Here is a 57,671-nt window from a genome sequence, read left to right as displayed (position 1 = left end):
GTACAAAATTTCCAACATTTCTTAAGATAAACATATCTCCAGGTTTTGTTCCTAACATTAAATCAGGAGTAACTCTACTATCAGAGCAACCAATAAACATAACTTCTGGCTTTTGACCATGTTGAACTAGATTTTTTATCTCTTTTTCAAGATCTAAAAAACCATTTTTTCTAAAGCTTTCATTACCTTTAATTAACTCAGTTAAAATCATTTTAATTACCCATAGTTTTAATAATTTTTTGATCATTTACAGTTATTGCTGTAATTCTTTTAATATTGTCTTTCTCTTCATTATCTTGGTATTTGTATTCTATTAAATAGTCTACATTATGACAAGATACTAAAGTTGTGAACTTTGAAAGTTTTAGTGATTCACAATTTTTCATATTTATAAATTTATCATTAGCAAAACAAAGAAGAGAGAAGATCATTAAAATTAACAGTTTTTTCATTTAAACCCCTTTATTTTTTTACACACCTTTTCTAAAACAAAAGGTTCTATATCTATTTTAGCAATAAGTCTTATTATTGCACTACTTACAGTTGGTTGCCTTATTGCTCCAACTAAAAAGCCTTCATTTTTTAAACTAGTTTGTATCTCAATAACTTTTTTATTATCACCAAATACTATTGGAATAATTAAGCTATGTGAAGTTATACCTAAAATATCATTTATAACTTGTAAATTGGCTGATATTTTCCTTCTAATAAGCTCTTTATTTTTTTGAATATATTTTAAAGATTCTAGGCCTAATGCTGTATCAAAAAGGGAAGGAGCAGTAGTATATATAACCGCTTTTGCTCTATTTAATAAAAACTCAATTATATTAGAACTAGCTAGAATATAAGCACCATAACTTCCATAAGCTTTTCCTAGTGTACCCATTTTTATATGATTAGGTTTTGCTTTTATTTTATAAAAGTCAAATATACCTGTAAGATTGTCACCCAAAACACCCGAAGAGTGTGCTTCATCAACTATTAGTAAAGCATTTTCATCATCTGCTATATCAAACATCTCTTTTGGTGCTAAATCTCCACCCATAGAGTAAACACCCTCAATAGCTATGATTTTTCTTCCTTTTGTATCTGTTTGTTTTAATTTATTTTTTAAATCATTACAATCATTATGTTTAAATACTATAACTTGGTTTTTGTTTAAAAGTCTTGTTGCTACCATTCCACTTGCATGGTATTCTTCATCTATAAATAAAGTATCACCTTTTCTAACTAAGGCTTCAATCATTGAAAGATTTGCTAAAAAGCCACTTCCAACAATAAGTGCATCTTCAAAGTTATTTGCTTTTTTTAATTCATCTTCAAAATCTTGATGAATTTTAGAATAACCATTTACTAACATGGATGCTTTAGGTCCATGGTATTGTTCTTTTAAAACTCTTTCATAGGCTTTAGTAAAAATATCTTTATTTGTTGTAAGACCAAGATAGTCGTTTGAAGCTAAGTCAATAAGAGATTTATCAAAAACTTCTCTTTTACGTAATCTGTTAGATTTTTTTATAGAATTTAGTTCTTTTGAATACAAAAGTGCTCCTAATAATTTCGATATTTTATATAAAAATCTATTAAAAATTGTTAAATTTATTCATAATGCTATTGTTTTGCTACAAACACTTATTATAATTCTTTTACCTACTAATTAAACGTCCTTCATAGTAGAGAAAAGAGCAATTAGTTTTGCTCTTTTTTTTCTATATTAAAAATTTGATTATTTATCCTGAAAACTTAAACTTTTTTCAAGCATTAGATTAGCAGTTTCTAATTGGGAGTGTACAAAATATTTGATATTTAATTCTCTTAATTCTTTTTTTTCATCCAAAGAATCAATTTTAACTATTAAGTTTGCATCACTTTTAAAGTTCAATACAGCTTCACAAATTAGTTTTTTTTCATTTAAATTGCTTAGTGTGATTATTATATCTGAGGCTTCATCAACTTTTAATGATTCTAAAACAGGCAGTTTTTCCAAGTGTCCAAAATATGCTAAATAACCATTTCTTCTAGCTAAGATTACATGTTTTAGATTATCTGAGATGATTACAAAACTTCTTTTTTTTCTTTTTAACTGGTGGGCAATTATTCTCCCAAGAATTGAATATCCACAGATTATTGTATGGTTCTTTTTATCAATAGGGGTGATTTTATCTGATTCATAAAATTCTACTACAAAATAAGAAGCTAGTTTATAGATATTATTTATTATAAATGGAGTTATTATCATAGAGATTACAGTTACTAAGATTAAAAAATTAGATAAATCTTTATCTAAAAGATTATCATTTGCTGCAAGGGCAAATACTGCAAATGAAAATTCACCAATTTGACAAAGAGCTAGGGCAGATTTTATCGAATCACTCTTGTTTGATTTTCTTCTCATTAAAATATAAACAACAAAAGCTTTTATTATAAGTACCATTATAAAAACTAAAAAAACATAATGTATATTTGTTAAAAGAAAAGGTAAATCTATTTTTGTACCAACAGAAAAGAAAAATGCCCCAAGAAGTAAATCTTTATATGAAGCAATATCTGATTCAACTTTTATATGATATTTTGTTTCAGCAATAATCATGCCTGCAATAAAAGCACCTAAAGAGTAAGTAAATCCTAAGTAGTGTGCAAAAATTGAAGTACCTATAACTATAGATAAAACAGAAGCTAGAAATAACTCTTCTAATCTTGTTTGAGATGCAAATTTTAAATGCCATTCCAGAAGTTTTTTACCAATTGTAAACATAAAAAGAATAATCAATAAAGCAGACAAAAAAGTATTAACAAGTATTTCGCTTAAACTTAGAGTGTCATTTGCTAAAAATGATATAAGTAAAAGTATAGGAATCACAGCTAAATCTTGAAAAACTAATATGGCAGTTGAACTCTCTCCATATGGAGTATATATATCTTTTGATTGTTTTAAATATGTTAAAACAATGGCAGTTGATGATAATGAAAATGCCAAAGCAATTATTATAGAAGATACTGTATCAATTGAGAAAATAAATTTTGAAGCTAGAAATATTATAAGAGCACTAACTCCAACTTGAAAGAATCCATTTACAAAAAGTAGTTCTTTCATTTTTTTTAGTTTATTTAGTGGCATCTCTAAGCCAATTGTAAACATCAAAAAGACTATACCAAACTCTGCAATTAGTTCTAAAATATGTAGGTCTGAACTGTTTGATAAATCAAATATTGTAGTTATTAGTGTACCTGTAATTATATACCCAATGATATGAGACATAGACAGTTTTTTTAAAATTATATTTAGCACAGTTGAGATGGCTAATGATAAAAATATTATTAATAGTATTGTTTCCATAGCCGTATTTTATCTAATATATATGAATTTTGTATGTATATTATATATACAAATATATTAAATAATATTCAAACTATCTAATACTATTAAAATCCATGTGGTAAGGGCTATTATAATTGAGATAAAAACAGCTGCACTTCCTGCATCTTTTGCCATTCCTGCCATTCTTTGATGTTCAAGTGTTACTAAATCAACTGCTCTTTCAATGGCTGAGTTCATAGCTTCAGTTAAAAGTACAAGACCTAAGGTTGCAAAAAGTAAAATCTTATTTGTTAGTGAAGCATCTAGTAAAAATAATATTGGGATAGAGATAAAAAAGAGGGCTAATTCTATTTTAAAAGAGTTTTCTGTTCTTACAATATCTTTTAGTCCTTTAAGGGCATATATTGTATTCTTAATAAAGTGATACTTAGGTTGGTTTCTCATTTAATCCCTTTAATTATTATATTTTATATATATTAATAAAAAAGAGTTACCATCAGGTTATAAGAGATAAATTCAGGAGAAAATATGATAGATAAGTTAAAAGATTTTTTTGGACATGGGAAAGACCATATAGTTACAGTAATATTAAAAGGTTTATTTTGGTTGGCTCCAATTGCTGCAATTACTATAATAATACTTTGGGTATATGAAAAATTTAATAGTTTAACAGGATATCTATTTACACTAATAGGATTTGAACCTGATAAATATCCTATCCTTTGGACATTTGTTGGAGTTGCACTTATAGCTTTTTTTGCATATATATTAGGAATTTTTGTAGAAACAGGTTTGGTGAATTTTATTCAAAAATTATATTCAAAAATACCTGGATATTCTACTATTAAAGAGTTAGTAAATATTTTTAATACTTCAAAATCTGGAGAGAAAAAAGTATTGGTTGTTTTAATACGAGGATTTTCAAAAAAAGATTATAATATTGGTTTAATGTACTCTACAAAAGAATCAGTGATAAAAGATCATTATACAGTTGTACTTTCAATGACTCCTATTCCAAATGGTGGATATATGTTTGAAGTACATAAAGATAAAATAAGAGTTATAAAAGAAGCTACCTTTGACAGCAATTTACAATATTTGTTATCAATGGGGGTAAAATCTTTAGCTGAGATTGTAAAAATAGATCCAAAACCTATTGAAGAGTTTGAAACATTAGAGCAATATTTAGATGAAGTTGGAAGAAATAAAGAGGAAAATTTTGATATTGTAAAATAAATTTTTAATATTATTAAAATTTAGCCATTTTTACACCATTTTTTATTAATTTTTATGTTACTCTTCTAGTATTAAAACTCAATTAAGTGCAAGTAGTAAAATGGAAAATAATAATAAAAAAATGTCAAAGCACATTGCTGAACAAACTGTTATGTTCGCAACAATCACAAAATGGATATTAATCTCTTCTTCTATCGGAGCTTTTATTGGTCTGATAGTTGCTTTTTTTCTAAAGTTTTTAGAATATTGTGAAAACTCTAGAAGTTTACTCCCCTTTGATTATTATTATTTATTACCCTTTGCTTTAGTTGTAACTGTTATTATTGTAAAAAAATTTGCTCCAACAGCTGAAGGGCATGGTACAGAAAAAGTTATTGAAGCTGTACATAAAAACTCTGGTGAAATGAAACTATCTGTTATTCCTGTTAAACTTATAGCAACTGTTATTACTATTTTTGCTGGGGGTTCAGTTGGTAAAGAGGGACCTGGTGCACAAATTGGTGCAGCAGCAGCTTCATCGATTGCTACTTTATTTAAATTCTCAAAAAGAGATAGAAAGAAAATGGTGATTTGTGGTATTAGTGCAGGGTTTGCATCTGTATTTGGAACACCATTGGCTGGGGCTATTTTTGGAGTTGAGATTCTTATTGTTGGTGCTTTGATGTATGATATTCTATTACCTTCAATAGTAGCTGGGTTTGCTGCATTTTTTGTAGCTAAAATGGTAGGTATTAGTTATACTTATTTTGATATTGCTTATTATGTAACTTTTGATTTTAATTATGTACTTATTGCAAAAGTTATCCTTGCTGGAATATTTTTTGGTTTAGTGGCTGATTTTATAATTACTGTTTTAAAAGCGATTCATAATTATGCAAGTTCATTAAAAATGCACTACACTTTAAAGGCATTTTTAGGCGGAGTTGTTATTGTTGTTTTAACATTAATTGTTGGAGATCAATATTTAGGATTAGGGTTTGAAACCATAAAAGAGTCCTTGTCCTCTAGCACTCTAGATCATGAAAATGTACCTTGGTACGCCTTTATATTAAAAACAATTTTTACTTCATTAACCCTTGGTTTTGGTGGAAGTGGAGGAGTTATCACTCCGGTGTTTTATATTGGGGCTACTAGTGGAAACTTTTTTGGTGGTTTAGTTGATGGATATATTCCTCTTTTTGCTGCTTTAGGGTTTGTAAGTGTTTTAGCAGGAGCAACAAGTGCTCCAATCGCAGCTATGATTATGGCAGTTGAATTATTTGGGGTAAATGTTGCGCATTATGCAGCCTTATCAATTATAATAGCATTTTTGATGACTGGACATAGAAGTGTATTTCCTTCTCAAGTTTTATCTATGAAAAAATCTGATGCCATAAATGTAAAGCTTGGAGAAGAGATTGAAAATGCTGAGGCTACGTATACAACTAGATTTTTTAAGAATATAAGAAGAGTTGTAAGAATTATATATGTTAAATCAAGAAGAAGAATTAGAAATAAAAAAGCTAAAAAGTAATATTTTCTAAAAACTCTATATCTTCATCAACTACAATAATTGCATCTATACAAAAACTAGAGTTCAACTCTTTTTTTTGTATATAATAATCAACACTTCTTTTTAATTTAGCAAGCTTAGTTTTTGTTATGTTGTTAATGGCATTTTCATATGAGTTTGAAGATTTTACTTCTATAAAATGGTAAATCTCATCTTTTACTGCGATAATATCTATTTCACCAAGTTTTTTAGCATAAAAGTTTTTTTCAATTATTTTAAAAGCTTGTGAATTTAGATATTCACAAGCTTTGTTTTCTGCTATATCACCCTTTAATCGGCTCAATTTCTACTCTAATAGATTTAAATCTAGCAGTTAATATAAGCTCATCCGCTTCATCTCCAAAGATAAAGTTAACTTTAGATTCGGGGTGGTGAAAAGTTGTATATAAAGTTCCTGGTCTTATATTTTTCGTATACTTTACTGGCATAATTGCAGTTTGGCCATATTGGGTTTTCATTATAATTTTTGAAGCACCAATTCTTTCTTCATCCTCTTTTGCGGCTAAGATAACATCTTTGTCATATCTTGAATTTAAGGCTTCACTTCTTATTGTTTGAGCGGCATTGTTATAATGAACAATTGTTCTTCCTGTAGTTAAATAAAACTCATTTTTCTCAAAGGTTTCATTATCTACAAGTTTTTTAATTTGCTCTCTTAATTTGTATTGATGATATTGAAAATAACCTTTTCCATCTTCGGTTCTAAATTTTTCAAGGTGCAAAATAGGAGTATCTTCTTTTTCAATAGGCCATTGCATACCTCTGTTTCTATTTTTTGAAAGTTTGTGATATGTTGCCCCAGAAAATCTTGATTTTACTTTTTCTCTAGTTTCATTCCAAACATCTTCACTGGTTTCATAAATAAACTCACCTTTTATTTTATTCTCTATATCCCTTAATACTTCCCAGTCATCAGGCATATCGGCTTCTACAAGGGGTTGAGAAAGGTGAAGTCTTCTCATGGCATTTACATATACACCTGTTTTCTCATAAGCTGATTTGACTCCAAAAATAATATCTGCTTTTTTTGTAATTTCATTCATAAAAAGTTCATTTGAGATAATCAACTCTAGGTTTTCTAAGGCTTTATGAACTTTGTTCTGATTTGGATGAATATGAGCAATATCTTCACCCATCACATACATAGCTTTGATTTTGCCTTTTAACATCTCATCAATTAGTTGAGGTGTCATAAGTCCTATCTCTTTTGGTTTGCCATAATCTGGATCAAAGTATGGCAAACAACCAGTATCACAGGCACCTTGGACGTTGTTTTGACCACGAAGTGGCATAAGCCCAGTTCCTGTTTTTCCTATATTTCCTGTAAGTAATGCTAAATGAACTATTGCCATAACAGCATATGAACCATCTAAATGTTCAGTTATTCCAAGACCCCAGAAAAACATAGATTGTTTTGAAGCATATTCCCTTGCTACTTCAGGAATAGAGTCTGCTAAATCCTCATAACCTTTTATATTTCTCATATATTCAGGATTTGCAAAAGGATCATTTAAAATAGACTCTTTATACTCTTCAAAACCTACGCATCTTGCATCTATAAAATTATTGTCATAAAGCTTTTCAGAAAGTATTACATATGCCATCATGTTTAGAACTAAAAGATTTGCTTCATAAGGAATTACTAACTCTTTGCCATATTTTCCTATTTGAATATTTCTAACATCAATTACAGTTACATTTGCTGTTTTAGCTTTTGCTGCTTTTATTATTCTATTTGCAACAATTGGGTGTGCTTCTGTTGTGTTTGAACCCATGATAATTATGTTTTCAGTTTTATAAATATCATCAAATGGATTAGTTGCAGCTCCTTCTCCAATTAAAGGTTTCATCCCTTTTAAACTTGGGCTGTGACAAACTCTAGCACAACAATCCACATGGGGAGAATCCATCCCTTCTCTAATAAATTTCTGAAACATATATGAGCTTTCACATGAGGTTCTAGCTCCACCCATTCCACAAAAGGCGTGTCTTCCGTAAGTATCTTTTATTTGTGATAGTTTCCATGCCGCAAGGGAAGTTGTAAACTCATAAGGGGTTTCAAAATATTCATCATCAAACTCTTTTAAAGTTTTAGCCCTAGCTTTAAGTTCTCTTGGTAAATCTTCTAAGTTTTTTTCAATAAAACTTTTTTTAACTCTACTATTTCTTATTCTATCAGCAGAATCAACAAAACCAAAACCTTTGGCACCTTTGATACAAAGTTTTCCTTGACTTACATAACCATCATTTTGTGCATAGATTTTTAATATTTTATTGTCTTTTACTTGACCTGTGATATCACATCCAACACCACAGTATGTACAAACTGAATTTATATCTGCAATCATTTATCAACCACCACCTACAAATTGTAATAATTCTAATTTATCATTCTCTTTAAGAACAAAACTACTCCACTCATCTTTTTTTACAATCTCCATATTAACTGCTGCTGCCATAACTTTTTCTTCAATTTTAAGTTCAGAGATAATATTTTGTAGTGTTGAGTTTTCACCAAAATTTTTCTCTTCACCATTTACTATTAGATTCATAATAAATACCCTTTCTATTTTATAGATTTTAACAAAAATATCATTATATTAGACAATAATACTTAATATAAAAAAAACTTTAAATGTATAAAGGTATTTTTAGTATATTTTTATATAATGAAAAAATAATAAATATATAAATGGAAAATTGATATGCTTAAAAAAGAAAAAATTATTTCTATTATAGTAACTATTATACTAATTTATATAAGCCATAATCTAATAGAAAGTAATAATTATAATATTGAAAGCAATATTGATAACCTATCAAAAGAAGTTCTTAGTTCCCAAGCAAATGTTTTAGAAAGAACAATCTCAAGAAATACAAAAAGTGCAATAATTTTAGGTGAACATATAAAAATACTAAATGGAGATATGAGTAGTTTTGAGAGTTTTTCAAAGATGCTTTTATCTGAATTAAAAAGTGTAAATAACCTTCAATTAGCTCCCAATGCAGTAGTTGAAAAAATATATCCATTAAAAGGAAATGAAAAAGCTATTGGACATGATCTATTTAAAGATGATGCAAGAAAAAAAGAAGCATTTTTAACTAAGAAAAGTCATAAGCTAACTTTAGCCGGTCCTTTTACTTTATTACAAGGTGGAGTAGGGATTGTTGCTAGAAAACCTGTTTATATAAATGATAAATTTTGGGGATTTGCTTCTGCTTTAATTATTTTAGATGATTTGATTAAAAATACAAATATAAATGAATTAAAAGAAAAAAAGTATATTTTTAGATTAAAAAGAATCCATCCAGATACAGAAAAAATGGATATTTTTTATGGAAATAAGAGTTTTTCTTCAGAACAAAAAATTTATACAAAAAGTTTAAAGGTACCAAATGGAACTTGGTATTTAGATATACAATATACAGGAGTTTATTTATCAAATAGTTTAATTTTCACTTTATATTCTGTTAGTATTTTAATCTCTATTTTACTTGGATATCTTTTATTTATAATCTTAAATAGACCAAGAGAGTTAGAAAAACTAAATCTATTATTAGAAAAAAAGGTTCAAGAGCAAACTAAAAAAATACAAAGTAATCTTGACTTAATAGGTAACTATGTTCTTTATTCAAGAACTGATACCGAAGGAGTTATTACTGAAGTTAGTGAAGCATATTGTAACTTGACAGGATACTCAAGAGAAGAATTATTGGGAAATACTCATAGTATATTAAAAGAATCTAATTACTCAAGTGAGTTTTATGAAAATATGTGGAATACAATAAAATCAGGCAAAACTTGGACAGGTGAGCTTAAAAATGTAGCTAAATCAGGTCATGATTTTTGGGTTAATTCTATGATATCTCCTGAGTATGATGAAAATAAATCTTTAGTTGGATTTATAGCTATTAGACAAGATATTACAGCTAAAAAAACTTTTGAAGAGAAACAAGTTGACTATTTTCAAAATGCAAAAATGGTTGCAATGGGAGAGATGATAGGTAATATTGCCCACCAATGGAGACAACCTTTAAGTGCAATTAGTTCTTTGGCAAGTGGATTGATTTTTGAAAAAAAAGCAAATATTATTGATGATGAAAGTGTGTATAAGAAATTAGGGAATATCGTTGATTATACTCTTCATTTATCAAAAACTATTGATACCTTTAGAGATTTTTTAAGAGTTAGAAAAAGTGTTGAAAAAACAAATCTAGAAGATAGAATCAGTGCATCAAAAATGATTATTGATGCAACTTTAAAAGAAAAAGGTATTTACCTAATTGATAATATTAATTATGAAAAGAAAACAGAAGTTAATTTGATTATTGGTCAATTAGAGCAGGTTTTATTAAATATTTTTAATAATGCTAAAGATGCTTTGTTAGAAGAAGAAATAGTAAATCCATGGATAAAATTAGAATCATATACAAGTAACAAAGGTATTGTAATCACTATTGAAGATAATGCAGGTGGAATTCCTGAAAAAATTATGCCACACATTTTTGAACCATATTTTACAACTAAACACCAAACTTTGGGAACAGGTTTAGGGTTAAATATGAGTTATAGAATTATAAATGAGAGTCTAAAAGGCAATATATATGCTAAAAATACAGAAAATGGAGCCAAATTTTATATTGAGTTGCCATTAATTAATTAATTAATTAAGCCTAATTTATAGGAATTTGAAAGTATTGTAAATTCAAATTGTCCCAAAACTGAATTACTATTGTTCAAATTAATCTAGTGAAAAAGAACCTCTTGTCATCTTTTCACTATTTACATAATTAGCATATACTTGTAAAGTAATATTTGCACTTTTATGACCAAGCATTGATGCAACTCATAGAATGTCTTTTCCACTTGATATCATCATAGATACAAATGTATGTTTCATTTGATATAAAGTTTTATGAGTAATATTTGAACAGTACAACTAGAGAGCTAATTATTCTGATTTAAATTGACCTAATTTTTTAGAGGGTTACATAATGTTTTTTATTATAATAAATATTAACTTGTAAATAAAAATTTATTGAGTTGGAAAGTAAGATTTTCAAACTAAAAAACAAATTTATTTGTTCCAGAACCCCTTAAGGTTTATGAAATTTTTCAGTTTTTACTTTTTGAACACTTTGTGGAACATGGAACACTAATATAAGTGATTATGTTCCAAATTTTAGAGGTTGTGTAACAAGTTTCTATATCCTATTCCTTGTTGGTAGAATATAATTTAATAGCTACTGAATTTACAAGTTTAGATATTCTTGCCAAACAAAGTTAAATATTACGCACTATTTTTTTTACTATTATCTTTTTAATTCTTCAAAAATAATTATAAAAGAAATATCTATTTAATTTTATAATGTTATAATATATTAATAAAAATATTATTTAAGAGAATAAATGTTTGAAAAAATGATTTTCTTTTTTAGAAAGAAAAAATACTTATACTATTCAGGTTTGTTAGTTTTTACTTCACTTTATAGTTACATTCTAGCTTTATACTTTCTTGATCTTACTGAGTTTGAGAAAGAATTTTTCTATCTATTATTTGTTTTAAGTTTGGGATGGTTAATAGTTAGTTTTATAACCTATATAAAAAATTCAAAGTTACTTCAATTAGAGAGAGAAAAAGAAAAGTTTTACATTTTTGAAGAAAAAATTACTAATGACTACAACTTAAATAGACAAAATAACATTTTTAAAAAAATAGAATTTATTAAAGAATTTGTTAAAAACAATTTCAATGAAAAAGGGCTTTTTTCAATTAATATTTTATTACTAATTAATAAAACTCTAAATCTTTATATAGAAAATTTAAATATCTTAATTAATTTAGAAAGCAGTTTAAAACTTACCAATGATTTTAGTAAAGCTCAAAATATTGAAGCTGAGATTAAAAAAAACAATATGCAAAATGAAAATATTTTAAATCATTTAGATAATTATATTCATGAATTAACTGAAAAAAATACAAACGATGAAAAAGTTTCATCTATTGAGTCTGAACTTGAACATACATTAAATATATTAAAAGATATATCTAAAAGATAAAGGAATCGAATGCAAAACAGTAGAAATGAATCTCTAAAATTATTAATCAGTGGAATAGAAAACCAATCACTAAACTTAATTGAGAATAGTCAAAATAAAGTTTTTGAAGATAGTTTAAATGAAGAAGATGAAAGTAAAATTAAAAATAAAGCAAAAGAGTTTTTAGAATTCATTTCAGAAAAAGATGTAGAAGAGATTAGAACAATTTTAGAAAATATTTTAATCGATGATATTAAAGACTTAGAAAATTCTTCAGAACTTTTAATGGCCAAAGTAGCTCAATTAGATTCTATAAAAGATAGTGAATCTAGTAATATCGCTAATACAATAATAAAATTAAATAGTGAGATATCTGATATTAATCCACATAAATATAATCTTAATTCTAGTGGGATTTTATCTCTTATTCCTTTTATTGGTAAGCCAATAGACAGATATTTAAAGAAATTTAAATCTGCAAAAGAACTTATCATAGAAACAATAAATTATCTTGAAGAAGGAGAGCAACTACTAAAAGATGACAATATTGTTTTACAACATGATAAAAAAAGATATAGTGAAACTGCACTAAAACTACAAAAAAAAGCATTTATCTTTGAAGAGGTAATTTCAACTATTGAAGATAATCTTTTAAAACTAAAAGAAGAGGATAGAGTTTTTTATGAGAGTAATCTACTTTTGAATTTACACAAAAAGACTAGAAGTATATATGAAATTTTAGTAGTAACCCAGCAAGGGTTTTTATCTAGTGATTTAATAATCAATACCAATTGGGAGCTAATAGATAATATATCAAATGTTAGGATTGTTACTAAAAGAGCACTTGAAAGTGGAGTTGCAATGCTAGTTGCACTTGAAAATCAGAAAAACGTAATCACTGCAGTTGAAAAAACAAAAGATGTGACAAATGATTTAATTTTAAGTAATTCAAAAAGAATGAATGATCAAGCAAGTGAAATATATATAAATGCAGGAAAAGGAACAATAAATATTGATATTTTGAAAGAATCATTTAATCAAATTGATGAAGCAATTTCAAAAATTAATTCTTCGAAATTAAATGCAATAATTAAAATTAAAGATGAAATAGGAACTTTAAAAAACATTACTAATCAACTAGAAGAAAAAATGAAAGAAGCTGAACAAACAGAATCATTTAAGGCCTCTTTTTCACTGGAGATTTAATCATTGAAAGTAAATTCTGACCCAAATGAATTATTTAAAAAAGAGTTAACTTTAGTTTTAGTAATTATTGTTGTTTTAACTCCTTTTATTTTTCTTTATCTTAAATACCAAAATCAATGGAAAAATAGTGAAAATATTATAGATAAATCAAATGTTAATGCAATAGAAATAAATTTTTCTGATGTTAGGAAAATGCAATTATCAAATGACAAAAAATATTTATATGTTTATGGACATGATAGATCTGGTATTAGTATCTTTGATATACATGATACTAAAAATATTAAATTATTAAGTACCTTTCTTTTTCCTAATATTAGAGAAAATTATGTATCTGAAATAGATGTTACAGAAACCAAAGATGGGAAAAAACTTTACATTGTAAGTCCTTATTTAGGTCTATATTGTTTTGATATAAGTGATAAATCTAATTTAAAATTAGAAAAAATAATTAAGATAAAAGAAGCACTAAAAATTTCTTTAACAGAAGATGAAAAAAAGGCTTTTATTAGAAGTGATAAGGGTATGTATGTTGTTGATCTTTCATTAGAATCTACACCTATTATTGGAGAATATATTTCTACAAACTCAATTGCAGACATTCAAGCAAATGGGAAAAACTCTTATCCTTTAGACCTAGGAGATATACAAGTATATGATGATAACTATGTATTTTTACTTGATAGAAAAGGATTACATCTATTGGATGTTAGTGATTTATCTAAGATCAAATCCATTTTTGATATAGGTACATTAGCTAGAGGTAGACAAATTATATTGTCTCCTAATAAATTACATATTTATATTTTAGCAGTTTCAAATAATATTGAATTTTTTGATATTAGTGATTTTAAAAACATAAGATCATTAGGAGGTTATACTTCAAATAATGATTTTGTTCGTGGTCTAAAAATTTTCGATAATGGAACTAAGGCAATTTTATTAGGTGGACGTTATAATGAAAAAAATAGAAATGCGCATTTTTATGAAATAGAAGTTGTTGATATTAGTTATCCATTAGATCCTAAATTAATTAAAAAGTTTAAATTAAAAATTAAAAAATTTGATAAATTTGCTATTTCCCCTGATAATAAATATATTTATATAAATTTCTCTCATGAAAATAAGTATAAACACAAAAGTTATGTATTTAGTAAAGAAATAAATCTAAAAAAAGAATAAATGTGACATATTTTCATATCGATAAAATTAAAGATCCAAACTATAATTTTGTAAAGAAAACTATATTAATTATATTTATCTTATTAACAATGATAACATTTTTGTTTTACATAAATCTTATAAATAAGAATAAAAATGCACTTTGGTATATAAGTCCAATAGTAAGTAATTTGCCATTAATTGAATCAATAAAAAATGTAAATAACGGATACCTAATTGTAGGGAGATCATCACACTCTTATAATACTATTAAGATTCTAGAACTTGATAAACATGGAAAAGAAATCTGGACAAAAACTATTAGTGGGAAAAACACTGTTACTGCAGAATTAAAAGATAGTTATATTATTGGTGATAATATCATTGATAAAAAAACTCACAGAATTACGAATAAAATTGATAATAAGAATCTTCAATCTATTGTTTCTACAGATGATGGCTTTATAGGTGTTGTAAATGATTTTCTTACATTTGAAGATACACATAAAATTTTCAAATTTGATAATAATGGAAAAGAGATATGGAATAAAGAAATATTATATGAAGACAAACATAACGTAATAAAAGAAAAAGATTTAAGAAAGTTTCTTTCTAATGAGATAATAATAAAAAAGGATAAATCTAAGGCTATTAGATTTATGAAAGTTATAAAAACTGTAGATAATAATTATTTAGCAATTGCTGAAAATCCTTTTTTTATAATAAAATTTGATAAAGATGGTAACTTAATTTGGCAACATGATTATAGCGGTAAATTTTTTGGTAAATTTATAGATTTGATTCAATTAGAAAATGGTTCTTTTTTATCTAATGTTTATATGTATAAGAATAAAAAGAAGTTTGGTAAAAGAACAATTCATATATTCAAATTTTCCTCTAATGGTGAAATTATATGGAATAAAGAGCTGATAAATTTAAAAAAAAAAGGTTCATTGTTTTCTTGGTTTATTAAACCATTGGGAAAAGACGAATATCTTATTACTATATCTGATAGATTCAAAAACCATAAGATAAACAATCAATTTATTCTATTTGATAGTGATGGAAATATTAAAAAGAAAAATAAGTTCTATTTATTTGGAAGAGAAAGTTTTTTAAGGGTTGCTGAACCTATGGATAAAGGAGAATTGCTTTTGGGTGGGAATGCTCTTTATGATTACAAAGATGATAAATTTGTTATAGATGGGATAACTTATGAACCAATAAGAACTAAAAATATTGGATTATTATATAAATTGCCTAATAATAATTTAAAATTTGAATATACACAAAATATAATTGTTAATGCTAAAGACAATATATTTGATTTTTTTAAAAATATAAGTGATAAAACAAAAAAAGAAGAAATAAAATCAGCTGATAATTTACTAGAAAGAAAGACTAATAAAGAAAATGAAAATTTAAATAAGGAAGACATAAAAAAGGAAAAGAGTGAAGAAAAAAAAGATACTTTTAAAGTTACTCATGAAATTGAAACTCAATTAGAAAAATTTTTTAAAAAACCACATTTCAAATCTTTTGCTGTAGCAATTGATGGACCAAACGAATATACTTATGCTTTGACATACAATGAAAATAGTTTAAATACTGCTCATAATGATGCAAAAAAGTTATGTGAAAAGAAAAAGAAAGAATTAAATATAAAATCATCATGTAGGGTTATTTCAGATGGTAAGACAATGAATTTAATCTATGATAAGTTAATAATGAAAAATACACCAACAAAAGAGTTATCTGTTTTTTTAGATAAAATAAGAAATGTTGAAGAATTTAATATTTGTAATAATAAACTCATTAATTCAACACTAGAAGAACATAATTCATTAATGAAACTGTTTAAAAAAGAGAAACTTTATATTGATAAAATGTCAAAAAATATTAACTCTATTAATGCAAATAATTACTTAAATGATACTTCCAAAGTAGATAGAATAAGGAAGAATTTAAAAATTAGAAAATCTCAATTAGAAGATATTAAGCATAATGTTTTTTCAATTAAAAAAACTTGGGGTCTTTTTAAAATAGACTGTAAAGTTGAACAAAAAGATTTTGTAAAAGAATATTATAACAAGTCAAACGAATTATACAATGATATAAAAAAAGAACAAAAAACAATTTCATATTTAGAAAATGAAATAAAAACAAAATTAAACCATCAAGTGAAAAATTAATAGATGATTCCTTAATATCAAATGAAACATCAAAATAAGTTCCACAACCTGTAATATTTGGAGCAGTAGAAAAATCTCATGATGGTATAACTAGAACTTTTTTCTATTGATATAAAACTCTAAATAGTCTCTTTTTTTACTAAATGTCTATAAAAACCCATTTATTTAATTTTTTTGTACAGATATAGTATAGAAAAAAGGTGGGGTTTTATAGTCAGTATTTGATGTGTAAAAACGTTCGTTTAATTGTTCTAATTATGTTCCAAAAAAAATTCATCTTACAACTTTTCAGAATATTTGATTTAGAAAAATGCTATTTGTGGTTATTAATATTTTTCATCTATAATTAGATAAAATTTTTTATAGAATTACCTATAGTGTAATTTAATTTGGCCTTTCTACCATATAACCGATACCTCTTATATTTATAATAAAGTCTTCTTTTAGAACTTTTTTTACTCTATTTACTTCAGCTCTTATGGTAGCTGTATCTATATCATCTCCATCATAAGCATATTCTCTAAACATATCATAATTTACAACTAGACTTCTATTTTTAGATAATAGTGAGATTATCATAAGTTGTCTTTTTGGTAAGATATGAGGTTCATTATTAAAATAAAGTGTCATATTATCATGGTCAAAACTGTATTGTTTTGATAATCTCTTATGGTTTTGTGGTACTATTGAAGATTTTAGAATTTTATTTATTCGAAGATTTAGTTCTTTTAGATGAAAGGGTTTTTTTAAGTAATCGTGGCAACCAATATCAAAGGCTCTTGAAATATCTTCTATATCTAAAAGTGCAGAGATAAATATAGTAGGGATAGTTCTTTTTTGTTTATGAAGCTCTTCTAAAATTGTAAAACCATTAATATCTGGAAGGTTAATATCCAATATCAACATATCAAATTTTTCATGCTCTAATATTTCAAGGCAAGTCTTTCCATCTTTTGAGGATACAATTTGATGTCCCACTGATGTTAAGTATTGATTTATTGCATCATTTAACATCAAATCATCTTCAAGTAATAGAATTTTCATCTTTATTTTCCTTTTTAAAGTAGTATGAAAAAGTTGTAAAATGGCTATTTGATTCAAGCTTTATTTTTACATCTTCTTCATCACAAATTTTTTTTACCAAATTTAAACCTAATCCAAAACCCTCTTTTAGTTTTTCTTCTCTATAGTATTCTTCAAATATTTTTTGAGGCTCTTGGATTACACTTGAATGACTTGTAAATTGTAATTTATAAAAATCATCTTCTCCATAAAGTATAATATGAATATCTTGATTTTCAAAGGTATATTTTATAGCATTTGTTAAATTATTGTCTATAATTCTTTGAAGTTTTGTTTCATTGAAGTTTATAAATCTTGGTTTATTTGAACTATCAAATACCAATTTTGAGTTTGCTTTTAATGCAACTTGAGAGAAAAAGTCAATTCGACTTCTTACATAATCAGTTAAATCTACTTTTTGACTTGTGTAATTGATTTGGTCTCTTTTTACTAAATAGCTCAAATCATCATATATTGAAAAAAGATTTTTCATAGCAACTTCAATATTTGATAAATATCTATTTTTTCCCAGTTCCATTTCATGTAGCTCAATATTCCACATAATAGAAGATAAGGGAGTATTTGTTTCATGAATTGTATGCCTTAAAAACTGTTTTTGCGCAGCTAATAGATTGTGTGTATATAATTTTTCTTCATTTAATTTTGAAGTTTGTTTATCATAATCTTTTGTTGATTGTTGTATAAGATGTGTTAAGGCTTTTATTGTTCTAGCATGTTCATTTGTTTCTTTAGATTCCAAATTTAATTCTTGAAAATCATTTTTAGAACAATCTTCTGTAAGTGCAACTATTGTTAAGGTTTGATTTAAAAGAAGATTGTTTGTTCCATTATGATAAAACTCAGCATAGGTAAAAAATCCTGTTGTTGGAGCAATCCTTGCGAAAGGCTCAACTTCTACTTGGATAAAACTAGGCATATATCTTCTTCTAGCCATACAAGAAAATAAAAAAAAGCTTTCTGGTTTCATTGAACCAAAACTGTTTAGACTCTCTAAAGGGTTTTGCATAATCATCTCAGCATTTCCAAAACCAAGTTTTACCTTATCTCCCTCTTTTAGATTTCCTGCAAAACTTACACTTCCATCATTGTGTTTAGCTATAACTGCTCTAGCTGTAGGAATCCCCTCTTTTTCAACAATAAGTGGGAACTCAATTCCTGTTGCAGGAAGTGCCATTGCTACATCTTCCCCTAAATATTTTGCATAAAACTCGACAGGAGACATACCATTTATACTATAAACCCTATTATCTTCAATTTTATCAATAGTGTGTTCTATTCCAATAGGAGACCAGTTAAATCTATAATCATTATGTATTTTTAATTGTTCCGAATTTAAAGATACTCCAACTGCACCACTTTTTAAAATTTTGTCTTGATATGAAATAAATGTTTGGGTAAATTTTCCATTATCTCCAGCCATTCCTCCACAAATGGGAGTAGTGTTACTAAAAGATTCTACACCTTTTAAAAAGTTTTCTCCATTTGTTGTTGTCCCATCTGTAAAAAGTATTAGAAGTTTAGTATTATGTGTAATTAGATTTTTTGCAAGATTAAAACCATTTTTAAAAGAGTTTTCTTCTTCTACATAAGAGGCTATGATTTTAGTTTTATGAAAAATCGAGATAGAAACAATAGTATTAGATGTGGTAATAGAATTATTTTTTATCTCTCCATCTGTTGTTGTCCCAATAATAATAGATTGGGGAAGTTCTTTTTTAAGTTTTTCTATAATATCTTTTAAAGCATCGAAACCTTGACCACAAAAAACTTGTATTAATATATTTTTTTCATCTTTTAAGATGTTTAGATTAATATTGCTATTTTCAATACCATTTTTAATATTATAGTTAAAAGTTTTCATACAAAATTGTATCATAAATAGTTTTTTTAAAAAAAATATAATTGATGTTTTTATTAAAAGATGGCTAAAAATGGCTCTTTTAGAAACAAAAAAATCAACGCTATATTCAGGCTATATTCAGGCTAAACTCAAGCTATATTTGTGGAGTAAGATTTCACCAAGAAAAGATTAATACATTTAAGGTATATGATTTTTTCATTTTAATTTATAAAAGGAAATGATATGTCTGCTAAAATTTATGAAAAACCAACTTTTAAACCTCAGTATGAGAATTTTATTGGTGGAGAATGGGTAGCTCCAAAAAGTGGTGAGTACTTTGATAATATTTCACCTGTAGATGGTGATGTTTTAACAAGAATTCCAAGATCAAATGAAGAAGATGTAGAGTTAGCTGTACAAGCTGCAAAAACTGCTTTTGAATCTTATAAACACACTTCAGTAATTGAAAGAAGTACAATGTTAAACAAAGTTGCAGATGCAATTGAAGCTAATCTTGAAACTCTTGCACTTGTTGAAACTTTAGATAATGGTAAAACAGTAAGGGAAACATTAAATGCTGACTTACCTTTAGTTGTGGATCACTTTAGATATTTTGCATCTGTTATTAGAGCTGAATCTGGAAGTGTTGCAGATCTTGATGAAGATACAATCTCTCAAGAGGTTTATGAGCCATATGGAGTTGTAGCACAAATTATTCCATGGAACTTTCCACTATTAATGGCAGCTTGGAAATTAGCGCCTGCATTAGCAGCTGGAAATTGTGTTGTTATGAAACCAGCATCAGCAACACCAAAATCAATTTTATTATTAATGGAAACAATTCAAAATGTTCTACCAAAAGGTGTTATAAATATTATTAATGGTTCAGGTGGAAAAATTGGTAAATATTTAGCAACTCACCCAGATATTAAAAAAGTAGGATTTACAGGTGAGACTACAACAGGTCAATTAATTATGCAATATGCAACTGAAAATATTATCCCATCTACTTTAGAGCTTGGTGGTAAATCTCCAAATATCTTCTTTGAATCAATTATGGATGCAGATGATGAGTTTTTTGATAAAGCGATTGAAGGTTTAGTATTATTTGCATTTAACTCAGGTGAGGTTTGTACTTGTCCATCAAGAGCACTTATTCAAGAGTCAATTTATGAGCCATTTATGAAAAGAGTATTAGAAAGAGTAGCTGCTATTAAATTAGGTGATCCTCTAGATGTTGAAAATATGATGGGTGCACAATGCTCACTTAACCAAAAAGAGAAAATTTTAGATTATATTAAAATTGGTAAAGAAGAGGGTGCAGAGTGCTTAATTGGTGGTGAAGCATATGAATCAGCTAAACATCCAAATGGATTTTATATCAAACCAACAATCTTTAAAGGTCACAATAAAATGAGAATCTTCCAAGAAGAGATTTTTGGACCAGTTCTTGCTGTGACTACTTTTAAAGATGAAGCAGAAGCAATTGAGATTGCAAATGATACAGTTTATGGATTAGGTTCTGGTGTATGGTCAAGAGATGCACACCAATTACATAAAGTATCAAGAGCAATTCAAGCAGGACGTGTTTGGGTAAACTGCTACCATATGTATCCTTCTCATGCTTCATTTGGTGGATATAAAAAATCAGGTATCGGTAGAGAAACTCACATGATGATGTTAAACTCTTATAGACATACAAAAAATATCTTAACTTCTTACAGCAAAAATGCCTTAGGATTCTTTTAATAGATATTAATAAATATAGGGACTCTTCCCTATATTAAAGGATAAATTATGGATACAAGAAGAGTAATCGTAAGTGATGATGCAAAAGATGTTGTGGAGATGTTAAAAAAAGAACACGGAGATTTAGTTTTTAATCAAAGTGGTGGATGTTGCGATGGTACAGCACCCATGTGTTATGAAAAAGGTGACTTTTATGTTCCTAGTCGAAACGTAAAATTAGGTGAGATTTGTGGTTGTGAATTTTTTATTGATAAAGACCAATTTGAGTATTTTAGACACTCTCAAATTATAATTGATGTAAAAGAGGAAAAAGCAGCTTTTGGAAACTCTTTTTCTATTGAAATTGACCATGGATATCAGTTTATAACACGCTCTAGAATATTCTCTGATGAAGAGTATGAAGAGCTTAAAAAATTAGAATCATAAATGCTACTTTTCAATAAGTAGCATTTTGAATCTATCTCCCATTCCTGTTGGTTCAATTAAAGTTTTTACTTTTTGAGATTCTCTTAAATAGGAGTTTTCATCTACATTTTGTTTATAAAGTTCTAAAAGCTCAGTAATGCCAAATTCAATTAAGGCTTGAACTTGTGTTTTAAAGGTTATGTTCTTTATATTTAAATCTTCAAAACAATCACTTAAGTGTTTAAAATACACATCATATGTTATATCAGCTTTCAAATAATAATCTTCAAGTTTTAACTTCTCTTCAAATATTGGAAAAACTTCATGTTTATAATAGATTCTAGTAGAAAAATCGTTTCTAGGAACTCTATCTCCATAATCAAAAGTTAGGAAAAAGAACTTATCAATATTTTTATAAATAGTTTTTGCAAACTCTTCATAACCTACACCAACTTCACCTTTTTCTATTTTATATTTTTTACAATGATTTATAATATTTTCATCAATACAAGGTTCAAAAGATATTTTATGATTTTTAACATATGCCATATTTAGTTGCTCATCTTTTGTATATACTAATTCACAAGCAAAAGCATCAAATATCTCATTTGCAACTATAAAGGCATGGGGTAAAACAACTTCACTTATATCTTTATAGTGTGTTAAATTTATTGCATCACCAAAAGATTCTTTTAAATAAGTTTTTTGTTGAGTTTGAAGATTTTCAAATCTTTCTACTATGGCAAAATTAAGTGTATTAAGTAGTTCTGGTTCAAGTGTATAGATAAATTGGATTATATCTGCTAGCAAATACCCGTGGTGTGCACCAATCTCTAAGATTGTTGTATCTTTTGGCAAATTACCTTTTTTTATAGTATCAACAATTTTTTTGCCAATTGAGCCACCAAAAAATGATGAGGTTGAAACAGAAGTGAAAAAATCCCCTTGTTTACCTATTGTTTTGTAGTTTGAATAGTATCCATTTTCACTATATAGCCAGTTATTGAAGTAATCACTAAATTTTTCTTTTTTCATGGTAGAAGTTTATCTAAAAAAGCTATAAAGGTGGCTAACCCTTTATAGCTTAATGATTTAAATTTTTTTAATATTTTTTTGTTTTATCGTTCAACAGATATTTACTAGATAAACCTCGGGCTTAAAATTCTAAAGGTTTTAAGCTTTAGAAAAAAGTAGATTTTGTTAGGGTACAAATCCGTAAAAATTTTAATTAAAAATAGTGTGAAAAAAGTGAAATTACTAAAATTTTTAAAAATTTTTAATATTTTTTACAAGGGTCAACTATTTTATTAATATCTTGATATAGATATATCTCTACTCTTCTGTTTAAAGCCATATTTTCTAAGGAATCATTTGGAACTATAGGTTTTTCATATGAGCATCCTTTTGAAAATACTTCATTTTTAATTCCACTATCATATAATACTTGTCCCACATTTAATGCTCTTTTTTCTGAAAGTTTTAGATTATATAAATAGCTTCCTCTATTATCTGTGAAACCTACAACTTGAACAGTTGTATTAGGATAATTTTTTAAAACTTTAGAGATTTTATTTATTCTTTGTGCTGCTTCATTTGTAGGATATGCAGAATCAGTTGCAAATACCATGCTCTCTTTTAAGGTGATTTTTACATATTTATCTGTGTTTGAAACAATTAAGTCATTATCTTCATTTTTGATTGCATCAGAATTATTATCAACTTTTGTGTCAAGTTCTTTAGCTACTTCTTTTGCTTGCTCATCAATAGAATAACCAATTGCTCCACCAACTCCTGCACCAATTACTCCCCCAATAAGGGCTCTTTTTGCTTTACTATTACCTTTTGTTGTTGCTCCAATTAATGCACCTAATATACCTCCAATAATTGCTCCTGTTTGAGTTTTTGAACCTGTATATTCATAGTCTCGTTTTTGAGCACATCCAGAAAGAAGTATTGTTATGATAAAGAATATTAAAAATTGTTTATAAACTGACAAAAATTTCATAGTAAAAACTCCTATTTTTTAGTATCATATACTAACATTTTCAAGTGGATTTATTGTGTAATCTGTATAAAGATATGTAACTTGAATGTAAATTAGATTTGATATAATGTCAAAACAAAAAATAGGAGAAGCCCATGTATAAAAAAACAAAAATTTTAGCAACTTTAGGACCAGCAAGTAATAGTGTAGAGATGATTGAAGGGCTAATCAAAGCTGGTGCAAATATGTTTAGACTTAACTTTTCCCATGGAGATCATGAGTATCATAGTCAAACATTAAAAAATATTAGAACAGCAATGAATAATTTAAATGCAACAATTTCAGTTCTTCAAGATATTTCAGGACCAAAAGTTAGAATTGGTGAATTAAAAGAACAATTTGAACTTTTTAGAGGTGATGAGATTACATTTTTAAAAGAAGAGATTGTTGGTTATAAAAAAGCAGATAAAAAATATATAATGTCAACAAATTACCCAGAACTACTTGATAAAGTAAAGGTGGATGAGTATATTTATCTTTATGATGGAACTATTAGAGCAAAAGTTATAGAAACAGGTAAAGAGGTTAAAGCAGTAGTTGAAAACCAAGGAATTCTTAGTTCTAAAAAAGGTATAAACTTTCCAAATACAGTGATTGATATTAATGTAATTACTAAAAAAGATAAAGAAGATATTGCTTGGGGAGTTAAAAATAAAGTTGACTATTTTGCAATCTCTTTTGTTCAAAATGCAAATGATATGAAAAATGCAAGAAAACTTTTAGGTGACTACAAAGGTAAATTAGTTGCAAAAATTGAAAAATTTGATGCAGTTGAAAATATTGATGAGATTATTGATGCAAGTGATGGATTAATGGTTGCTAGGGGAGACCTTGGTATTGAAGTTCCATATTATGAAGTACCTACAATTCAAAAAAGACTTATCAAAAAAGCAAATGAAGCTTGTATCCCTGTAATCACTGCAACACAAATGCTTTTATCTATGACACATAATGAAAGAGCAACAAGAGCAGAAATCTCAGACGTTGCAAATGCTGTTTTAGATGGAACAGATGCTGTTATGTTAAGTGAAGAGAGTGCAGTTGGAGTTGACCCAATTAATACAGTTGAAACTATGGCAAATATTATTGCAAAAACAGAAGAGATCTATCCTTATGATAAGCATGATAAATTATCTTATCATGACCAATTTGATGTGATTCAAGCAACAGCAACTAAATTAGCAGATGATATGGGTGCTAAAGGTATTATAGCACTTACAAGTTCAGGATTATCTGGTATGAAAATATCTAGATATAGACCAAAAACAAATATTTATATGTTCTCTCATAAAAGAAGAGTACTAAATCCAATGTGTGCTTTATGGGGTGTTGAACCAATTGCAAAAATTAAAGAAGCTGGTGCTTCAAGAATGATTCAAATGATGTTAAAAAATCTTGATGAAAAAGGTATGTTAGATAAAAGAGCTACATATATAGCAACATTTGGTTATCCAGTAGGACAACCAGGAAGTACAAATACAATTAAGATTTTAACTCCATCTGAGATGAAATATTATCTTGATCTTCCAGAACCTAAGAAGAAGTAATTAAACTTCTTCTTTAACCAATTTTAGAATATAAATCCAAAAGTTCAATTTGTTTCTCAAGTTCGTAAATTTTCAACTCAATAGATTTGATTTTTTGAGAATTTTGAAGGGTATCCACATCACTTTGAGTTTTTAGTTCTGCATTTTTTTCTTCAATAATAACATCTAACAAAGAATCATAAAGTTTATAATCATCTTGAGCAATTTTCTTTTTGTTTTCTAACATTTTTAGTTTAGATAATTTTGTTTTATAAAAATTTCTTTCTTCAAGTTCGATGTTTTTTAAGTTTAATTTACTTGTTAGATAATTGATTCTTTCTGTTTCAATATCATTAAAAGTTCTTACATCAAGTGGCATTGATACAGATAAACCATAGTTATAAACATTTTTATTTGAGATATCATCATCTTTATCTTCATGGTATTGGGTATGACTAGCTTCAACACTAAGAGTTGGAAGATATTTAGCAACAATCATATCACTGTAATAATCTTTTTGTTGTACATCAGCTTTTGCTTTTGATAGTTCTAAGTTTCTTTTTAAAAATAAATCTTCATCTACTAAACTTAATACAGGTAAATCAAAACTAGTATACTCTCCACTTGCAATATTTGAAAAGTTTAAAATAAGTTCATCTTTTTGATAATACAAATCTGCTAAATTATTTTTTATAACATTTGCATCTAAAATGGCATTGTCTAAAGTTGAAGTATCTAAAAATCCATTTAGTACTTGCTCTTTTTTTCTCTCAACATCAATATTTGCATTTTTTAAAAGAAGTTCATTTTTTTTGATATTTAAATCTAAAATATTTAGATTAAAAAGCATTGTTGTAGCTTCTTTAATTAACTCTTTTTTCTGTAAATCAATATCATAATCTGTATATTTATATGTGGCACTTGCATATTTTATAGCGCTATAGATTCCACCACTTTTAAAAATGGGTTGATCGATATTTATGGCACTTCTTAAAGTATTTGAAGTATCTGACTTACTTTTTGTTAGGGATAAATTGATTGGATTAATCCAATCTTTTTTTAGTTTGCTACTACTCTCTTCGTTTTTATCTTTACTATATTTAAATAAGTTTAACCTATCTTCTGAAAGTATTTTCTCATCTAAACTATTTTTTTCTTGTGCACACATTAATATTGGCACAAGAAAAAATGAAAGAGAAGAGAGCTTAAGCAATTTTTGCAAGTGCATTATCTAACCTTTTAAACCCTTCATTTATCTCTTCTTTTGAAATAGTTAAAGGAGGTAAAAGTCTTAATGTATTTCTTCCTGCTTTTAATACTAAAACACCTTCATCAAAGGCATTTGATATAACAGTTTTTAACATATCTGCATCTTTAACTCTTAATCCTCTCATTAAACCTAAACCAACTTCTGCTGTAAATATATTTTGATATTTTTCATAAATCTCGTTTAATTTATCTCCAAAATATATTATAGTTTCATCTAAAGTTCCAGCATCTTTATAGTTTTCTAGAATATCTAAAACCTTATTTGCACTAGCACAACTTAAGTAGTTTCCTCCAAAAGTAGAACCATGGTCTCCTGGTTCAAAAATATCTTTGTGAGTAGTTACAACTGCTCCAATAGGAACTCCACCACCAAGACCTTTTGCAAGTGTAATTACATCAGGTTCAATTTCATAAAGATTTGTTGCTAAAAACTCACCTGTTCTGTAAACACCTGTTTGAACTTCATCGATTATTAAAAGAATGTCTCTTTGTTTTAAAAATTTAGCTAATTCTTGAACTGCTTCTTTTTCAAATGGCTGAACTCCACCTTCACCTTGAACAAGTTCAATCATAACAGCAACTGTTTCATCATCAATTGAATTAAAAATATCATCAATAGCTGAATTGAAAGAGAAACCATCTGGGTATGGAGCAAAGTTTGGACTATGAAATGATGTTTGTCCTGTTGCTTTTACTGTTGTAATTGTTCTTCCATGAAAAGAGTGCTCTAAAGTTATAACTTTATATCTTTTCCCATCGTATTTTGTTTTTCCATATTTTCTTGCAATTTTAATTGCACCTTCATTTGCTTCAGCTCCTGAATTTGCAAAAAAAGTTGCCACATCCATCCCTGAAAGTTTTGCTATTTTTTCACCAAGTTTTGCTTGTGGTTCAATAGCATAAAGATTTGAAATATGAGTTATATTTGAAACTTGTTTATAAATAGCTTCTGCTACTTCTTTATTTCCATGTCCTGTTGAAACAACTCCAATACCTGAAGTAAAGTCAATATAATCTTTATCTCTGTCATCAAATAAAGTTGCATTTATCCCTTTTTTAAAATTTACATAATTTCTTGCATAAGTGTGTAATACATACTCTTTATCTAATTGTTCTAACATATTTTTGTCCTAATTTTAAGTAATAAAATTATAGCCAATTTATTTAAACCAATTATTAATAATTATTAAAATAACACTATAAAATTATATAGGTTATAATATCTTATGAAAAAAAGAATAAATGATAATATCAAAGTACTAATAGTTGAAGATGATGAGATTGCAAGGGAAAATGCAGTTGAGTATTTAGAAGAGTATTTTTCAAATATTTATGAGGCTTCAAATGCTTTAGATGCTTTAAAGATTTATGAGATAAACAAACCTGATATTATCATAACTGATATTCAAATGCCAAAGCTAAATGGTTTGGAGTTTGTAGAAAGAATACGTCAAAAAGATAAAAAAGTACAAATTATAGTTTTAACTGCTTTTTGTGATAAAGAGTATCTTTTAAAAGCTGTAGAGTTACAACTGGTAAAATATCTAGTAAAACCTATAAATGAATATGAATTAAATAGTGCAATAAAAACTTCCATTGAAACTTTACAAAATGATGAAACAAATATTGTAAAACTTCCAAATGGGATGGTTTTTGATCTTTTTAATTTAGTTTTATTAAATAATCAAGAAATAGTAAAACTTAGAACAAAAGAGTTAGAGTTTTTGAAACTTCTTATAAAAAACAAAAACAGATATGTAACTTATCAAGAGATTGAAAACTTTGTTTGGGATGAACAGGTTATGAGTAAAGATGCTTTAAAAACTTTAGTTAAAAATCTAAAAAATAAATTATCAAAGGATTTGATTCTAAATCTATCTGGTACAGGATATAAAATTGCACTTTGATTATACTATTCTTTTTTATGGTATAACTTTTGGAATAGTTTTGATGACTATTGTTTATACTTTTATTAGATATATCTATTCCAAAGAGATATTTTATATAAGTTATTGCTTTATGCAAATTTTTTCTTTGATTTATATTGCACAATATAGTGGCTTTTGGAATATACTAAATGTTTGGAAGGATTTGTCTTTAACTTTTGCCAGTTTAAGTGCACTAGCTTTTGCCGTCAATTTTTTTCAGGGTAAATATATACCTCAAATGAAAAATTATAAACAATTGTTGTTTTATACTTTATTGATAAATATAGTTATTTTAAGTTCTTTTTATCATTATATGCTTTTTGAATATCTTCCTTATACAATCATATATGGAATACTTTTTACCTCTATTGTATTTAATTTAAAAAATAGTTTTAAACCAACACTTACTTATGTTTTTGGTTGGTCTTTGTTTTGTTTTATACTTTTTATTTTTGATTTTAAAACATATTATGAACAACAAGGTTTTATGGATTTAGTTTTATTAGTTTTTGCTATTGAAGCTATACTTTTTACTATCTCTGTTTCATATAAATATAGTGATTTAAAACAAGAAAAAAAAGAGTATGAAAATATGCTTTTACAACAATCAAAATTAGCAAAATCAGGAGAGATGATAGCTAATATAACTCATCAGTTTAGACAACCACTTAATAACCTTTCATATATTTTAATAAATCTAAAAAAGAAGTTTACAAAAAATGAATTAGAAAAAGAGTATTTTGAAAAGAAAATTAGCCAAGCAAATGAACAAATAGAGTTTTTATCAAAAACAATAAATGATTTTAAAGAGTTTTATCAACCTTCAAAAAAAAGAGAGCAGTTTTTAGTAAAAGATGTGATTTTAAATGTAAAAACAATTTTTGAAGAGGATTTAAAAAAACATAATATAGCATTAAATATTGATTTTAAAACAAATGAAGATGTAAAAATATTTGGAATAAAAAATGAATTGGCACAGGTTTTTTTAGCTATTTTATCAAATAGTAGGGATGTTTTAAAAAATATAGAAAACCCAGAGATTAAAATAGAAATATCAGCTTCAAGTGCAGAGGTTTCAATTTTAATTTCAAACAATGGTCCTAAAGTAGATGAAAAAGATATAAACAAACTATTTAATCCATATTTCTCTACAAAAGAGCAGGGGAGTGGTTTAGGATTGTTTTTAAGTAAACAAATAATTGAAGAGAGTTTCAAAGGAAAAATTGAAGTATCAAACACTAATGAGAGAGTGTATTTCTCTCTCATTATAGAAAAAGATATTAATTAAATAAATCGTTTCTTGGATAGATAAAAGATAAATCCCAAGTTTGTTTTTTATCTATATTGTTATTTGCAGAGATATCAATTTTTAAATCTAATGGTGTATCTTTTTTATCTGATAAATATAGTCTTTTTTTAGTTTTAACAATTACAACTTTTTTTACTCTTTGTTTAGGTTTTAGAATAAAAGGTTCAAATCTTTTAATCTCAAAGTCTTTTTGATTGTTAAGTGTTAAATCCATAACAACCTCTTTATCTTGCATATTAGAGAAGGTAAAAACATAATTATTTGAAACAGTTTTATCTTCATTGATTTTATAAAGTTGTGTTGTTTTATTTATATTTACTATAAAATCTTTTTTCTCAACTATCATAGCTGTTGCAAAGAAAACACAAATAACTATACTTGCCATATATGCAAGATTTCTTTTTGAAAAAAGATTTGTTTTTATTTTATTTATAACACTATTTGTACTTCCCCATTGGATTAATGATTTTTTCCCAAGTTTTCCCATAACTGTACTACAAGCATCTGAACACTCAAGACAATTTATACATTCAACTTGTAAACCTTTTCTAATATCTATATGTGTAGGGCAAACTTTTACACAAGCTTCACAAGTTGTACACTCTTCATTTGAACTCCATTGTTTTACATCAAAAATAGATTTTTCACCATTCTTATAAATATCTCCACCTCTGTTTGTGTCATAAACAACTTGAACTGTATTATCATCATATAAAACTGATTGTATTCTTGAATATGGGCAAGTGTATGTACAAAAATCTTCTTTCCAAAATACAATATCATAAAAAAGAAATCCAGCAAGTGTTATTATAAATAAAATCATAAAACTATGTTCATTTGGATTTTGAATATAATTAAAAAAATCTTCAGGTGGAATAAAGTACCACATAAAGTTTGATGCAGCAACAAGGGTTAATACTCCCCAAATAAGCAGGGCAATATATTTTTTTATTTGATTAGATTTTTTACTGTAATCAATATCTTTTTGTTTGTTTTTTAATCTTCTTAATCCTAATAATTTAGTTTCAATCAAATCTCTAAAAACAACTCTAAAAATTGTTTGGGGACATGCCCATCCACACCAAACTCTACCAAAAATTGTAGTTATTGCAAATATACCTATAAAAAGTATCATCAACAAAAATGGCATAACATAAAGTTCATTTACATCAAAAGAGAATCCCAAAAAATGAAACTTTGAGTACTCAAATGATAACATCAGCATATGATTTTCATCTATTTTTATAAATGGTAAAACAAAAATAAACAGGGTAAAAATCCCATAAGTTATATACCTTTTTTTAGTGTAATTCATATAATCTCCTTTTCTTTGTAAAAATATATTTTTAAAAAGTGGCACAAAAGTGTCACTCTTAAAATTTTTTATTAGTTTTAATTTATTGATAATTTTTTACATTTTAGTTGTAGAATTAAAAAATAAAGGATTTTCTATGAAAGTATCTATTATAAATTCAAATGATATTGAAGGTTTAGACAAATATATTGGTGATAATGTACAAATTATCAATATAAAATTTAGACACAATTTGCACTTTATACAAATGTCTTCTGAAGATGAAGTGTTTAGAGGATTTTCAAATAGTAGAAAAGGTGCCATTATAAATACCCTTAAAGCTATAAAAAGAGTTCACTAACTCTTCTTTTTTCTTTTAAAATTTAAAATTTTTTCTCTCTTTATGTAAATATTTATTAAACACTATTTAGCTAAAATCAAAATCAAAATTAAAGGACAAAAATGCAGCATTTGATTACTACAAGTGACTTTACAAAAGAAGAGATTCTTAAGATTTATGATGATGCTAAAATCTTCTCAGATATGGAATCTAGTGAGGTTCTAAAAGGTAAAATAATTGTAAATTTATTTTTTGAAAACTCAACAAGAACAAGGGGAGCCTTTGAAATGGCTGCTAAAAGACTTGGTGCGCAAGTAATCTCTTTAGATGTTGGAACAAGTTCAACAAATAAAGGTGAAACTGTATTTGATACAGTAATGAATATAAATGCTATGAGACCTGATGCAATTGTAATTAGACACTCTGATTGCAATTTTCATAGAACATTAGTTGATTATGTTAATTGTCCTATTATAAATGCAGGAGCAGGAAAAACTGCTCATCCTACGCAAGCATTATTAGATCTTTTTACTATTAGTGAACATTTTGATGGTGAAATAGAAGGTAAAAAAGTTGCTATTGTTGGTGATGTAAAATCTTCAAGAGTTGCAGGTTCAAATAAAGAGTTACTTCTAAGATTTGGTGTTGATGTATGTTTTGTTGCTCCAGATTGTTTTAAATATGAAGATGAGAGTTTAAAACAATACGACCTATTAGATGAAATAATTGATGAGGTTGATGTTGTTATGAGTTTAAGAACACAACTTGAAAGACACAATGAAATATATTTTCAATCATTAAACGAGTATGCAAAAGATTATTGTATTACAAAAGAGACTTTTGGGGATAGAGATATTTTATTACTTCACCCAGGACCAGTAAATAGAAATGTTGATATTTCAGATGAGATGTTAGTTGATCCTAGAAATAAAGTATTAGAGCAAGTGAAAAATGGTGTTGCTGTAAGAATGGCAGTACTTAAAAAGCTTGTATTAAAACAATAAATTTGAATAAAGAATTTCAAGCAAAACTAAATAAATATGGCTCTTCAAAGGAGCCATTTTTTTTTCTAGTATCTTATGATTTAGAAAAATATTATATAAACTCTTTAAAAGATTTACCCTCTACAATAAAATTTAAAATTGATGAAGAGATAAGTCTTGATATTAATAAAAAAATATCTATAAAAAAATATCCAATATCTTTTAGTGAATATAAAAAAAAGTTTGATATTTTGCAAGAGCATATAAAAGCAGGAAATTCTTATCTTTTAAACCTAACAGCAAAAACAAAAATTGAAACTGATTATTCCTTTGATGAGATTTATGAAAAAGCCAAAGCAAAATATAAATTAAAATTTTTAGATGAGTTTATATGTTTTTCCCCTGAAAAATTTATAGAGATAAAAAACAATAAAATCTTTACCCATCCTATGAAAGGAACCATTGATAATAGTATTGAAAATGCAAAAGATAAAATTCTAAATGATACTAAAGAGATGGCAGAACATACTATGGTTGTTGATTTACTTAGAAATGATTTAGGAATAGTTGCAAATAAAATCAGAGTAGATGAGTTTAGATATATAGATAAAATAAATGCAGGAGATAAAGAATTACTGCAAATAAGTTCAAAAATTAGTGGAGAGTTAAAAGAAAACTGGAATGAAAATATTGGAGATATTTTAGCTTCACTTTTACCTGCTGGTTCTATAACTGGAACCCCTAAAAAGAAAACTATAGAGATATTAAAAGATATTGAAGAGTATGACAGAGGTTTTTATACTGGAATATTTGGTGTTTTTGATGGTGAAAATTTTAATAGCGCAGTTATGATTAGATTTATTGAGAAAGATGAAAACTCAAATTTATACTATAAAAGTGGTGGTGGAATCACTTGTGATTCTGATGCTTCTTTAGAATACCAAGAACTACTTGATAAAATATATTTGCCTTTTTAATTTAATCCCTCTTTTTTCCTTCTATCTTTATTTATAATTTTTAAAATAAAAAAGGATTATAAATGAAAAACACAGCACTACTTTTAGTAGATTTCCAAAACGATTATTTTTCTAGTTTCAAAGATGCAAAGTTTCCTTTAGAAAATAGTGAAGAGGCTTCTTTAAATGCAAAATTGATTTTAGATATCTTTAGACAAAAACAATTTGAAGTTATTCATGTATTTCATGAAAATGAATCTTTAGATGCAAGATTTTTTGCTAAAGGAACATCTGGTGCAAAAATATATTCTTTGTTGAGTCCTTTAAAAAATGAAAAAGTGATTTCTAAAAACAGACCAAATAGTTTTTTAGATACAGATTTAAAAGAGTATTTAGATGAAAATGAGATTAATACTTTAGTTATAGTTGGAGCAATGTCTCATATGTGTATTGATGCTACAGTTAGAGCAGCAAAAGATTTTGGATACAATTGCATTGTTGTAAGTGATGCTTGTGCAACTAAAGAGTTGGAATATGATAAAATTAAAATTCCAGCAAAATATGTTCATGGAACAATAATGTCAGCACTAGAGTTTGCTTATGCAAATGTGACTGATACTAAAAATATTTTAGAAGGTTTATAAAAAATGACATTAAAAAATTTGCTTGTTTTATATGTTTGTACAAATAAAAAAAGTGAAGATGAAATATTACCAATATTAAATGAAAACTTAAAAAAGGTTTTCATTGCAAACTCTTTAAAAGAAGCACAAAAATCTTATAAAAAATATTCACCTTGTATTGTAGTTGTTGATGATAGTTTTGAAGATGCAAATATGATAGCTTTTCTTAAAGAGATACGAAAAAGTGATATTAAGACAGCTTTTATTGTAATAAGTAGCAGTCTAGATAATAAATATGTTAATGACTTGATTGAACTTTATATAACTAAATATCTTGTAAGACCTTTTTTAAAAGATGAGTTTTTAATTGCACTTAATAAATGTTTACAAGTGATTGAGTCAAGAATTTATAGTAATGTAAAACTTGGTAAAGATATGATTTTTAATCATCAAACCCAAACAATTACAAAAGATTCTGAGATTATAGTATTAAATAAAAAAGAGACAATACTTATTAATCTATTTATACAAAATCAAAACAGAGTTATAACATACGAAGAGTTAGAATATCATATTTGGGACAATGAATCAACTACTGCTGCATTAAAATCATTAATAAGAGATTTTAGAAAAAAAACTTACAAATCAATTCTTCAAAATTTTTCAGGAATTGGTTATAAATTAAATATTCAAATTTGACCTTTTTATAAAATAATATCTATATAAATATTTTTAAATTAAAAAATTAGTTTTTTTATTAATAAAATTTTTATTTATAAAAATATAAAATCCAATTCTCATAATTATATATTGTTATAATTTAGTTATTTAAATTATATATTTTCTTTTTTATGGGATAAATAAAATTATTTGTAATCAATCTGTAATAAGAATATTATAAAATAATTTAAAACAAAAGCTGGAGAAAATGATGGTTTTTTTAAAAACAAAAACTATAGAAGAAAAAATAAAACTTGCGAAAACATCAAGTGATATAAAAATTCAAACTCAATTATCAAGATCGTATCAAATAAATGTAAGAAGAGCCCTTGCAAAAAATCACTCATTGTGTTCAAATGTAGCTAACACTTTATTGTTCGATCCAAGTACAAATGTTGCTTTTCATGCTTCAAACAATCCAAACTGTACTCAAAAAAGAGTTTTTTTAGCTGAAGATTTAGCTCACAAATGCGTAAAATGTGATGTTGATGAATTAACAATTGATTGCGATAATTGTCATCTTTAATCAATTGATACTTTTTTAAAATATTTTTTTGTTATCATTACTAAAAATTTTAGGACAATGATGGAAAAAAATATTTTTTTTGAAACAATTAAATGTGAAGATTTTGAAGTTTTTAATTTATCTTTTCATGAAAAAAGAATAGCAAGAACGATTGGTTTAAACTTAAATCTTCAAGATTATATTTATCCTTCTTCAAATAAACTTTTAAGATGTAAACTTATATATGATGAGAGTGGAGTCTTAAGTGTTGAGTTTTTTCCTTATAAAAAAAGGGAAATAAAAACTTTTAAAATCCTACATGAAGATGGTATTTCTTATTCAAAAAAATATTTAAATAGAGAATCTTTAGATAAATTATTTGAGAAAAAAGAAGATGCTGATGAGATTATAATTATAAAAGATAATTTTGTTACAGATACTTCGATTGCAAATATAGCCATATTTGATGGGACAAACTGGTTAACATCTAAAAAACCTCTTCTTTTGGGTACTACTAGAGATAGATTGATACAAGAGGGCTTATTAATTGAAAAAGATATTGATATTAATATGTTAAAAAATTCAAAAAAAATTGCTTTGATGAACGCTATGATTGATTTTGATGTTTTAGAGGATTATTCATTTTTAGTATAAACTCTATCAAGTAATAATTCCCACTTATTAACCTTACCCCAATCAATTTTAACTTTTTTTGATATTTTTTTGTTTTTTAGAATAAAAGCTTCTTTCTCATTAAAAATAACTTTTGGTTCAAGTTTTTTTCTTTTGTCAAAAGGAAGAATTTTAAAGCTTAGATTGTCTAAAACTAGTGGCATAGCTTTTTTATTTTCAAGGTAAAGTAATACCATATGATAATTTGTCTCTGCTTTTACTTTTACTACAGCAAAATATAGTTTATCTTTTGGAATACCAACTTCTAAAAGTGTAAAATATTTTGCAATTGCATAATCCTCACAATCACCTTTACCTTCAATTAAAAACTCTTTAGGCGTTGCCCAATGGTCATCTACACTATATTTTTTTGAATCATCAATAGGTAAGATTCTATTATAAAAGCTGTTAACATAGTTGAGTTTTTTTTCTAAATCAAAATCTTTGATTTTTCTCTTTAATTTTACATATCCTTGAAGTCTTAAAAAAATTGCTTTTTTATTATAACTATTATCTATATTTTTTATGTCGTTTTTTGTTAAAATAATACTTTTTGAATTTAGTAGTGACACAGATAAAAAAATAAGAAAAATAAACCGTTTCATAAGGTATAATACAAAAACCATAATGAACCTAGGATTAAAAATGATAAATAATATAATTGAAAATAATGAATATAAAGATTTAGTTAGTAAACAAGTAAAAGAGACTATGGAGTTTTTAATAGAACAAGGGCAAGAGTTTGCTATAACTGCAAATATAGATGCTGTAAAATTTAATCCAGAATTACCTCCATTAGTATTTGATCAATTATCTAAATTCTCACTTTTTGTATTAAGTAATTATACTTATTCTACTATAGAAATTGATGATAACTATTTGAGCTTTGAAGCAGGTTTTGGGAGTGAAAATTTTGGTTCAGTTGTAAAGGTTCCATTGTTTTCTGTTTTCCAAATTATTATTGATGAATCAATTTTATATATAAATTCAGTTGCAACAGTTGATAAATTTAATAAAGATGCAAAAGAGAAGTCATTTAATGTATTTAAAAACAATCCTAATAACAAAAATCTTATAAAGTAGGTTTTATTGAAATACGAAAGAGAGATAAAAACCGCGTTTAAAATTTCTATTCCAGTTATGATGGGATATAGTGTTTTGGGTTTTGCATTTGGTTTGCTTTTAGTATCTTTTGATTACCCTTGGTTTTATGCACCTATTATGTCTTTATTTATTTATGCAGGCGCATTGCAGTTTGTTGCAATCAATTTTTTTAATGTAAAAGCGGGGCTTATAGATATAGCTATTGCTTCATGGTTTGTAAATCTTAGACAATCTTTTTATGGTTTATCTTTATTAAAAAGATTTAAGAAAGCTGGTAAATTAAAACCATATTTAATATTTGCCTTAACTGATGAAACTTATGCTTTATTGACTACAATAAAAGATGATGAACAGTTAAAAAAAAGATGGTATTACTTCTTTTTATGTGCCTTTAACCAAACTTATTGGTTTATCGGTTCAACTTTAGGTGCAATAATTGGCTCAAATATTGATTTTAACACTGCAGGTTTGGAGTTTTCTTTAACAGCACTATTTGTAGTTTTATGTATTGAACAATATAAAAATTTAAATAATAAAATTCCATTTTTAATTGGGGCTTTTACATCAGTTGTAGCTTTTATTTTAGTACCAACTGATAAGATGCTAATCACTTCTATTATTTTATCATTAGTTGTTCTATTTTTATTTAGAGCAAGATTGGATAACAATGAGTAATATAGAAATATTTTTAGCAATTGCTGTTATGACAGCAGTAAATATCTTTACAAGAGCTTTTCCTTTTATCTTTTTTAAAAAAGCTGAATTGCCTGCGTCTTTGGAATTTATAGGAAAATATTTTCCCTCAATAATACTTACAATATTGATTTTTTACACTTTAAAAGATATTGATTTCTCTTTATATCCTTATGGAATAAAAGAGATAGGGGCTATATTATTTACTGTAGTTTTACACCTAATTATGAAAAACTATTTAGTATCAATATTTTTGGGAACAATATTTTATATGGGATTAGTTCAATATTTATAAGTAAGATTAGAAGAGTTTATTTTTTCTCTTCTAAATTCCATTGTTTGTAAACTTCTTTAATAGTGTCAATTTCTTCTCTAGAAGGTTTTCTTCTACAAGATAGATAACCTTTAGAACCATCACAACTTTCGAATGGATATACTGTAGCATATACCCAATAATATCCTCCTGATTTGGTAGCATTTTTTACATAGCCTGTCCAGATTTCACCTTTTTGTACTGTATCCCACAATGACTTAAAAGCTTTTTTAGGCATTTCAGGATCTCTTACTTTATTATGTGGCTCACCTATTAACTCTTCTAGGCTATATTCTGCTATTTTACAAAAATCATCATTGGCAAATCTTATTATACCCTTTTCATCTGTTTCACTAACTAAGAATGCATATTCATCTAAAACTGTCTCTTGTCCTGCTGCCATGTTCTCTCCTTAGTTAAACTTTTTACTTTTGGCATCTTGTACTAATTCATTTGCCATTGCTGATACTTCTTTTGCTATCTCTTTTACTTGATTAGCTTCACTCGCATTCTCTTGTGTTACTCTATCTAACATTGTTATTGTATCATTTATTTGTTCTATACCTGTCATCTGTTCTCTTGATGCTACACTTACATCTTCTATGATATGGATTGTTTCACTTATATGTGTATTTAACTCTTTATATCCTTCTATCATACTATCTGAAATTACTTTACCTTCATTTGCTTTTAGGTTTGCATCTTCTACTAATTCTTTTATCTCTTTTGCTGCTTGTGCAGATCTTGATGCTAGGTTTCTTACTTCTTGTGCTACTACTGCAAACCCTTTTCCTGCTTCTCCTGCAGTTGCTGCTTCAACTGCTGCATTTAACGAAAGTATATTTGTTTGGAAGGCTATTTGATCAATTACATTTATTGCTTCATTTATTGCTGTTACTTTTTCATTTATCTCATCCATTGAAGATGCTGTTTTAGATGCCAAATCTTCACCTGTTGTTACTGAATCTCTTACTGTTTTCCCTAATGTTGCCATTTTTGTTGCATTTTGTGTGTTCCCTCTTGTTATAGAGGTAATCTCTTCTACTGCTGCTGCTGTCTCTTCTAAGCTTGCTGCTTGTTCATTTGCTTTTAATGCTAGGTTTTCCATTGAGCTTGTCATTGTTGTTGAGTTATTCTCTAATGTCTCTCCATTATGCAGGTTGCTTTTCGCGTTTTCACTTAGAGTTTCACCTAAAGTATTTACACCATCAATAACTGCAAGCATAGTAGCTTTTAATCTAGGATCAATATCAATTCTTTTTGTAAAATCATCTTTTTCATAAGCTTCAAGTGTATTTTGAATATCCTGCATATTAGTGTTTAAAACAACAAGCATTTTATTAAGAGATTTTTTTAGTGTCATAATCATAGGGTTTTCACTATCAGATTTTATTCTACAATTATAAATACCTTGTTCAATTCTATCTGCTGTTAATACAACTTCTCCCATAACTCTCATGTCATTTTTAAGTTTTTTATCAAAACTTTCAGCTGTTTCATTAATCATTAAAAGAAGTTCACTAATTTCATCAACATTTTTAACTTCAGTTGAAGTGTATCTGTTGTTTTCCATTGTAATAAATTTTAAGAAATTTTCAAAATATGATTTGAACATTACTAAAGGTTTTTCAATAACATGATTAAAAGCAAAAATTATTAAAAAATATGAAATTATAATTACCACAGATGAAAACATTGTTACCATTATAATAAGACGTTTTGTTTTTTCTACACTGTCTTCTTTTATTTTGAGAATATTTTTTTCTATATCATCAACATATGCCCCTGTCCCCACAACCCAATCATAAGGTTCAAATAAAAATACATAAGAGAATTTATCAATTTTTTTATTATCATCTGGTTTTATAGTTTTATAGGCTACTTTTCCCATACCTTTCTCTTTAGCTATTTTATTCATCTCTCTAAATATATATACCCCATCGGGATCTTTTACTTCATTTAAATCTTGTCCCATACGTGATTGGTTTACTGGGTGCATAAGCATTTTTGAATCAAGAGTATGTATCCAAAAATAACCATTTTCCCCATATCTTAGGTTTTTTAATTGATTAATAATTACTTCTTTAGCATTTACTGGATTATGTTCATATTCCTCTTCCATCATGTTTTTAACAATCTCAATATAACTTTTTAATTCATAATCAACCCGTTTGTATGATTCTTTACTATAGTGATTCATTTGAATTTTGGTTAGGGCGTTAGTTTCATAAATAGAAACAAACAGTTGTAATATCGTTACTACAATAATTATTCCTACGATAAGTGTTAATGTTTTGAATTTAATTGAGACAGATTTCATATATACTTCCTAATTAGGTAGATTATAAATTCTATAATAAGCAAACTTAAAGAATTTTGTTTTTTATTATATAAAGAGATATTTTTAGATTATATTTGTCAGAAAAAGATTATTAGTAAAAAGTCTGATTAGATGTATATAAAAAAGCAAAATGCTTTTTTATAAATTTATTTATTAGGTGAAAATGGGAAAATTGCACTTCCCCAAGTAAGTCCTGCTCCAAAAGCATCAAAAAGTATATTATCTCCTGCTTTTATTTTTCCCTCTTCATAGGCATCATTCATTGCCATAGGGATTGAAGCTGCAGAGGTATTACCATATTTATGTACTGTTAATACAATTTGTTCCTCTTTTAAATTTAAAGAGTCACCAACAGCTTTTATTATTCTATAATTAGCTTGATGTGGTATAAAGTGTGTTATATCTTCATTTGATAAATTATTCTTTTCAAGTAATTCTTTCACATCTGAAGATAGTGTTTTAACTGCAAGTTTAAAAGTTTCATTTCCTTTCATTCTGATACAAGCCATTTTATTATCTAAAACTTCTTGTGAACAAGGATTTTTACTTCCTCCACCTGGAGTTTGGATTAAATCATCATAATTACCATCACTTGAACAATTAACATCAATGATAGCTTCCTCTTTTTTATCTGTAGCAGAGATAATTGCAGCACCTGCACCATCTCCAAAAATAAAACAAGTAGCTCTATCTGTATAGTCTAAAATAGAACTGTATTTTTCTGCTCCAATTATTAGAACATTTTTTTTCATTCCTGATTCTATAAATGCTTTTGCTATAGAAGTTGCGTAAACAAAACCTGTACATGCTGCACTTACATCAAATGCTTGCACTGGAGGAAGTTCAAGTTTTGAAGCTATTAAGCATGCTGTAGAAGGCATACATAAGTAATCAGGCGTAACTGTAGCACAAATTACTAAATCTATATCTTCTTTTGCAATTCCAGCTCTTTGTATTGCTTGTTGGGCTGCTCTTGCTCCTAAATCTGATGAAGCTTCATTATCTTCAGCTAGTCTTCTTTCTTTTATACCAGTTCTTTTAGTTATCCATTCATCAGAGGTATCAATAATTTTTTCAAAATCAAAATTTGTCATTATTTTAGGAGGGATGTAAGCTCCAATTGATCTAAATGCTGCATATGCCATTAAAATTCCTTAAAAAACAAAAGTTTTATGAACTATATTTTTTTAATCTCTCTTCAATATCATTATTTAAATTCGAGCTTGCACTATTAATTGCTTGAAAAATTGCATTTTGTATAGCTTTTGGATTAGATTTACCATGAGCTATAATTACAGGTGCTTTTACACCTAACAGTGGTGCCCCACCATATTCTGCATAGTCAACTCTAACTTTTAAGTTTTTAAATACTTTTCTCATTAGTACTGCACCGGCTATTGAAATAAGAGATCTTTTTAAATTTTTCTTAATAATTTTACCAATTGTATCTGCTACACCTTCTGCAGTTTTTAGTAAAATATTACCAATAAATCCATCACAAACCACAACATCAACTGTTCCTTTAAATACATCACTTCCCTCTACATTTCCAGCGAAGTTTGGTACTTTTGAGATTAGTTTAAATGCTTCTTTTGTAACTTCATTTCCTTTACTCTCTTCTTCACCATTACTTAATAGACCAATAAGTGGATCATCAAGTTGTAATACATCTTCTGCATAAACTTGTCCCATTACTGCGAATTCATAAAGATTTTTTGCTTCACAATCTACATTAGCACCAACATCTAATACAAGTGTATTTTGGTTTTCACTAGTTGGCATAAGAGTTGCAATTGCAGGTCTACTAACACCTTTGATTCTTCCAATTCTAAGTGTTGCTAAAGACATAGAAGCTCCAGAATGTCCAGCTGATACAACTGCATCTGCTTGTTCTTCTTTTACTAACTCAATTGCTTTATAAATTGTTGATTCTTTTCTTTTAAGTGCATCTGTTGCAGAGTCTGACATACTAATTACATCGTCTGTATGAAGTATTTCAATTCTACTTGCAAGATAGTTTGGAATTAAAGGTTTAATTTGGTTTTCGTCTCCTACTGCAATTGCAGTAAAAGTATTATTATTTCTAAGGGCTAATATTAAACCCTCTATAATAGGTTCGGGACCAAAGTCCCCACCCATCGCGTCAATAGCTATTTTTAGCATTAGCTTTTGTATTCACCAGTATTTGGGTTAACCATATGAGGCATTTTCCAACTACCATCACTATCTTTTACCGGTCTTTTTAAAGTAATTTTATAGTGAGTTCTTCTTTTAGCTGCTCTAGTATGAGATACTCTTCTCTTAGGTACTGCCATTTTTCTCTCCTTATTTAGTATTCTTTTTCAACAAAGTCAGAATTTTCACATTCTGAACAAATGTAATAATCGCTTTGAATAGATGAAATTTCACTTTCGATTATTTCATCAAAATTGATTAGGCTATTTTCTATCTCTATTATTAAGTCATCTTCTTCAGAAGTTGACTTATATATACCATCACTTAATATAAAGTTAATATCTTCATTTAAAGTTACAGTCTCTTCTTGTCCACATCTTGCACAAGGTATAGAGGTTTCACCTGTTAGTTTACCATCAATTTTAACTAAAGATGGCGACATTTTACAAAAAGTACCTTCAATTTTTACTGAATTGAATTCAGCACTCAACTCCTTAGGAGTTTGAGGGACTTTTCTAAACTCGATTTTCATTGGGTAATTTAGAAGTTCTTAGCAGATTTCTCTATCTGAAAAGAAAAACTTAATTTCGATTGCTGCATTCTCTAAAGAGTCAGAACCATGAACTGCGTTAGCATCAATAGATTCAGCGAAATCAGCTCTGATTGTACCAGCTGCTGCTTCTTTAGGGTTAGTTGCACCCATTAACTCTCTATTTTTAGCCATTGCGTTGTCACCTTCAAGTACTGAAACTACAACTGGTCCAGAAATCATGAAATCAACTAGTTCACCGAAGAAAGGTCTTTCTGCATGTACTGCATAAAAAGCTTCTGCATCAGCTTTAGATAATTGAATTTTTTTAGTAGCTGCTATTCTTAATCCATTTGACTCAAATCTGTCTAAGATTTTACCTACAACATTCTTTGCAACTGCATCAGGTTTGATGATTGATAATGTTTGTTCCATATGATCATTTCCTCATTTAATTTTTAAGCCGCGGATTATACCTAAAAAAATAAAAAAAGGCAAGTAGTTTTTAAAATACTACTTGCCTTTTATAAATATTTAGTTATTTATTATTAATCTTCTACTACAGGTTGCCCGTCAACTGCACCTTCAGTTGTAGGATTATCCCATACAATACAACCCTCAGTTGGACATGCGTCTGCACATGCAGGTGCATCATTGTCACCAACACATTCTGTACATGTTTCTGAATTTACATAATAAATATCTTCACCTGTTGGGTTTTCATCATTATCAACGATTGACTCAGTTGGACACTCATCTAAACATGCGTCACAGTTGATACAAATATCAGTAATTTTTACTGCCATTTTGACTCCTTGTAAAATTTAATAAACTTTAGCACATTAAAAATTAATTAAACTTTAAATTCTATGATTATAAGTTAAGTTAATATTTATCTTTACCAAAAATTAACACTTTTTGTATTATTATATTTTGCACTACTCTATTAATGGATAATTTTTTTCCAAAAATAAAATATATCTTAAATTTTAAAACTTAATATGAAATAGTCTTTTTTATTTAAAAAATTTATACTATAATTACATTTACAAAATTAATTTTAATAAAAGGAAATTACATGTTAGTAACAAAAAAAGCTCCAGATTTTACAGCAACAGCTGTACTTGCAGATGGTCAAATCGTTGAAGATTTTAATTTATATGACAATATTGGTGAAAAAGGTGCGGTATTATTTTTCTATCCTTTAGACTTTACTTTCGTTTGTCCATCAGAAATCATTGCATTCTCAAAAAGAATCGAAGAGTTTGAATCAAGAGGAATTTCAGTAATCGGTTGTTCAGTTGATTCTCAATTCTCACACTTTGCGTGGAGAGAAACTGCAGTTGAAAATGGTGGAATTGGAAGAGTTAAATTCCCATTAGTTGCAGACCTTTCTAAACAAATTTCTAGAGATTATGATGTATTATTCGGAGATTCTGTAGCTTTAAGAGGTTCTTTCCTAATTGATAAAGATGGTACAGTAAGACATGCAGTAATCAATGACTTGCCACTTGGTAGAAATATTGATGAAATGATTAGAATGGTAGATACTATGTTATTTACTAATGAGCATGGTGAAGTTTGTCCTGCAGGATGGAACAAAGGTGATGAAGGTATGAAAGATACTACTGAAGGTGTAGCTGAATACTTAAGCAAACATGAGGGTGATTTATAATAATTACTTATTATTAAATAATATAAAGGTGTCTATATTTTAGGCACCTTTTTTATTCTCTATTCATTTTATTGACAAATTTAAAAATAAAGACTAAAATTACACCACTTAAAAAATACTAAACGAAACTACAAAATTAAAACCACAATTAGTATATAAAATCTATAAAGGCAAAATAATCTTATGGAAGAGTCAAAAACTCAAACTAAAAAAACTACAAGAGCCTCTAACGGCAATGGGAAAAAAACAAGAACTCATGTACCTGTAGAAGGTTATAAAATTGAACAACTAAGACAATTACCACTTGAAGAACTTTTAAAAATAGCAAAAGACTTAGAAGTTGAAAACCCGCAAGAATTAAAAAGACAAGATTTAATGTTTAACATTTTAAAATCTCAAATTGATCAAGGTGGATTTATTCTTTTCACTGGTATCTTAGAGATAAAAGATGGTGGCTTTGGTTTCTTAAGAGCAATTGATGGAAACTTTTCTGATACTTCAAATGATTCTTATGTATCTGCAACTCAAATTAGAAAGTTTGCTTTAAGAACAGGTGATATTGTTACAGGACAAGTTAGACCACCAAACAAAGATAGTGAAAAATATAACGCATTATTAAAAATAGAGGCAATAAACTATCTTCCAATAAATGAGTCAAAAAACAGACCATTATTTGATAACCTAACACCTCTTTATTCTACTGAAAGATTCTCTTTTGAGTATGACCAAACAAGAATGACAGGTAGAATGTTAGATCTATTTGCTCCTATGGGTAAAGGTCAAAGGGGACTTATAGTTGCTCCTCCTAAAACTGGTAAGACTGAACTTTTAAAAGAGTTAGCCCATGGTATTACAAAGAATCATCCTGATACTCATCTAATGGTACTTTTAATTGACGAAAGACCTGAAGAGGTTACAGATATGCAAAGATCTGTTAAAGGTGAGGTTTATTCATCTACATTTGACCTTCCAGCTCATAACCATGTAAGAGTTGCAGAGATTGTTATTGAAAAAGCAAAAAGACTTGTAGAGATGAAAAAAGATGTTGTAATTTTACTTGATTCGATCACAAGATTAGCAAGAGCATACAATACAGTTACTCCTTCATCAGGAAAAGTACTTTCAGGTGGGGTTGATGCAAATGCTTTACATAAACCAAAAAGATTTTTTGGAGCCGCTAGAAATATAGAAGAGGGTGGTTCTTTAACTATTATCTCAACTGCACTTATTGAAACTGGTTCAAAAATGGATGAAGTTATTTTTGAAGAGTTCAAAGGAACTGGTAACTCAGAAGTTGTATTAAGTAGAAATGCTGCTAATAGAAGAGTTTACCCAGCTCTTGATATTATTAAATCTGGAACTAGAAAAGAGGAATTACTTCTTACTCCTGAGATTTTACAAAAAACTTGGATACTTAGAAATGCAATTGGTTCAATGGATGAAGTTGAAGCACTTAAATTTTTATATTCAAAAATGCAAAAAACTAAAAATAATGAAGAGTTTTTTGCTGGAATGAATGAGTAAAAAAGATATTCTTTTTTTACTCATTATTCAAACTAATCCCTTACAAAAGCACTAACTATTCCACTAGCAATTGTAAAAGCTATAAGACCACATACAACAAAAATAGCTATTTCTGTAATAAACATGATATATCCTTATATTAAATTGTTTAGCAATTACAGTATAAGACATAAATTCTAAATCTATTTTTAAGTAAATTAGTTAATTAATTTCCCATTTAAGATAAATTGTATATTTTTAATACTAATGATTAAGCTGATTTTATTAAGTTTTTTATATTATAGGATTAATATATTGTGACTTAAGTCATTGTTTGTATGATATTTAAAAAGGAAGCCTGTGTTAAAAACAATCTCTAGTATTTTTCTAATTACTATTTTGACATTGTTTTTTACTTCATGTTCAGATACCAAAAAAAATAAAAAATTTGAATTAGAAAAAAATGTAATAAAAGTTGGTGCAACACCAATTCCACACGGTGAAATTTTAGAATTTATTCGACCTTTATTAAAAAAGAAAGGCTATGATTTAGAGATTAAAAGTGTAACAGATTATGTTACAGCTAATATTGCAGTTGATGAGGGGGAGTTAGATGCAAACTTTTTTCAACATGCTCCTTATTTATACGAATTTAATAAAAATAGAAAAACCCATTTAGTAAAAACTGTAAGTGTTCACTTAGAACCTATGGGACTTTATTCAAAAAAAATTAATAATCTTAAAAATTTAGAAGATGAATCTATAATTGCAATACCAAATGATGCCACAAACAAAAGTAGAGCTTTGGATTTACTGGAAAGCATAGGGTTATTAACATTAAAAAAAGTTTCTACTAAAACTGTACTAGATATAGAAAAAAATCCAAAAAATCTATTTATAAAAGAGCTTGATGCAGCTCAACTACCTAGAATATTAGATGATATTGATGCAGCAGTTATAAACACCAATTATGCCTTATCTTCTGGATTAAATCCATTAAAAGATGCTATAGCAATAGAATCAAAGGATTCTAAATATGCAAATATAATTGCAGTTAAAAGAGGTAATGAAAAAAAGGATTATATTAAAGCTTTAGATGAAGTACTAAATTCTAAAGAGGTTAAAGAGTTTATTCAAAACAAATATAAAGGCTCAATAGTAGAGGCTTTTTAATTCTACATATAATTTATACAATTGTATAACTACTTAACATTTTTTTTATAAAACTTTTTATACTATTCGCGTGTAATAAGGATAATTTATGATTAGTATTAAAAATCTAAATAAGTATTATGGTGATGTAAAAGTTTTAAATGATATTTCTATTGATATAAAAGAGGGTGAAATCTTTGCTATAGTTGGACATAGTGGAGCTGGTAAATCTACACTTCTTAGATGTATAAATGGTCTTGAGGATTATAGTACAGGTTCTTTATTAGTTGATGATAAAGAGATTAAAGATTTAAATAAAGAACAATTAAGAAGTTTTAGAAAAAAGATTGGAATGATTTTTCAACATTTTTCATTGGTTCAAAGAAAAACTGTATATGAAAATGTTGCTTTACCTATGCAACTTTGGGGATATTCTAAAAATGATATTGATAAAAAAGTAATTGAGCTTTTAAGTTTAGTTGGTTTAGAAGAAAAAACAGATTCATATCCCAGTCAATTAAGTGGTGGACAAAAACAGCGTGTTGCTATTGCTAGAGCTTTAACTTTAGAGCCTGAAGTTTTACTTTCTGATGAAGCAACATCAGCACTTGATCCAAATACAACAACTTCAATTTTAAATCTTTTAAAAGAGATTAATGAAAAGTTAAATATTACTATTGTTTTAGTAACTCACGAAATGGAAGTTGTAAAACAGATTGCACAAAAAGCACTTTTATTAGAACATGGAAATATTATTGGTTTTGATGATACTGAAGAGTTGTTTTTAAAACCAGATGAAAAAATGAAAGAGTTTTTAGGAGAGGTTGAAGTTGTACCAAATAATGGTGTAAATATCAAACTTTATTTCCCAAAAGACAATGCTTACCAATCTTTTATAACTACTATGGCAAGAAAACTTGACATGGATTTCAATATAGTATGGGGAAAACTTGAAGAGATAAATACTCATATTGTTGGAAATATGGTTATTAATATAAAAGAGGAAGAGAAGCAAAAAGTTCTTGAATATATAAAACAACACGATATTGTTTGGGAGGAATTATAATGGTTGATATTTTATTACCAGCTTTAGGTGAAACAGTTTATATGTCTTTTGTATCAACATTTTTTGCTGTTATAATTGGATTCTTTTTAGCAATTATTTTGATATTAACTTCAAAAGGTGGTCTAAAAGAAAACTTAAAAATCTATTCAGTATTAGATGTAATCATAAATACATTAAGGTCTTTCCCTTTTATTATTCTTATGATTGTACTTTTTCCATTAACAAAATTTTTAATAGGGAAAAGTATTGGTACAACAGCAGCTATTATTCCTCTTACAATTGGAGCTGCTCCTTTTATTGCAAGACTTATTGAAAGTGCTTTAAAAGAGGTTGATTCAGGTGTAGTTGAAGCAGCAAAATCGTTTGGTGCAAGTGATTGGCAAATCATTTTTAAAGTGATGTTAGTTGAAGCTTTACCTAGTATTATTTCAGCTATTACTCTTACACTTATTACAGTTATTGGTTTTTCTGCCATGGCAGGTGCTGTTGGTGGTGGAGGTTTAGGAGATGTAGCTATTAAATATGGTTACTATAGATTCCAAACTGATACTATGTTGTATACAGTTGTTATACTTATCGCCCTTGTACAAGTTTGTCAAAGTGCAGGGGATTATTTATATAAAATTACAAAAAAATAAAGGAGATTTATGTTTAAAAATATTTTAAAATTTACAGTTGCAGCTGGACTTGCATTAGGTTTAACTGCTTGTACTAGTGATGAAAAAAAAGAGGATACAACTGCAAAAGTTGAGCCTAAAAAAACAGTTATTAAAGTTGGAGCTACACCAGTTCCACACGCAGAGATTTTAGAAGTTGTAAAACCACTTTTAAAAGAGAAAGGTTATGATTTAGAGATTGTTGAGTTTACTGATTATGTAACTCCAAATATTGCAGTTGATGAGGGTGAATTAGATGCAAACTTTTTCCAACACACTCCATACTTAACAGAGTTTAACGCAAACAAAAACACTGATTTAGTTAAAACTGTAGGTGTGCACTTAGAGCCAATGGGATTATATTCTAAAAAAATCACTTCTTTAGAAGAGATTCAAGATGGTGCAGTAATTGCAGTACCAAATGATCCTACAAATGAGAGTAGAGCATTAGATATTTTAGTAAAAGAAGGTCTTTTAAAGTTTAAAGATTTAGCACTTAAAACTGCACTTGATGTAACTGAAAACCCAAAAAATATCCAAATTAGAGAGCTTGATGCTCCTCAATTACCAAGAGTTTTAGATGAAGTTGATGCAGCTATTATTAATACTAACTATGCATTAGCAGCTGATTTAAACCCAACAAAAGATGCAATTGTTATTGAATCAAAAGATTCTCCATATGTAAATATTGTTGCAGTTAAAAGAGGTAATGAAAATACAGATTATATTAAAGCTTTAGATGCAGCTTTAAATTCAGAAGAAGTAAAACAATTTATCAAAGAAAAATATAAAGGTTCTATTGTAGAAGCTTTCTAATTCTTCACTCTACTCAATTTTAAAATTGAGTAGAGTAACTCTCTTTAATCCTCTTTTACAAAAAAAGTAATAAACCAAGAAGCCAAAGTAAAAAGTGCCAATCCCGCAACCACAAACATCATAATTTCAGAAATATACATAACTAACTCCTACATATCTATAAATGAATAATCATTCAGTATTCTAATAAAAAAATATTAAAAATATTCTTAAGTAAAAATTCAGCTAGATACTTTTGAAGACTTTTTTATACTGTTCAAGCCTAAAATCAAAGGTAGTATAATTTGGGTTAATCTTTTTCTTTTCTTTAAATATTTTTGTGGAACCTATATATCTATTTGCAGCATTTGAAGGTGAGGTTAAACTTATAGTTTTAATATCTCTATTATCATACTTAAAAAGGTGGATTTTTGGGGTTTGTTCATCAATAACCTCTAATGAAATATTGTTGTCTTTTAAAACTTTTCTAAAAAAATATTCGGGTGAATTTTTAGATAAACTTCCAGTGAAAATCATAGTTTGGATATTCTTATATTTTTTAATAAATCCAAGTATATCTCTTAACTTTATATCTTGCATCCCTAAATCGCTTGCATCAACTTTTTCTCTACTACAAGACTCAACTATATCACAAATTCCTATTTTTTCCTTAAGTAAGAAATCTTTTCTTATTTTTACTGCTTTTTCTGAGTTGTCATATAAAAAATTTTCTTCATAAATCACTTCAATTGCTTTCCAAAGCAAATTATCCTTTGAACCATAGCAAAATAAAACATCTTCTTTTTTATAATCTTTGGTGCAAAATCTTGGAGGTGGCAAGGTTCCAACTATAATAGCTTTTGTATCTTCATGTAAAAAAGGTTTATATGGATGATAGTGAAAAAACAAAAAAATCCTTTTTTTTAATAGTTCTATTTTAACATATTAGTTATAACTTTTTAGATATAATCTTTCCAATTAAAATAAAGGTTTTTATTGAAAGTTGGAGTTTTTGATTCTGGTCTTGGTGGATTAACTATAGTACAAGCAATTACTAAATCTTTTAAAGGTGCAGAGATTTATTATATTGCTGATACTTTATATGCACCTTATGGTGAAAAAACAAAAGATGAGATTTTGAATAGAAGTATTAAGATTACTAAACATCTTTTGAAAAATCATAATATCGATGTACTTATAGTAGCTTGTAATACAGCTACATCTGCTGCTATAAGTGAATTAAGAGAGATGTTTTCAAATTTAATAGTAATAGGAACGGAACCTGGATTAAAACCTGCCATTTTAAAAACACAAAGTAATAATATAGCAGTTTTAGCAACTCCTGCAACTTTAAGGGGACAAAAATATAAGCAATTACTTTCTAGTTTATCAAGTGAACATGAAGTAAATATTCATGAGATTGCCTGTGCTGGTTTGGTTGAGCAAATAGAAAATGGAAATGTTTCCCATCCTGATACTCATAAGATGTTAAGCTCATGGTTAATACCTATGAAAGAAAAAGAGGTTGATACTATTGTTTTAGGGTGTACTCATTATCCATTAATCTCTGATATCATAAAAGATATAATGGGAGCAAAAATTGAGTTAATAGAAACAGGACAAGCAATTGCTAGAAGATTAGATGATTTGTGTTCAAAAAAAGGTCATATTGATAAAAGTGAACTTAAAATAGAAGTGTTTTATACAGGTGAAATTAAAAAAGAGATGATAAGTATGATTTTAAACAATTGGTATGATAGCGGTAAGATAGTAATAAAGGATGAAAATGAGTGAAAATCAGATTGAGAAAAAAGTTTTAGCTCTTAAATATAGACCAAGAAGATTTGAGGATTTAGTTGGGCAAACTACAATTTCTCAAACTTTGTCTTTAGCATTGGATTCAAATAGATTATCCCATGCATATCTTTTTTCTGGACTTAGAGGTTCAGGGAAAACTAGTACAGCAAGAATTATGGCTAAAGCTTTATTGTGCTCAAATGGTCCCACATCAAAACCTTGTGAAGTTTGTGAAAACTGTAAAAGTGCAAATACAAACAGACACTTAGATATTATAGAGATGGATGCTGCTTCAAACAGAGGTATTGATGATATTAAAGATTTGATTGAACATACAAAATATAAACCAAGTAGTGCTCGATTTAAAGTGTTTATAATCGATGAGGTTCATATGCTTACAACTCAAGCATTTAATGCCCTTTTGAAAACTTTAGAAGAACCTCCAGGTTTTGTAAAATTTATCTTAGCAACTACTGATCCTTTAAAATTACCTGCAACAATCCTTAGTCGTACACAACATTTTAGATTTAATAAAATTGCACCAAATGATGTTTTACATCATCTTTCACACATTTTAAATGAAGAGAATATTGATTTTGAAACTCCTGCACTTGAAATATTAACAAGAAGTGGACAAGGAAGTTTAAGGGATACATTAACCCTGCTTGATCAAGCAATAATTTTCTCAAAAGGGAAAGTTACAACTACTGCAGTTGTAGATATGTTAGGATTAATTGAACCAAAAGTTATGGATAAATTATTTGATATTATCCTTAAAAAAGGTGATATTATAGAGATTGTTAAAGAGTTAGAAAACTATGAGATTTCACAAGTATGTGATGAGATGACAATCTATTTAAAACAAAAGATGTTAGAAAAAGATGCAAAATTTGATTTACTTTTATTTGATAGATTTTTTAGAATTTTAAGTGATGCAAAACACCTATTAGCAATAAACTCAGATGGTGGCTTTGTACTTATTTTAACTTTATCAAAAATGATTGAAGCAACAAATTTAAAAACTATAGATGAGATTATAAATCAAGTTGAGCAAGTAGAAGTTAAGCCTCTTGTTAAAGAAGCTATCTCTACTGAAAAAGTTATTGAACACTCACACAATGATATAAATCATGTGTATGACGATGCTAACGTTACAATTGATAAGCAGTTTTTTGAAAATAAAAAAATCATTGAAAATCAAGACGAAGATAATCATGAGCAAGAAGAGCTAGTTCTTCCTGAGAATGAAACAACAGTTTCAATCGATACAGTCAATGCAATTCCTACAGTTGAACCTATAGAAGAGGTTGAAATCAAAGAAGAAACCCCAACTCCTGTTCAACAAGAAATTGAAAAGAAAGAAGAAGTAGAAACTAATCCTTTTGCTACACCTTTTGATGAAGATTTTGACATGGAAGTTGAATCTGCACCTTTAAATACTCAAGTAGAAGAGGTAAAAGAGATTCAAGAGGTAGCAGAAGTTCAAGAAACTAAAACAATGCAAGAGAATATTGGAACTCAAGAAATTCAAGAGCCTACAGAGACAACAGCAGAAATAGAACAGGCACCTTCTGAGACTCAGACACTAATACAAGAGATTCAAACTCAAACTGAAAATGTAAATGAAGAAGATGATGAAATAGAAGATATTGTCTATGAACCAATTCCTGAGATACCAATAGTTGATGAACCTAAGAAATTAGATAAAAATGCTATGTTATACGAAAACCTAATCGAAAAAGTTTATGAAAGAGATGATGAATTAGGTGATCTATTTGAGAAAAATTTTGTATATAAAAATTTTGCAGATAAAAAACTTCAAATAAGTTCTTATGCTCAAGGGGAAGAGAGAAAATTCCTTTTAAAACATTATGGAGTTTTGAAAATATTTATTTATGATATTTTTGGAAATGACATAGAGATAGAGTTTATTAAAGAAGAGGCAAAACAGGAGAGTGTTGAAAAAAAGGATGAATTCCAAAGTGAACTAAAAAATAGTGAGCCTGAAACTTTGGAAGATAACAATGAATCGGGCTCAATGATTGAAGATATAGAAGTTGGTGCAGGATGCGTTGCTGATATGCAAAAAACAGCAAATCCCGCTCCCTCTCAAAAAGAGTTACAGTTAAATGATATTTTAAATTCACCTCAAATGAATGCCGCAAAAGAGCTTTTGAGAGTTAAAAAAATTACAGTAAAAACAAAAACTTAAGTCTTTAAACATTATAATAATGCCCTATTTTGATATGCAAATATAGAAGGATACACTTATGAAATTAATTAGTTTATTTACTCTGAGTGCTTTATTTATTGGAAATTTATTAGCAAATGATAGTATTGATAGTAAAGTATTAGATTTTGAAAAAAATAGATTTTCAAAAAATAAAAGAGTAGAGATAAAAGATATTAGTATAAATCTAAAAAAGCAGATGCCTCAAGAGGGTTGGTTTGGATATATAATAGATTTAAATGTTGATTTTGCAGGAAAAGCTGTAAAAGCAAAAGATGTTGTATTTTCAAATGGTGAATTGATAGCCCCTGAATTATTTGATATAAAAACAGGATTAGCTTTAAAAGATTTAATGACTCCAAAACTTACAAATGAGTATTACAAAGATAAAAATCTTATAGCAGGAAATGCAAATGCAAAAGATAAAATTGTAGTGTTTTCAGACCCATTATGCCCTTTTTGTATGGATTATGTACCTGATGTAATTAATTATGTAAAAAAACATGATAAATCTATAGCTTTATATTATTATCATTTTCCTCTTCTTAGGATTCACCCAGCGTCAAATGATTTAACAAAATTAATGGCATTGGCAAAAACTAAAGATATTGAAGATATAGAATTAAAAGTTTATAATATTGATTGGGATAAATACTTTAATTCAAGAGAAACTGATTCTCAAAAAATCTTAAAAGCCTTTAATAGTGAGTTTAAAACAAATTTTTCACTAGAGGATTTAAACAAAAAAGAGATTACAAAAGAAGTTGCTGAAGATATAAGAATGGGTGAAGAGGTTTTAGTTCAAGGAACACCTACTATTTTTATTAATGGTGAACAAGATAAATCAAAATTAAAATATGAAAAGTTAGGAAAGTAATAGATGAAAAAAATAGTAATAGCTACAAGAAGAAGTAAATTAGCACTTTGGCAAAGTGAATATATTAAAGCAGAACTACAAAAGCATTATCCAGATTTAGAAGTTGAATTACAAGAGTTTTCTACAAAAGCAGATAAGATTCTTGATGTACCTTTAGCTAAGATTGGGGGAAAAGGTCTTTTTACAAAAGAGTTAGAAATAGCATTAGCAAATAAAGAAGCAGATATTGCAGTGCATTCTTTAAAAGATGTTCCAGTTGAATTTGAAGAGGGGTTTGTTCTAGCAGCTCTTACTAAAAGGTTTGATCCAAGAGATGCTTTTTTAAGTGAAAAATATGCAAATATAAGTGAACTACCACAAGGTGCTGTTATTGGTACTACAAGTTTGAGAAGAAGAATGGAATTAAAACTTCTAAGACCAGATATTGAATTAAAAGATTTAAGAGGTAATATAAATACAAGAATTGCAAAACTTAAAGCTGGTGAGTATGATGCCATCATTTTAGCAGCAACAGGAGTTCAAAAACTTCAAATTGAAGATGAAGTTAAACATTTTTCTCCTATTTCAATTGATGATATGATACCATCAATGGGACAAGCAACTTTAGGTATTGAAACTTTAGATAATCAAGAACTAGTTGAGATGTTATCTGTATTACATGATAAAGATGCATTAATTGAATCAACAATTGAAAGAGACTTTGTAAGAACATTAGAGGGTGGTTGTCAAGTTCCTATTGGAGTAAAAGCTACAATTATTGATGAAAACACTATTGATGTTAGAGCAATAGTTGGAATGCCAGATGGAAGTGAGTATATCCAAGAAGATTTAGTTGCTAATATTGATGATTATGAAACTATAGGGAAAACTTTAGCTCAAACATTTATAGACCAAGGTGCAAAAGAGCTATTAGCTCGTGCTGAAAGTGTTGCTTTTAAATAAAACTTTCTATTAAATTAGACTTGATAACCTATTAAGTCTAATTTGATTTTACAATATCTTCACAAACTTTTATAATCTTTTTTATTTTTATTCAAATGCTAGACTTATGTTACGAAGTTTATGTATTATATATATCTATTTTCAAATAAACTTTTAAAGGATTAAAATGAGAATTAATGCAAAAGATTGTGTTTTTGTTCAAGTTGATGTACAAGAAAGATTGTTCCCACATATAGCCGATAACGAAGAGTTAGAAAAAAATCTTCTTATTTTGGTAAAGGGTTTAAAACTTCATGAGATACCAATTATAGTAAATGAACAATACAAAAAAGGTATAGGTGAGACAATACCAAGTTTAAAAGAACTAACTGATGATTATCCCCATTTTGAAAAAACTACTTTTTCTTGTTGTGGTAATGATGATGGTTTAGCTGCAATAAAAGCAACAGGGAAAAATATAGTTATTTTAGCAGGAATTGAAACTCATGTTTGTGTATTACAAACTGCACTTGATTTATTATCAGAAGGTTTACAACCAGTTCTTGTAACAGATTGTGTAAATTCAAGAAAAGCAAAAGATAAAGATATGGCTATCCAAAGACTTATTCAAGCTGGAGTAATTCCAACTACTTACGAATCATTACTTTTTGAACTTACAGTTAATGCAAAACATCCAGTATTTAAAGAGATATCAAAATTAGTAAAATAGATTTTCTATTTTACTAATTAAATCTATAAATAAATTATTAATTTTTTAAAATTTTCATAAATATTGTATAATTGTTTATGAAAAAAATATTATTAGTTATTTCTATTTTACTTTTGCCCATAGCTCTTTTTTCAAATGATGAAAAAGTTTATAAAGTAGTGATAAGAAAAGATTGGAAACCTTACTATTTTATAAATGAAAATGGAAAACCTGATGGTTTTGCTATTGAGTTGTTTGACAAAGTTGCAAAAAAAACAAATATAAAATATGAGTATATTATTGTTGATGATTTTAAACAAGTAATGCTACTGTTTAAAGAAAATAAAGCAGATATATTACCAAATATAGGAATAAGCCCAAAAAGAGAAGAACTTTTTTTATTTACCCAACCTACAGATAGTTTCTTTGTTAATATTTATAAAAATAAATCTTCAAAAAACATCTCTACTTTAGAAGATATCAAAGGGAAAAGTCTAGGTTTAGTTGTTAATAATATATGTGGAAGATTAATTGATAAAAATTTTTATAATAGATATTTTTATGATAGTTATAAAGATTTAATTGTTGCACTAAAAAATGGAGAGATAGATGCTTTTTGTTATCCCAAACCTTTGATAGAAAAACAATTAGATTCAGATGAAGATATTGTATCTTTAAATAAATCCTTAAGAGAGATAAAAAGAGGAATTGGAATATCAAAACAAAATTTCCATCTTTTACCTATTTTTAATGATGCCTTAACGGAACTAAAGTTAACTGGAGAATTGGATGAATTATCTAATAAGTGGTTTAATAAACATAGTTATATAGAATTAACAAAAAGTGAAACAATCTTTTTAGTACTTAGCTTTTTGGGTATTAGTTTCACAAGCTTGGTAGTTGTATTTTATTTTTTAAGTAAAAAAAGATGGTTAATAACTAAAGATATATTAGAAGATGAAATAAGAAAAAAAACTAATGTACTTAGAATTCAAAATAAAAGATTAAAAACAATTCATAAAAAACTAAAAGAACAATCAAATAAAGATGCATTAACTAAAATATATAATAGAAAATTTTATAATGAAAAGATAAAAGAGCTGTTATCTTTATATAATAGATATGAGAACACCTTTTCTTATTTGATGTTTGATATTGATGACTTTAAAAAAATAAATGATAT

59 protein-coding genes (2 of these 59 only partly in view) are annotated in these 57,671 nt (G+C 27.3%); 34 read left to right on the top strand and 25 right to left on the bottom strand.

What is annotated here, in order from left to right; all coding sequences use genetic code 11:
• The 5 genes from ACKU3H_RS01105 to ACKU3H_RS01085 all read right to left on the bottom strand — a co-directional run.
• Positions 1–211 carry the beginning of a carbonic anhydrase gene (locus ACKU3H_RS01105; RefSeq protein ID WP_320035133.1) on the bottom strand. The gene continues 449 nt to the left of window position 1, outside the view, so 211 of the gene's 660 nt are visible here — the first part of the coding sequence; its start codon is at positions 209–211; the stop codon falls past the left edge of the window.
• A 1-nt stretch (position 212) separates the two neighbouring features.
• Entirely contained in the window at positions 213–452 is a 240-nt protein-coding gene (locus ACKU3H_RS01100; protein WP_320035132.1) for a hypothetical protein, read from the bottom strand.
• Positions 449–1,543: a pyridoxal phosphate-dependent aminotransferase family protein gene (locus tag ACKU3H_RS01095; protein ID WP_320035131.1), complete on the bottom strand. Its 1,095-nt coding sequence runs from the start codon at positions 1,541–1,543 to the stop codon at positions 449–451. Before ACKU3H_RS01095 ends, ACKU3H_RS01100 begins: the two co-directional genes overlap by 4 nt.
• 183 nt (positions 1,544–1,726) lie before the next feature.
• A complete protein-coding gene (locus tag ACKU3H_RS01090; protein WP_320035130.1) occupies positions 1,727–3,337 on the bottom strand; it encodes a cation:proton antiporter in 1,611 nt (536 codons plus the stop codon).
• Between the two features lie 57 nt (positions 3,338–3,394).
• Positions 3,395–3,763 carry a diacylglycerol kinase gene (locus ACKU3H_RS01085; RefSeq protein WP_320035129.1) on the bottom strand — a complete coding sequence of 123 codons (369 nt, stop codon included), beginning with the start codon at positions 3,761–3,763 and terminating at the stop codon, positions 3,395–3,397.
• A gap of 84 nt (positions 3,764–3,847) precedes the next feature.
• Here ACKU3H_RS01085 and ACKU3H_RS01080 point away from each other — a divergent pair, with 84 nt between their 5' ends.
• Together ACKU3H_RS01080 and ACKU3H_RS01075 are read left to right on the top strand one after the other, a co-directional pair.
• Positions 3,848–4,555, top strand: a complete 708-nt coding sequence (locus tag ACKU3H_RS01080) for a DUF502 domain-containing protein (RefSeq protein ID WP_320035128.1) — start codon at positions 3,848–3,850, stop codon at positions 4,553–4,555.
• Between the two features lie 100 nt (positions 4,556–4,655).
• Positions 4,656–6,068: a chloride channel protein gene (locus ACKU3H_RS01075; protein ID WP_320035127.1), complete on the top strand. Its 1,413-nt coding sequence runs from the start codon at positions 4,656–4,658 to the stop codon at positions 6,066–6,068.
• Here the strand turns inward: ACKU3H_RS01075 and ACKU3H_RS01070 are convergent.
• Genes ACKU3H_RS01070 through thiS form a run of 3 tightly spaced genes read right to left on the bottom strand, consistent with a single transcriptional unit; the run spans position 6,058 to position 8,659 of the window.
• Entirely contained in the window at positions 6,058–6,390 is a 333-nt protein-coding gene (locus ACKU3H_RS01070; RefSeq protein WP_320035126.1) for a YraN family protein, read from the bottom strand. The genes ACKU3H_RS01075 and ACKU3H_RS01070 overlap by 11 nt on opposite strands.
• The gene (locus ACKU3H_RS01065; protein WP_320035125.1) at positions 6,371–8,455 is read right to left on the bottom strand and encodes a molybdopterin-dependent oxidoreductase; all 2,085 of its coding nucleotides are present in this window, start codon (positions 8,453–8,455) and stop codon (positions 6,371–6,373) included. The genes ACKU3H_RS01070 and ACKU3H_RS01065 overlap by 20 nt, the downstream gene beginning before the upstream one ends.
• A gap of 3 nt (positions 8,456–8,458) precedes the next feature.
• A complete protein-coding gene (thiS, locus tag ACKU3H_RS01060; protein WP_320035124.1) occupies positions 8,459–8,659 on the bottom strand; it encodes a sulfur carrier protein ThiS in 201 nt (66 codons plus the stop codon).
• A 153-nt stretch (positions 8,660–8,812) separates the two neighbouring features.
• Here thiS and ACKU3H_RS01055 point away from each other — a divergent pair, with 153 nt between their 5' ends.
• The 5 genes from ACKU3H_RS01055 (at position 8,813) to ACKU3H_RS01035 (ending at position 16,706) form a co-directional block, all read left to right on the top strand.
• Entirely contained in the window at positions 8,813–10,771 is a 1,959-nt protein-coding gene (locus ACKU3H_RS01055) for a PAS domain S-box protein (protein ID WP_320035123.1), read from the top strand.
• Between the two features lie 746 nt (positions 10,772–11,517).
• Positions 11,518–12,168, top strand: a complete 651-nt coding sequence (locus ACKU3H_RS01050) for a hypothetical protein (RefSeq protein ID WP_320035122.1) — start codon at positions 11,518–11,520, stop codon at positions 12,166–12,168.
• Positions 12,169–12,177: 9 nt separating this feature from the next.
• The gene (locus ACKU3H_RS01045; RefSeq protein ID WP_320035121.1) at positions 12,178–13,353 is read left to right on the top strand and encodes a toxic anion resistance protein; all 1,176 of its coding nucleotides are present in this window, start codon (positions 12,178–12,180) and stop codon (positions 13,351–13,353) included.
• Between the two features lie 3 nt (positions 13,354–13,356).
• Entirely contained in the window at positions 13,357–14,535 is a 1,179-nt protein-coding gene (locus ACKU3H_RS01040) for a hypothetical protein (RefSeq protein WP_320035120.1), read from the top strand.
• Positions 14,536–14,537: 2 nt separating this feature from the next.
• Complete coding sequence (locus ACKU3H_RS01035) at positions 14,538–16,706, top strand: hypothetical protein (RefSeq protein ID WP_320035119.1); 2,169 nt, start codon at positions 14,538–14,540, stop codon at positions 16,704–16,706.
• A gap of 384 nt (positions 16,707–17,090) precedes the next feature.
• Here the strand turns inward: ACKU3H_RS01035 and ACKU3H_RS01030 are convergent, their stop codons facing one another.
• Together ACKU3H_RS01030 and ACKU3H_RS01025 are read right to left on the bottom strand one after the other, a co-directional pair.
• Positions 17,091–17,750, bottom strand: coding sequence for a response regulator transcription factor (locus tag ACKU3H_RS01030; RefSeq protein ID WP_320035118.1), 660 nt, complete (start codon positions 17,748–17,750; stop codon positions 17,091–17,093).
• Positions 17,731–19,650, bottom strand: a complete 1,920-nt coding sequence (locus ACKU3H_RS01025) for an FIST N-terminal domain-containing protein (protein ID WP_320035117.1) — start codon at positions 19,648–19,650, stop codon at positions 17,731–17,733. Before ACKU3H_RS01025 ends, ACKU3H_RS01030 begins: the two co-directional genes overlap by 20 nt.
• A gap of 222 nt (positions 19,651–19,872) precedes the next feature.
• Here ACKU3H_RS01025 and ACKU3H_RS01020 point away from each other — a divergent pair, with 222 nt between their 5' ends.
• Both ACKU3H_RS01020 and ACKU3H_RS01015 read left to right on the top strand, forming a co-directional pair.
• Complete coding sequence (locus tag ACKU3H_RS01020) at positions 19,873–21,378, top strand: aldehyde dehydrogenase family protein (protein ID WP_320035116.1); 1,506 nt, start codon at positions 19,873–19,875, stop codon at positions 21,376–21,378.
• A 48-nt stretch (positions 21,379–21,426) separates the two neighbouring features.
• Entirely contained in the window at positions 21,427–21,804 is a 378-nt protein-coding gene (locus tag ACKU3H_RS01015; RefSeq protein ID WP_320035115.1) for a DUF779 domain-containing protein, read from the top strand.
• A gap of 3 nt (positions 21,805–21,807) precedes the next feature.
• Here ACKU3H_RS01015 and ACKU3H_RS01010 read toward each other — a convergent pair whose 3' ends face one another.
• Positions 21,808–22,818 carry an SAM-dependent methyltransferase gene (locus ACKU3H_RS01010; protein ID WP_320035114.1) on the bottom strand — a complete coding sequence of 337 codons (1,011 nt, stop codon included), beginning with the start codon at positions 22,816–22,818 and terminating at the stop codon, positions 21,808–21,810.
• Between the two features lie 241 nt (positions 22,819–23,059).
• Positions 23,060–23,788, bottom strand: coding sequence for an OmpA family protein (locus tag ACKU3H_RS01005; RefSeq protein ID WP_320035113.1), 729 nt, complete (start codon positions 23,786–23,788; stop codon positions 23,060–23,062).
• A gap of 134 nt (positions 23,789–23,922) precedes the next feature.
• On the opposite strand from ACKU3H_RS01005, the gene pyk reads away from it, so the two are divergent.
• Positions 23,923–25,374, top strand: coding sequence for a pyruvate kinase (gene pyk / locus ACKU3H_RS01000; RefSeq protein WP_320035112.1), 1,452 nt, complete (start codon positions 23,923–23,925; stop codon positions 25,372–25,374).
• Between the two features lie 13 nt (positions 25,375–25,387).
• Here the strand turns inward: pyk and ACKU3H_RS00995 are convergent, their stop codons facing one another.
• Both ACKU3H_RS00995 and ACKU3H_RS00990 read right to left on the bottom strand, forming a co-directional pair.
• Positions 25,388–26,581, bottom strand: coding sequence for a TolC family protein (locus tag ACKU3H_RS00995; protein WP_320035111.1), 1,194 nt, complete (start codon positions 26,579–26,581; stop codon positions 25,388–25,390).
• Positions 26,559–27,743: an aspartate aminotransferase family protein gene (locus tag ACKU3H_RS00990; RefSeq protein WP_320035110.1), complete on the bottom strand. Its 1,185-nt coding sequence runs from the start codon at positions 27,741–27,743 to the stop codon at positions 26,559–26,561. The genes ACKU3H_RS00995 and ACKU3H_RS00990 overlap by 23 nt, the downstream gene beginning before the upstream one ends.
• A 105-nt stretch (positions 27,744–27,848) precedes the next feature.
• Here ACKU3H_RS00990 and ACKU3H_RS00985 point away from each other — a divergent pair, with 105 nt between their 5' ends.
• Together ACKU3H_RS00985 and ACKU3H_RS00980 are read left to right on the top strand one after the other, a co-directional pair.
• Positions 27,849–28,529, top strand: a complete 681-nt coding sequence (locus ACKU3H_RS00985; RefSeq protein ID WP_320035109.1) for a response regulator — start codon at positions 27,849–27,851, stop codon at positions 28,527–28,529.
• A gap of 43 nt (positions 28,530–28,572) precedes the next feature.
• Positions 28,573–29,838: an ATP-binding protein gene (locus ACKU3H_RS00980; RefSeq protein ID WP_320036452.1), complete on the top strand. Its 1,266-nt coding sequence runs from the start codon at positions 28,573–28,575 to the stop codon at positions 29,836–29,838.
• Here the strand turns inward: ACKU3H_RS00980 and ccoG are convergent.
• The gene (gene ccoG, locus ACKU3H_RS00975; protein ID WP_320035108.1) at positions 29,831–31,174 is read right to left on the bottom strand and encodes a cytochrome c oxidase accessory protein CcoG; all 1,344 of its coding nucleotides are present in this window, start codon (positions 31,172–31,174) and stop codon (positions 29,831–29,833) included. The two genes, ACKU3H_RS00980 and ccoG, sit on opposite strands and share 8 nt — an antisense overlap.
• A 136-nt stretch (positions 31,175–31,310) precedes the next feature.
• Here ccoG and ACKU3H_RS00970 point away from each other — a divergent pair, with 136 nt between their 5' ends.
• The 7 genes from ACKU3H_RS00970 (at position 31,311) to ACKU3H_RS00940 (ending at position 35,934) form a co-directional block, all read left to right on the top strand.
• The gene (locus ACKU3H_RS00970; protein WP_320035107.1) at positions 31,311–31,514 is read left to right on the top strand and encodes a hypothetical protein; all 204 of its coding nucleotides are present in this window, start codon (positions 31,311–31,313) and stop codon (positions 31,512–31,514) included.
• A gap of 101 nt (positions 31,515–31,615) precedes the next feature.
• On the top strand, positions 31,616–32,497 hold the full coding sequence (locus ACKU3H_RS00965) for an aspartate carbamoyltransferase catalytic subunit (protein ID WP_320035106.1): 882 nt from the start codon (positions 31,616–31,618) through the stop codon (positions 32,495–32,497).
• 2 nt (positions 32,498–32,499) lie between these two features.
• Positions 32,500–33,453: an aminodeoxychorismate synthase component I gene (locus ACKU3H_RS00960; RefSeq protein ID WP_320035105.1), complete on the top strand. Its 954-nt coding sequence runs from the start codon at positions 32,500–32,502 to the stop codon at positions 33,451–33,453.
• A 62-nt stretch (positions 33,454–33,515) separates the two neighbouring features.
• A complete protein-coding gene (locus tag ACKU3H_RS00955; RefSeq protein ID WP_320035104.1) occupies positions 33,516–34,076 on the top strand; it encodes a cysteine hydrolase family protein in 561 nt (186 codons plus the stop codon).
• A 3-nt stretch (positions 34,077–34,079) separates the two neighbouring features.
• The gene (locus tag ACKU3H_RS00950) at positions 34,080–34,754 is read left to right on the top strand and encodes a winged helix-turn-helix domain-containing protein (protein WP_320035103.1); all 675 of its coding nucleotides are present in this window, start codon (positions 34,080–34,082) and stop codon (positions 34,752–34,754) included.
• A 232-nt stretch (positions 34,755–34,986) separates the two neighbouring features.
• Positions 34,987–35,301: a hypothetical protein gene (locus ACKU3H_RS00945; protein ID WP_320035102.1), complete on the top strand. Its 315-nt coding sequence runs from the start codon at positions 34,987–34,989 to the stop codon at positions 35,299–35,301.
• 60 nt (positions 35,302–35,361) lie between these two features.
• Positions 35,362–35,934: an aminotransferase class IV family protein gene (locus tag ACKU3H_RS00940; protein WP_320035101.1), complete on the top strand. Its 573-nt coding sequence runs from the start codon at positions 35,362–35,364 to the stop codon at positions 35,932–35,934.
• On the opposite strand, the gene ACKU3H_RS00935 is transcribed toward ACKU3H_RS00940, so the two are convergent.
• Positions 35,916–36,578: a transglutaminase-like cysteine peptidase gene (locus ACKU3H_RS00935; protein WP_320035100.1), complete on the bottom strand. Its 663-nt coding sequence runs from the start codon at positions 36,576–36,578 to the stop codon at positions 35,916–35,918. The two genes, ACKU3H_RS00940 and ACKU3H_RS00935, sit on opposite strands and share 19 nt — an antisense overlap.
• Positions 36,579–36,597: 19 nt before the next feature.
• Between ACKU3H_RS00935 and ACKU3H_RS00930 the strand changes: the two genes are divergently transcribed.
• The 3 genes from ACKU3H_RS00930 to ACKU3H_RS00920 are packed head-to-tail and all read left to right on the top strand — an operon-like array spanning position 36,598 to position 38,044.
• A complete protein-coding gene (locus ACKU3H_RS00930) occupies positions 36,598–37,035 on the top strand; it encodes a hypothetical protein (RefSeq protein ID WP_320035099.1) in 438 nt (145 codons plus the stop codon).
• Positions 37,036–37,041: 6 nt separating this feature from the next.
• A complete protein-coding gene (locus tag ACKU3H_RS00925; protein ID WP_320035098.1) occupies positions 37,042–37,731 on the top strand; it encodes an AzlC family ABC transporter permease in 690 nt (229 codons plus the stop codon).
• Positions 37,724–38,044 (top strand): AzlD domain-containing protein, encoded by a 321-nt coding sequence (locus ACKU3H_RS00920; RefSeq protein ID WP_320035097.1) that lies wholly within the window; start codon positions 37,724–37,726, stop codon positions 38,042–38,044. The genes ACKU3H_RS00925 and ACKU3H_RS00920 overlap by 8 nt, the downstream gene beginning before the upstream one ends.
• 16 nt (positions 38,045–38,060) lie before the next feature.
• Here the strand turns inward: ACKU3H_RS00920 and ACKU3H_RS00915 are convergent, their stop codons facing one another.
• From ACKU3H_RS00915 to ACKU3H_RS00880, 8 genes are all read right to left on the bottom strand, one after another.
• Positions 38,061–38,465, bottom strand: coding sequence for a PAS domain-containing protein (locus tag ACKU3H_RS00915; protein WP_320035096.1), 405 nt, complete (start codon positions 38,463–38,465; stop codon positions 38,061–38,063).
• Positions 38,466–38,474: 9 nt separating this feature from the next.
• On the bottom strand, positions 38,475–40,382 hold the full coding sequence (locus ACKU3H_RS00910; RefSeq protein WP_320035095.1) for a methyl-accepting chemotaxis protein: 1,908 nt from the start codon (positions 40,380–40,382) through the stop codon (positions 38,475–38,477).
• A gap of 167 nt (positions 40,383–40,549) precedes the next feature.
• Entirely contained in the window at positions 40,550–41,548 is a 999-nt protein-coding gene (locus tag ACKU3H_RS00905) for a beta-ketoacyl-ACP synthase III (protein WP_320035094.1), read from the bottom strand.
• 25 nt (positions 41,549–41,573) lie between these two features.
• Complete coding sequence (gene plsX, locus ACKU3H_RS00900; protein WP_320035093.1) at positions 41,574–42,566, bottom strand: phosphate acyltransferase PlsX; 993 nt, start codon at positions 42,564–42,566, stop codon at positions 41,574–41,576.
• Complete coding sequence (gene rpmF / locus ACKU3H_RS00895; protein ID WP_130234204.1) at positions 42,566–42,718, bottom strand: 50S ribosomal protein L32; 153 nt, start codon at positions 42,716–42,718, stop codon at positions 42,566–42,568. The genes plsX and rpmF overlap by 1 nt, the downstream gene beginning before the upstream one ends.
• 14 nt (positions 42,719–42,732) lie before the next feature.
• Positions 42,733–43,068, bottom strand: a complete 336-nt coding sequence (locus ACKU3H_RS00890; protein ID WP_320035092.1) for a hypothetical protein — start codon at positions 43,066–43,068, stop codon at positions 42,733–42,735.
• Positions 43,069–43,128: 60 nt separating this feature from the next.
• Positions 43,129–43,542 (bottom strand): nucleoside-diphosphate kinase, encoded by a 414-nt coding sequence (ndk, locus tag ACKU3H_RS00885; protein ID WP_320035091.1) that lies wholly within the window; start codon positions 43,540–43,542, stop codon positions 43,129–43,131.
• A gap of 113 nt (positions 43,543–43,655) precedes the next feature.
• A complete protein-coding gene (locus tag ACKU3H_RS00880) occupies positions 43,656–43,913 on the bottom strand; it encodes a 4Fe-4S dicluster domain-containing protein (RefSeq protein ID WP_320035090.1) in 258 nt (85 codons plus the stop codon).
• A gap of 272 nt (positions 43,914–44,185) precedes the next feature.
• Between ACKU3H_RS00880 and ACKU3H_RS00875 the strand changes: the two genes are divergently transcribed.
• From ACKU3H_RS00875 to ACKU3H_RS00850, 6 genes are all read left to right on the top strand, one after another.
• Positions 44,186–44,782 carry a peroxiredoxin gene (locus tag ACKU3H_RS00875; RefSeq protein WP_320035089.1) on the top strand — a complete coding sequence of 199 codons (597 nt, stop codon included), beginning with the start codon at positions 44,186–44,188 and terminating at the stop codon, positions 44,780–44,782.
• Between the two features lie 183 nt (positions 44,783–44,965).
• Positions 44,966–46,306 carry a transcription termination factor Rho gene (gene rho / locus ACKU3H_RS00870; RefSeq protein WP_320035088.1) on the top strand — a complete coding sequence of 447 codons (1,341 nt, stop codon included), beginning with the start codon at positions 44,966–44,968 and terminating at the stop codon, positions 46,304–46,306.
• Positions 46,307–46,645: 339 nt separating this feature from the next.
• Positions 46,646–47,458 (top strand): MetQ/NlpA family ABC transporter substrate-binding protein, encoded by an 813-nt coding sequence (locus tag ACKU3H_RS00865; RefSeq protein ID WP_407933674.1) that lies wholly within the window; start codon positions 46,646–46,648, stop codon positions 47,456–47,458.
• An 88-nt stretch (positions 47,459–47,546) separates the two neighbouring features.
• Positions 47,547–48,503, top strand: coding sequence for a methionine ABC transporter ATP-binding protein (locus ACKU3H_RS00860; protein WP_320035087.1), 957 nt, complete (start codon positions 47,547–47,549; stop codon positions 48,501–48,503).
• On the top strand, positions 48,503–49,141 hold the full coding sequence (locus ACKU3H_RS00855; RefSeq protein WP_320035086.1) for a methionine ABC transporter permease: 639 nt from the start codon (positions 48,503–48,505) through the stop codon (positions 49,139–49,141). The genes ACKU3H_RS00860 and ACKU3H_RS00855 overlap by 1 nt, the downstream gene beginning before the upstream one ends.
• Positions 49,142–49,150: 9 nt before the next feature.
• Positions 49,151–49,975: a MetQ/NlpA family ABC transporter substrate-binding protein gene (locus ACKU3H_RS00850; RefSeq protein ID WP_320035085.1), complete on the top strand. Its 825-nt coding sequence runs from the start codon at positions 49,151–49,153 to the stop codon at positions 49,973–49,975.
• A gap of 225 nt (positions 49,976–50,200) precedes the next feature.
• On the opposite strand, the gene ACKU3H_RS00845 is transcribed toward ACKU3H_RS00850, so the two are convergent.
• Complete coding sequence (locus ACKU3H_RS00845; protein ID WP_320035084.1) at positions 50,201–50,863, bottom strand: uracil-DNA glycosylase family protein; 663 nt, start codon at positions 50,861–50,863, stop codon at positions 50,201–50,203.
• Positions 50,864–50,950: 87 nt separating this feature from the next.
• On the opposite strand from ACKU3H_RS00845, the gene murI reads away from it, so the two are divergent.
• The 6 genes from murI to ACKU3H_RS00815 all read left to right on the top strand — a co-directional run.
• Positions 50,951–51,748, top strand: coding sequence for a glutamate racemase (murI, locus tag ACKU3H_RS00840; RefSeq protein ID WP_320035083.1), 798 nt, complete (start codon positions 50,951–50,953; stop codon positions 51,746–51,748).
• On the top strand, positions 51,741–53,963 hold the full coding sequence (locus ACKU3H_RS00835; protein WP_320035082.1) for a DNA polymerase III subunit gamma/tau: 2,223 nt from the start codon (positions 51,741–51,743) through the stop codon (positions 53,961–53,963). The genes murI and ACKU3H_RS00835 overlap by 8 nt, the downstream gene beginning before the upstream one ends.
• Before the next feature lie 58 nt (positions 53,964–54,021).
• Positions 54,022–54,858, top strand: coding sequence for a thioredoxin domain-containing protein (locus ACKU3H_RS00830; RefSeq protein ID WP_320035081.1), 837 nt, complete (start codon positions 54,022–54,024; stop codon positions 54,856–54,858).
• A gap of 3 nt (positions 54,859–54,861) precedes the next feature.
• A complete protein-coding gene (gene hemC / locus ACKU3H_RS00825; protein ID WP_320035080.1) occupies positions 54,862–55,800 on the top strand; it encodes a hydroxymethylbilane synthase in 939 nt (312 codons plus the stop codon).
• A 166-nt stretch (positions 55,801–55,966) separates the two neighbouring features.
• Entirely contained in the window at positions 55,967–56,509 is a 543-nt protein-coding gene (locus ACKU3H_RS00820; RefSeq protein ID WP_320035079.1) for a hydrolase, read from the top strand.
• Between the two features lie 77 nt (positions 56,510–56,586).
• A protein-coding gene (locus ACKU3H_RS00815) for a GGDEF domain-containing protein (protein ID WP_320035078.1) crosses the window boundary here: on the top strand, positions 56,587–57,671 show its 5' portion. Its footprint extends 331 nt past the window's final position; the window shows 1,085 of its 1,416 coding nt (coding positions 1–1,085); its start codon is at positions 56,587–56,589; its stop codon lies beyond the right edge, outside the window.

This window comes from Halarcobacter sp. (assembly GCF_963675975.1).
GTDB lineage: Bacteria > Campylobacterota > Campylobacteria > Campylobacterales > Arcobacteraceae > Halarcobacter.
Note: the sequence above shows the minus strand (reverse complement) of the source record. Positions and strands in the feature narration are given on the sequence as shown.

What these genes read in the sequence shown, in the direction of transcription:
- plsX (WP_320035093.1), bottom strand. Translation starts at nt 42,566, where the DNA reads ATGCTAAAAATAGCTATTGACGCGATGGGTGGGGACTTTGGTCCCGAA.
- ACKU3H_RS00980 (WP_320036452.1), top strand. Translation starts at nt 28,573, where the DNA reads ATGACTATTGTTTATACTTTTATTAGATATATCTATTCCAAAGAGATA.
- ACKU3H_RS01090 (WP_320035130.1), bottom strand. Translation starts at nt 3,337, where the DNA reads ATGGAAACAATACTATTAATAATATTTTTATCATTAGCCATCTCAACT.
- ACKU3H_RS00990 (WP_320035110.1), bottom strand. Translation starts at nt 27,743, where the DNA reads ATGTTAGAACAATTAGATAAAGAGTATGTATTACACACTTATGCAAGA.
- ACKU3H_RS00875 (WP_320035089.1), top strand. Translation starts at nt 44,186, where the DNA reads ATGTTAGTAACAAAAAAAGCTCCAGATTTTACAGCAACAGCTGTACTT.
- ACKU3H_RS01030 (WP_320035118.1), bottom strand. Translation starts at nt 17,750, where the DNA reads ATGAAAATTCTATTACTTGAAGATGATTTGATGTTAAATGATGCAATA.
- ACKU3H_RS01100 (WP_320035132.1), bottom strand. Translation starts at nt 452, where the DNA reads ATGAAAAAACTGTTAATTTTAATGATCTTCTCTCTTCTTTGTTTTGCT.
- ACKU3H_RS01010 (WP_320035114.1), bottom strand. Translation starts at nt 22,818, where the DNA reads ATGAAAAAAGAAAAATTTAGTGATTACTTCAATAACTGGCTATATAGT.
- ACKU3H_RS00915 (WP_320035096.1), bottom strand. Translation starts at nt 38,465, where the DNA reads ATGGCAGCAGGACAAGAGACAGTTTTAGATGAATATGCATTCTTAGTT.
- ACKU3H_RS01080 (WP_320035128.1), top strand. Translation starts at nt 3,848, where the DNA reads ATGATAGATAAGTTAAAAGATTTTTTTGGACATGGGAAAGACCATATA.
- ACKU3H_RS01025 (WP_320035117.1), bottom strand. Translation starts at nt 19,650, where the DNA reads ATGAAAACTTTTAACTATAATATTAAAAATGGTATTGAAAATAGCAAT.
- ACKU3H_RS01075 (WP_320035127.1), top strand. Translation starts at nt 4,656, where the DNA reads ATGGAAAATAATAATAAAAAAATGTCAAAGCACATTGCTGAACAAACT.
- ACKU3H_RS00820 (WP_320035079.1), top strand. Translation starts at nt 55,967, where the DNA reads ATGAGAATTAATGCAAAAGATTGTGTTTTTGTTCAAGTTGATGTACAA.
- rpmF (WP_130234204.1), bottom strand. Translation starts at nt 42,718, where the DNA reads ATGGCAGTACCTAAGAGAAGAGTATCTCATACTAGAGCAGCTAAAAGA.
- ACKU3H_RS01005 (WP_320035113.1), bottom strand. Translation starts at nt 23,788, where the DNA reads ATGAAATTTTTGTCAGTTTATAAACAATTTTTAATATTCTTTATCATA.
- ccoG (WP_320035108.1), bottom strand. Translation starts at nt 31,174, where the DNA reads ATGAATTACACTAAAAAAAGGTATATAACTTATGGGATTTTTACCCTG.
- ACKU3H_RS00965 (WP_320035106.1), top strand. Translation starts at nt 31,616, where the DNA reads ATGCAGCATTTGATTACTACAAGTGACTTTACAAAAGAAGAGATTCTT.
- thiS (WP_320035124.1), bottom strand. Translation starts at nt 8,659, where the DNA reads ATGAATCTAATAGTAAATGGTGAAGAGAAAAATTTTGGTGAAAACTCA.
- ACKU3H_RS01050 (WP_320035122.1), top strand. Translation starts at nt 11,518, where the DNA reads ATGTTTGAAAAAATGATTTTCTTTTTTAGAAAGAAAAAATACTTATAC.
- ACKU3H_RS00850 (WP_320035085.1), top strand. Translation starts at nt 49,151, where the DNA reads ATGTTTAAAAATATTTTAAAATTTACAGTTGCAGCTGGACTTGCATTA.
- ACKU3H_RS01015 (WP_320035115.1), top strand. Translation starts at nt 21,427, where the DNA reads ATGGATACAAGAAGAGTAATCGTAAGTGATGATGCAAAAGATGTTGTG.
- ACKU3H_RS00830 (WP_320035081.1), top strand. Translation starts at nt 54,022, where the DNA reads ATGAAATTAATTAGTTTATTTACTCTGAGTGCTTTATTTATTGGAAAT.
- ACKU3H_RS00835 (WP_320035082.1), top strand. Translation starts at nt 51,741, where the DNA reads ATGAGTGAAAATCAGATTGAGAAAAAAGTTTTAGCTCTTAAATATAGA.
- ACKU3H_RS01065 (WP_320035125.1), bottom strand. Translation starts at nt 8,455, where the DNA reads ATGATTGCAGATATAAATTCAGTTTGTACATACTGTGGTGTTGGATGT.
- ACKU3H_RS00950 (WP_320035103.1), top strand. Translation starts at nt 34,080, where the DNA reads ATGACATTAAAAAATTTGCTTGTTTTATATGTTTGTACAAATAAAAAA.
- hemC (WP_320035080.1), top strand. Translation starts at nt 54,862, where the DNA reads ATGAAAAAAATAGTAATAGCTACAAGAAGAAGTAAATTAGCACTTTGG.
- ACKU3H_RS01045 (WP_320035121.1), top strand. Translation starts at nt 12,178, where the DNA reads ATGCAAAACAGTAGAAATGAATCTCTAAAATTATTAATCAGTGGAATA.
- ACKU3H_RS00940 (WP_320035101.1), top strand. Translation starts at nt 35,362, where the DNA reads ATGGAAAAAAATATTTTTTTTGAAACAATTAAATGTGAAGATTTTGAA.
- ACKU3H_RS00860 (WP_320035087.1), top strand. Translation starts at nt 47,547, where the DNA reads ATGATTAGTATTAAAAATCTAAATAAGTATTATGGTGATGTAAAAGTT.
- ACKU3H_RS00880 (WP_320035090.1), bottom strand. Translation starts at nt 43,913, where the DNA reads ATGGCAGTAAAAATTACTGATATTTGTATCAACTGTGACGCATGTTTA.
- ACKU3H_RS01020 (WP_320035116.1), top strand. Translation starts at nt 19,873, where the DNA reads ATGTCTGCTAAAATTTATGAAAAACCAACTTTTAAACCTCAGTATGAG.
- ACKU3H_RS00920 (WP_320035097.1), top strand. Translation starts at nt 37,724, where the DNA reads ATGAGTAATATAGAAATATTTTTAGCAATTGCTGTTATGACAGCAGTA.
- ACKU3H_RS00905 (WP_320035094.1), bottom strand. Translation starts at nt 41,548, where the DNA reads ATGGCATATGCAGCATTTAGATCAATTGGAGCTTACATCCCTCCTAAA.
- pyk (WP_320035112.1), top strand. Translation starts at nt 23,923, where the DNA reads ATGTATAAAAAAACAAAAATTTTAGCAACTTTAGGACCAGCAAGTAAT.
- ACKU3H_RS00995 (WP_320035111.1), bottom strand. Translation starts at nt 26,581, where the DNA reads ATGCACTTGCAAAAATTGCTTAAGCTCTCTTCTCTTTCATTTTTTCTT.
- ACKU3H_RS00955 (WP_320035104.1), top strand. Translation starts at nt 33,516, where the DNA reads ATGAAAAACACAGCACTACTTTTAGTAGATTTCCAAAACGATTATTTT.
- ACKU3H_RS00935 (WP_320035100.1), bottom strand. Translation starts at nt 36,578, where the DNA reads ATGGTTTTTGTATTATACCTTATGAAACGGTTTATTTTTCTTATTTTT.
- ACKU3H_RS00855 (WP_320035086.1), top strand. Translation starts at nt 48,503, where the DNA reads ATGGTTGATATTTTATTACCAGCTTTAGGTGAAACAGTTTATATGTCT.
- ACKU3H_RS00930 (WP_320035099.1), top strand. Translation starts at nt 36,598, where the DNA reads ATGATAAATAATATAATTGAAAATAATGAATATAAAGATTTAGTTAGT.
- ACKU3H_RS01055 (WP_320035123.1), top strand. Translation starts at nt 8,813, where the DNA reads ATGCTTAAAAAAGAAAAAATTATTTCTATTATAGTAACTATTATACTA.
- ACKU3H_RS01085 (WP_320035129.1), bottom strand. Translation starts at nt 3,763, where the DNA reads ATGAGAAACCAACCTAAGTATCACTTTATTAAGAATACAATATATGCC.
- ACKU3H_RS00985 (WP_320035109.1), top strand. Translation starts at nt 27,849, where the DNA reads ATGAAAAAAAGAATAAATGATAATATCAAAGTACTAATAGTTGAAGAT.
- ACKU3H_RS00910 (WP_320035095.1), bottom strand. Translation starts at nt 40,382, where the DNA reads ATGAAATCTGTCTCAATTAAATTCAAAACATTAACACTTATCGTAGGA.
- ACKU3H_RS00945 (WP_320035102.1), top strand. Translation starts at nt 34,987, where the DNA reads ATGGTTTTTTTAAAAACAAAAACTATAGAAGAAAAAATAAAACTTGCG.
- ACKU3H_RS00970 (WP_320035107.1), top strand. Translation starts at nt 31,311, where the DNA reads ATGAAAGTATCTATTATAAATTCAAATGATATTGAAGGTTTAGACAAA.
- rho (WP_320035088.1), top strand. Translation starts at nt 44,966, where the DNA reads ATGGAAGAGTCAAAAACTCAAACTAAAAAAACTACAAGAGCCTCTAAC.
- ndk (WP_320035091.1), bottom strand. Translation starts at nt 43,542, where the DNA reads ATGGAACAAACATTATCAATCATCAAACCTGATGCAGTTGCAAAGAAT.